Annotated in this window: 53 protein-coding genes and 2 pseudogenes (1 of these 55 running past the window's edge); 31 read left to right on the top strand and 24 right to left on the bottom strand. The window is 71.4% G+C overall.

The genetic code is table 11. The features are described from left to right. Window positions 1–1,441: the 5' portion of a TIGR02677 family protein gene (locus tag G567_RS29275; protein ID WP_037057451.1), read on the bottom strand. 92 nt of this gene lie to the left of the window's left edge; only the first 1,441 of its 1,533 coding nucleotides appear in the window; it begins with the start codon at window positions 1,439–1,441; its stop codon lies beyond the left edge, outside the window. A 903-nt stretch (window positions 1,442–2,344) separates the two neighbouring features. Here G567_RS29275 and G567_RS36680 point away from each other — a divergent pair. The 7 genes and pseudogenes from G567_RS36680 to G567_RS37220 all read left to right on the top strand — a co-directional run. Beyond that, a complete protein-coding gene (locus G567_RS36680; protein WP_261763842.1) occupies window positions 2,345–2,479 on the top strand; it encodes a hypothetical protein in 135 nt (44 codons plus the stop codon). Between the two features lie 181 nt (window positions 2,480–2,660). Then, on the top strand, window positions 2,661–3,599 hold the full coding sequence (locus G567_RS34865; protein WP_161631710.1) for a hypothetical protein: 939 nt from the start codon (window positions 2,661–2,663) through the stop codon (window positions 3,597–3,599). A 173-nt stretch (window positions 3,600–3,772) separates the two neighbouring features. Then, complete coding sequence (locus G567_RS34860; protein ID WP_211223946.1) at window positions 3,773–4,708, top strand: DMT family transporter; 936 nt, start codon at window positions 3,773–3,775, stop codon at window positions 4,706–4,708. Between the two features lie 28 nt (window positions 4,709–4,736). Continuing rightward, the gene (locus G567_RS37225; RefSeq protein ID WP_425414256.1) at window positions 4,737–5,072 is read left to right on the top strand and encodes a dihydroxy-acid dehydratase domain-containing protein; all 336 of its coding nucleotides are present in this window, start codon (window positions 4,737–4,739) and stop codon (window positions 5,070–5,072) included. After that, on the top strand, window positions 5,021–5,629 hold the full coding sequence (locus G567_RS0115950; RefSeq protein ID WP_245585669.1) for a signal peptidase II: 609 nt from the start codon (window positions 5,021–5,023) through the stop codon (window positions 5,627–5,629). The genes G567_RS37225 and G567_RS0115950 overlap by 52 nt, the downstream gene beginning before the upstream one ends. A 208-nt stretch (window positions 5,630–5,837) precedes the next feature. Then, window positions 5,838–6,710: a formate/nitrite transporter family protein gene (locus tag G567_RS29265; protein ID WP_084796179.1), complete on the top strand. Its 873-nt coding sequence runs from the start codon at window positions 5,838–5,840 to the stop codon at window positions 6,708–6,710. Between the two features lie 66 nt (window positions 6,711–6,776). Further along, window positions 6,777–7,061, top strand: a pseudogene (locus G567_RS37220) (alpha/beta fold hydrolase); the annotation flags it as partial. A 134-nt stretch (window positions 7,062–7,195) separates the two neighbouring features. Here the strand turns inward: G567_RS37220 and G567_RS36255 are convergent. Next, window positions 7,196–8,216, bottom strand: a pseudogene (locus G567_RS36255) (RNA-guided endonuclease InsQ/TnpB family protein). On the opposite strand from G567_RS36255, the gene G567_RS34845 reads away from it, so the two are divergent. Beyond that, window positions 8,215–8,610, top strand: a complete 396-nt coding sequence (locus G567_RS34845; protein ID WP_051233166.1) for an alpha/beta fold hydrolase — start codon at window positions 8,215–8,217, stop codon at window positions 8,608–8,610. The pseudogene G567_RS36255 and the gene G567_RS34845 sit on opposite strands and share 2 nt — an antisense overlap. A 15-nt stretch (window positions 8,611–8,625) precedes the next feature. On the opposite strand, the gene G567_RS0115930 is transcribed toward G567_RS34845, so the two are convergent. Both G567_RS0115930 and G567_RS0115925 read right to left on the bottom strand, forming a co-directional pair. Then, window positions 8,626–9,021, bottom strand: coding sequence for a DUF1801 domain-containing protein (locus G567_RS0115930; RefSeq protein ID WP_028930773.1), 396 nt, complete (start codon window positions 9,019–9,021; stop codon window positions 8,626–8,628). Between the two features lie 26 nt (window positions 9,022–9,047). Beyond that, window positions 9,048–9,893, bottom strand: a complete 846-nt coding sequence (locus G567_RS0115925) for an SMP-30/gluconolactonase/LRE family protein (RefSeq protein WP_037057450.1) — start codon at window positions 9,891–9,893, stop codon at window positions 9,048–9,050. A gap of 734 nt (window positions 9,894–10,627) precedes the next feature. On the opposite strand from G567_RS0115925, the gene G567_RS0115920 reads away from it, so the two are divergent. Both G567_RS0115920 and G567_RS0115915 read left to right on the top strand, forming a co-directional pair. Further along, window positions 10,628–11,284 carry a YeeE/YedE family protein gene (locus G567_RS0115920; RefSeq protein WP_028930771.1) on the top strand — a complete coding sequence of 219 codons (657 nt, stop codon included), beginning with the start codon at window positions 10,628–10,630 and terminating at the stop codon, window positions 11,282–11,284. Next, window positions 11,284–11,700, top strand: a complete 417-nt coding sequence (locus tag G567_RS0115915) for a YeeE/YedE thiosulfate transporter family protein (protein ID WP_028930770.1) — start codon at window positions 11,284–11,286, stop codon at window positions 11,698–11,700. Before G567_RS0115920 ends, G567_RS0115915 begins: the two co-directional genes overlap by 1 nt. 66 nt (window positions 11,701–11,766) lie before the next feature. Here the strand turns inward: G567_RS0115915 and G567_RS0115910 are convergent, their stop codons facing one another. The 4 genes from G567_RS0115910 to G567_RS0115895 form a co-directional block, all read right to left on the bottom strand. Further along, on the bottom strand, window positions 11,767–12,240 hold the full coding sequence (locus G567_RS0115910; protein WP_028930769.1) for a dihydrofolate reductase family protein: 474 nt from the start codon (window positions 12,238–12,240) through the stop codon (window positions 11,767–11,769). Continuing rightward, window positions 12,237–13,043, bottom strand: a complete 807-nt coding sequence (locus G567_RS0115905; protein WP_028930768.1) for an alpha/beta hydrolase — start codon at window positions 13,041–13,043, stop codon at window positions 12,237–12,239. Before G567_RS0115905 ends, G567_RS0115910 begins: the two co-directional genes overlap by 4 nt. Before the next feature lie 169 nt (window positions 13,044–13,212). Next, window positions 13,213–13,848, bottom strand: a complete 636-nt coding sequence (locus G567_RS0115900; protein ID WP_037057449.1) for a peroxiredoxin — start codon at window positions 13,846–13,848, stop codon at window positions 13,213–13,215. A gap of 308 nt (window positions 13,849–14,156) precedes the next feature. Further along, window positions 14,157–15,599 (bottom strand): RtcB family protein, encoded by a 1,443-nt coding sequence (locus tag G567_RS0115895; protein WP_028930766.1) that lies wholly within the window; start codon window positions 15,597–15,599, stop codon window positions 14,157–14,159. Window positions 15,600–15,790: 191 nt separating this feature from the next. Between G567_RS0115895 and G567_RS0115885 the strand changes: the two genes are divergently transcribed. Next, on the top strand, window positions 15,791–16,204 hold the full coding sequence (locus G567_RS0115885) for an archease (protein WP_028930764.1): 414 nt from the start codon (window positions 15,791–15,793) through the stop codon (window positions 16,202–16,204). A 328-nt stretch (window positions 16,205–16,532) separates the two neighbouring features. On the opposite strand, the gene glsA is transcribed toward G567_RS0115885, so the two are convergent. Beyond that, window positions 16,533–17,597 carry a glutaminase A gene (glsA, locus tag G567_RS29250; protein ID WP_051233164.1) on the bottom strand — a complete coding sequence of 355 codons (1,065 nt, stop codon included), beginning with the start codon at window positions 17,595–17,597 and terminating at the stop codon, window positions 16,533–16,535. Window positions 17,598–17,809: 212 nt separating this feature from the next. Between glsA and G567_RS35555 the strand changes: the two genes are divergently transcribed. The 4 genes from G567_RS35555 to nadE are packed head-to-tail and all read left to right on the top strand — an operon-like array spanning window position 17,810 to window position 22,256. Then, window positions 17,810–18,517, top strand: a complete 708-nt coding sequence (locus G567_RS35555; RefSeq protein ID WP_161631709.1) for a transposase — start codon at window positions 17,810–17,812, stop codon at window positions 18,515–18,517. After that, the gene (locus G567_RS37215) at window positions 18,451–18,972 is read left to right on the top strand and encodes a metal ABC transporter solute-binding protein, Zn/Mn family (protein ID WP_425414258.1); all 522 of its coding nucleotides are present in this window, start codon (window positions 18,451–18,453) and stop codon (window positions 18,970–18,972) included. Before G567_RS35555 ends, G567_RS37215 begins: the two co-directional genes overlap by 67 nt. Beyond that, window positions 18,957–20,432 carry an asparagine synthase (glutamine-hydrolyzing) gene (gene asnB / locus G567_RS0115865; RefSeq protein WP_037057447.1) on the top strand — a complete coding sequence of 492 codons (1,476 nt, stop codon included), beginning with the start codon at window positions 18,957–18,959 and terminating at the stop codon, window positions 20,430–20,432. The genes G567_RS37215 and asnB overlap by 16 nt, the downstream gene beginning before the upstream one ends. A 33-nt stretch (window positions 20,433–20,465) precedes the next feature. Then, window positions 20,466–22,256 (top strand): NAD(+) synthase, encoded by a 1,791-nt coding sequence (nadE, locus tag G567_RS29240; RefSeq protein WP_051233159.1) that lies wholly within the window; start codon window positions 20,466–20,468, stop codon window positions 22,254–22,256. Between the two features lie 272 nt (window positions 22,257–22,528). On the opposite strand, the gene G567_RS0115850 is transcribed toward nadE, so the two are convergent. Then, a complete protein-coding gene (locus G567_RS0115850; protein WP_084796176.1) occupies window positions 22,529–23,716 on the bottom strand; it encodes an acyl-CoA dehydrogenase family protein in 1,188 nt (395 codons plus the stop codon). 113 nt (window positions 23,717–23,829) lie between these two features. Between G567_RS0115850 and G567_RS0115845 the strand changes: the two genes are divergently transcribed. Further along, the gene (locus G567_RS0115845) at window positions 23,830–24,528 is read left to right on the top strand and encodes a winged helix-turn-helix transcriptional regulator (protein WP_028930760.1); all 699 of its coding nucleotides are present in this window, start codon (window positions 23,830–23,832) and stop codon (window positions 24,526–24,528) included. A 61-nt stretch (window positions 24,529–24,589) separates the two neighbouring features. On the opposite strand, the gene G567_RS0115840 is transcribed toward G567_RS0115845, so the two are convergent. The 4 genes from G567_RS0115840 to G567_RS0115825 all read right to left on the bottom strand — a co-directional run bounded on the left by G567_RS0115840 (window position 24,590) and on the right by G567_RS0115825 (window position 29,081). Next, complete coding sequence (locus G567_RS0115840) at window positions 24,590–26,866, bottom strand: heavy metal translocating P-type ATPase (protein WP_028930759.1); 2,277 nt, start codon at window positions 26,864–26,866, stop codon at window positions 24,590–24,592. 22 nt (window positions 26,867–26,888) lie between these two features. Then, window positions 26,889–27,839: a hypothetical protein gene (locus tag G567_RS0115835; protein WP_028930758.1), complete on the bottom strand. Its 951-nt coding sequence runs from the start codon at window positions 27,837–27,839 to the stop codon at window positions 26,889–26,891. Between the two features lie 44 nt (window positions 27,840–27,883). After that, window positions 27,884–28,090, bottom strand: coding sequence for a heavy-metal-associated domain-containing protein (locus G567_RS0115830; protein WP_028930757.1), 207 nt, complete (start codon window positions 28,088–28,090; stop codon window positions 27,884–27,886). Between the two features lie 97 nt (window positions 28,091–28,187). Then, a complete protein-coding gene (locus tag G567_RS0115825; protein ID WP_028930756.1) occupies window positions 28,188–29,081 on the bottom strand; it encodes a LysR family transcriptional regulator in 894 nt (297 codons plus the stop codon). A gap of 178 nt (window positions 29,082–29,259) precedes the next feature. Between G567_RS0115825 and G567_RS29235 the strand changes: the two genes are divergently transcribed. From G567_RS29235 to G567_RS0115765, 11 genes are all read left to right on the top strand, one after another. Beyond that, window positions 29,260–30,051 (top strand): HAD-IA family hydrolase, encoded by a 792-nt coding sequence (locus G567_RS29235; protein WP_245585667.1) that lies wholly within the window; start codon window positions 29,260–29,262, stop codon window positions 30,049–30,051. 228 nt (window positions 30,052–30,279) lie between these two features. Beyond that, the gene (locus G567_RS36885) at window positions 30,280–30,795 is read left to right on the top strand and encodes an alpha/beta fold hydrolase (protein WP_028930755.1); all 516 of its coding nucleotides are present in this window, start codon (window positions 30,280–30,282) and stop codon (window positions 30,793–30,795) included. Between the two features lie 6 nt (window positions 30,796–30,801). Next, window positions 30,802–30,966 (top strand): PIN domain-containing protein, encoded by a 165-nt coding sequence (locus tag G567_RS34325; RefSeq protein ID WP_147201203.1) that lies wholly within the window; start codon window positions 30,802–30,804, stop codon window positions 30,964–30,966. Between the two features lie 258 nt (window positions 30,967–31,224). Beyond that, a complete protein-coding gene (locus tag G567_RS0115800) occupies window positions 31,225–32,484 on the top strand; it encodes an NAD(P)/FAD-dependent oxidoreductase (RefSeq protein ID WP_028930754.1) in 1,260 nt (419 codons plus the stop codon). Further along, the gene (gene alr, locus G567_RS0115795) at window positions 32,484–33,644 is read left to right on the top strand and encodes an alanine racemase (protein WP_028930753.1); all 1,161 of its coding nucleotides are present in this window, start codon (window positions 32,484–32,486) and stop codon (window positions 33,642–33,644) included. The genes G567_RS0115800 and alr overlap by 1 nt, the downstream gene beginning before the upstream one ends. Window positions 33,645–34,157: 513 nt before the next feature. Beyond that, the gene (locus G567_RS29225) at window positions 34,158–35,765 is read left to right on the top strand and encodes a hydantoinase/oxoprolinase N-terminal domain-containing protein (protein ID WP_051233157.1); all 1,608 of its coding nucleotides are present in this window, start codon (window positions 34,158–34,160) and stop codon (window positions 35,763–35,765) included. Window position 35,766: 1 nt separating this feature from the next. Then, window positions 35,767–36,879 (top strand): S-methyl thiohydantoin desulfurase family protein, encoded by a 1,113-nt coding sequence (locus G567_RS0115785; protein ID WP_028930752.1) that lies wholly within the window; start codon window positions 35,767–35,769, stop codon window positions 36,877–36,879. After that, window positions 36,876–37,751 carry an FAD binding domain-containing protein gene (locus G567_RS0115780; protein WP_051233155.1) on the top strand — a complete coding sequence of 292 codons (876 nt, stop codon included), beginning with the start codon at window positions 36,876–36,878 and terminating at the stop codon, window positions 37,749–37,751. Before G567_RS0115785 ends, G567_RS0115780 begins: the two co-directional genes overlap by 4 nt. Next, complete coding sequence (locus G567_RS0115775) at window positions 37,751–38,224, top strand: (2Fe-2S)-binding protein (protein ID WP_028930750.1); 474 nt, start codon at window positions 37,751–37,753, stop codon at window positions 38,222–38,224. Before G567_RS0115780 ends, G567_RS0115775 begins: the two co-directional genes overlap by 1 nt. After that, window positions 38,221–40,551 (top strand): xanthine dehydrogenase family protein molybdopterin-binding subunit, encoded by a 2,331-nt coding sequence (locus G567_RS0115770; RefSeq protein WP_051233153.1) that lies wholly within the window; start codon window positions 38,221–38,223, stop codon window positions 40,549–40,551. The genes G567_RS0115775 and G567_RS0115770 overlap by 4 nt, the downstream gene beginning before the upstream one ends. Continuing rightward, window positions 40,548–42,239 (top strand): PucR family transcriptional regulator, encoded by a 1,692-nt coding sequence (locus G567_RS0115765; protein WP_147201201.1) that lies wholly within the window; start codon window positions 40,548–40,550, stop codon window positions 42,237–42,239. The genes G567_RS0115770 and G567_RS0115765 overlap by 4 nt, the downstream gene beginning before the upstream one ends. Before the next feature lie 232 nt (window positions 42,240–42,471). Here G567_RS0115765 and G567_RS0115760 read toward each other — a convergent pair whose 3' ends face one another. From G567_RS0115760 to G567_RS0115740, 5 genes are all read right to left on the bottom strand, one after another. Continuing rightward, entirely contained in the window at window positions 42,472–44,052 is a 1,581-nt protein-coding gene (locus G567_RS0115760) for a helix-turn-helix domain-containing protein (protein WP_028930747.1), read from the bottom strand. Further along, window positions 44,049–45,095: an S-methyl thiohydantoin desulfurase family protein gene (locus G567_RS0115755; RefSeq protein WP_028930746.1), complete on the bottom strand. Its 1,047-nt coding sequence runs from the start codon at window positions 45,093–45,095 to the stop codon at window positions 44,049–44,051. Before G567_RS0115755 ends, G567_RS0115760 begins: the two co-directional genes overlap by 4 nt. Window positions 45,096–45,166: 71 nt before the next feature. Next, on the bottom strand, window positions 45,167–45,658 hold the full coding sequence (locus tag G567_RS0115750; protein ID WP_028930745.1) for a (2Fe-2S)-binding protein: 492 nt from the start codon (window positions 45,656–45,658) through the stop codon (window positions 45,167–45,169). Further along, window positions 45,655–46,536 carry an FAD binding domain-containing protein gene (locus tag G567_RS0115745; RefSeq protein WP_028930744.1) on the bottom strand — a complete coding sequence of 294 codons (882 nt, stop codon included), beginning with the start codon at window positions 46,534–46,536 and terminating at the stop codon, window positions 45,655–45,657. Before G567_RS0115745 ends, G567_RS0115750 begins: the two co-directional genes overlap by 4 nt. Next, window positions 46,533–48,938 carry a xanthine dehydrogenase family protein molybdopterin-binding subunit gene (locus tag G567_RS0115740; RefSeq protein ID WP_028930743.1) on the bottom strand — a complete coding sequence of 802 codons (2,406 nt, stop codon included), beginning with the start codon at window positions 48,936–48,938 and terminating at the stop codon, window positions 46,533–46,535. The genes G567_RS0115745 and G567_RS0115740 overlap by 4 nt, the downstream gene beginning before the upstream one ends. A gap of 307 nt (window positions 48,939–49,245) precedes the next feature. Between G567_RS0115740 and G567_RS0115735 the strand changes: the two genes are divergently transcribed. The 4 genes from G567_RS0115735 to G567_RS34320 all read left to right on the top strand — a co-directional run bounded on the left by G567_RS0115735 (window position 49,246) and on the right by G567_RS34320 (window position 52,417). Beyond that, window positions 49,246–50,241, top strand: coding sequence for an LLM class flavin-dependent oxidoreductase (locus tag G567_RS0115735; RefSeq protein ID WP_028930742.1), 996 nt, complete (start codon window positions 49,246–49,248; stop codon window positions 50,239–50,241). A gap of 34 nt (window positions 50,242–50,275) precedes the next feature. Further along, the gene (gene fgd, locus G567_RS0115730) at window positions 50,276–51,283 is read left to right on the top strand and encodes a glucose-6-phosphate dehydrogenase (coenzyme-F420) (RefSeq protein WP_028930741.1); all 1,008 of its coding nucleotides are present in this window, start codon (window positions 50,276–50,278) and stop codon (window positions 51,281–51,283) included. A 252-nt stretch (window positions 51,284–51,535) separates the two neighbouring features. Beyond that, window positions 51,536–52,048, top strand: coding sequence for an IS110 family transposase (locus G567_RS32225; RefSeq protein WP_028930740.1), 513 nt, complete (start codon window positions 51,536–51,538; stop codon window positions 52,046–52,048). Between the two features lie 66 nt (window positions 52,049–52,114). Continuing rightward, complete coding sequence (locus G567_RS34320) at window positions 52,115–52,417, top strand: hypothetical protein (RefSeq protein ID WP_028930739.1); 303 nt, start codon at window positions 52,115–52,117, stop codon at window positions 52,415–52,417. Here the strand turns inward: G567_RS34320 and G567_RS37210 are convergent. The 5 genes from G567_RS37210 to G567_RS29215 all read right to left on the bottom strand — a co-directional run bounded on the left by G567_RS37210 (window position 52,360) and on the right by G567_RS29215 (window position 56,251). Next, on the bottom strand, window positions 52,360–52,521 hold the full coding sequence (locus tag G567_RS37210) for a transposase (RefSeq protein ID WP_084796175.1): 162 nt from the start codon (window positions 52,519–52,521) through the stop codon (window positions 52,360–52,362). The genes G567_RS34320 and G567_RS37210 overlap by 58 nt on opposite strands. An 18-nt stretch (window positions 52,522–52,539) precedes the next feature. Further along, window positions 52,540–52,917, bottom strand: coding sequence for a hypothetical protein (locus G567_RS0115715; RefSeq protein ID WP_028930738.1), 378 nt, complete (start codon window positions 52,915–52,917; stop codon window positions 52,540–52,542). Next, the gene (gene istB, locus G567_RS0115710; RefSeq protein WP_028930737.1) at window positions 52,914–53,735 is read right to left on the bottom strand and encodes an IS21-like element helper ATPase IstB; all 822 of its coding nucleotides are present in this window, start codon (window positions 53,733–53,735) and stop codon (window positions 52,914–52,916) included. The genes G567_RS0115715 and istB overlap by 4 nt, the downstream gene beginning before the upstream one ends. Next, a complete protein-coding gene (gene istA / locus G567_RS0115705) occupies window positions 53,732–55,402 on the bottom strand; it encodes an IS21 family transposase (protein ID WP_028930736.1) in 1,671 nt (556 codons plus the stop codon). The genes istB and istA overlap by 4 nt, the downstream gene beginning before the upstream one ends. A gap of 201 nt (window positions 55,403–55,603) precedes the next feature. Further along, a complete protein-coding gene (locus G567_RS29215; protein WP_211223945.1) occupies window positions 55,604–56,251 on the bottom strand; it encodes an IS5 family transposase in 648 nt (215 codons plus the stop codon). Window positions 56,252–56,447 lie beyond the last annotated feature (196 nt).

Here is a 56,447-nt window from a genome sequence, read left to right as displayed (position 1 = left end):
GCCGCACCTCCGAGGCCTGGTCGAGCACGGTCAGGGTGACCGCCATCGAGCCGTCCGTGGTGGTGGTCGACACCTCTCGCCGGCCCGGTCCCAGGGCCGAGAGCGCGTCTCCCAGCAGGCCCAGGAACAGCCGGAAGGGTGCGGTGTCCAGGTGGCCGACGTCCGAGAGCCGGACCGTGCCCTCGGTCGCCAGCGCGGCACGGGCGGCGACCACCTCCGCGGCCTCCCGTTCCGCCAGCTCGGCGAGGTGGCGGCGTGCCGCGGAGCGGTCCTCCACCCGAGTGGGACGTCCACGCCGCTCGTAGCTGCCGGTCCGTCGCAGCCGCGGGCTGATGTGCACCGACGGCGCCGCCGACCAGGACGTCGTGGGGGCTACGGGCTCCACCTCGCGGGCGTCCAACGTCTCGGCATCCACCGTGAGGTGGCGCGAGGAGTGCAGACCGAACGCCCCGCGCCACAGGCGGTGCCGCACGGTGTCGTCCGGTGCCTCGGCGAACCAGACCGCGAGGGTGCGGAAGTCCGCCGAGCGGTCCGACCGCCCCGCCCGCCGCTCGTTGAGCGCCGAGACCACGTGCAGGAGCTGGGGGACCGCCGCCCGGGCCTGCGACCGCAAGAGTTTGGCCTGGCTGGGGTGGCTGGGCGCGGACACGAACCACCCCCGGAACCCCGCCCACCGTTCCCGCCAGAGAGCCGCGAGCCGCACGAACTCGGCCTCCCGGGGATCGTCCTCGGCCGATGCGCCCGGCGCGGTGTCGGCCGCCTCGCGGCGGGCCGCCAGATCCAGCAACCGGTCGACCTCGCCCTCGTCCAGGTGAGCGACCAGCCCGGCGATCTCCCCACCGGTGGCCACGAGGTCGGTGATGAATCGCTGCAGGTAGGCGATCAGCCGGTCCTTGTAGGCGCGGAAGGCCTCCGCGTCCGTGTCCTGCATGTCGATCGACCGCTGGAGCGAGCCCATGAACGCCTGCGCGTTCGCCGCGAGATCGGTGAAGCGGTCCACGAGGGCGCGGAGCAGGAGGTGGACCTTGGCCGCGTCCGCCTCGGCGACTGACGCCAACTCAAGCAGCGCCCGCAGGTGGGTCGCGATGTCGGCGAGTGCGACGGCTTGCAGAGCGCCGCGCCTGCCGAGTGCCTCGTCGTAGACGCCGAGGGCCTCTTCCGCGGCCTCGCCCTCGGTGGTGAGTTGGTAGAGGAACCGCGCCCGATGGAACTCCTCGACGCTGGTGACCCGGCTGGTGTCGGGGTCAGCCCGCAGATTCCCCCAGCCCTGCAGCGCGACGAGCGCGGCGGTGACCTCCGCGAGCTCCCCACCGGCTTCTGCCCACACGTCCTCCGGCCGCAGGTGGACGGTGAACCGCCGCTTGGCCGCCACGAACACCAGCATCACCCGCCTGTAGAGATCGGCCTTCTCCACGGTGAGGTAGGTGAACGGACTGTGCACGGTTCTCCCAGGTTGCCCTGACTGGACCGCCTCAGGCTAGAGGACGACCCCGACGAACCTGGGTGCAGCAACAGCGGGAGCGCTGCTCCGCGAGCCACCCCGGCGCTCAGCCCGACGACAGGTCATCCTCGGCTGAGCCAACGCCCCACCCGGCAAAGATCAGCGCGTGGACCCAGGCGATCGAGCAGCTCCACGCTGGTCTCACCCACGGGTCTCCGTGTGCACTATGGGACCGACGACGTTGCCGAGATCTCGGCCCGCAGCGTGGCATGAGTGTGGCATGAGTTCAGCGTTCCCCGTGGGACGTCTGGCTGGCGGTGCTGGACATCGAGCGGACCACGCGGATCGGCTACGTCGGGAAGACCGAGAAGCATATCCGGCCGACGATCGGGCGGCTGCAGGTCGGCCGGATCAAGGTGGAGACGATCGAGGGGCTCTACGCGCAGCTGCGGCGGTGTCGCGAGCACTGCCACGGGAGAAGTTCGTGCAGCACCGCACCGAGGGCGCGCCCGTCTGCGACGAGCACAGCGCGCGGCGCCGGTGCGCACGGGAGGTGTCGGGCGATCCGACGGCACCGTGCCGATGGTGCGTGCGGGCCTGCCGGCCGCACGAATGCCGGCCGCTGTCCGCAGCCAGTATTCGGGTGGTGCACGCGATTCTCAGCGGGGCGTTCGGGCGGGCCGTCCGGAATCCGGATACCTCATGCCGTGAGCATGCACACACCCGACCGCCGACGTCCGCACGACGGACCACCCGAAACTCCAGCATTTCAACCTGTGTTGCGGGCGATGGCCATCACGCTGCCAGCGATCGATCGTCGAACACTGCGACAGGTGATCGACTCCACCTACACGCTCCACCAGAGCGCGACCTGAGGGACGCCGTTGAGGGCTGCCCGCGTGGGTGCGGGCACCCTCTGGGTCGCCGACCGGCCCCGAGTGCGCGCTGGACGCTCCGGTGGCCGAGGGGTGGCTGCGGCCCGACCGGCTCGCCGCGCTGCGCCGGGTGCTCGTCGCGTGGCGTGAGCCGTCGTACTGATACCCCGCGACAGGGGCGCGATGTTCCTTAATGGCTGGCGACTGCTATCGGCGCAACGGCTGCTCCGTACAGAGCATTCCGGAGACCGTTCGCCGCTGCCGGAGTGCTGGTAACCGGCCGAACCCGTCGGGTTGCTCAGATTCGCGAAATCATTTCGGTGACGTACCTAACCTCGCCACCGATGTCCACCTACTCCGTCGGTCAGCAGCGCACGTTCGGGGAAGCGGCGCTGCAGGCACAGCAGCCGAGAGCCGGAACCCGGGACGAGTCGCGTGTCCACGCCGGCACGCGCATGCTCCTGCACCTGGTCCTGGCAGGAGTGCCGCTCCTGGCGATCTCCGCCCAGGTCTTCGGCTTCCTCCCGATGCGTGCGGCAGCGGCATTGATCATCGTCCCGCTCGTCATCGTCATCGCCCTGCTCTCCCTGTTCGCCCCCCACTCGAGCGACCGGATCGCCGTGTCCGGTTTTCTCTGGGGGATGGCCGCCTGCGTGGTGTACGACGTGTTCCGGCTCGACACGGTGTACCTGCTCGGCCTGTGGGGGGACTTCATCCCGACGATGGGCTCGTGGGTCACGGGCGGACGACCCGGCGCCTGGGACGGTGCGATGGTCGGCTACCTGTGGCGCTACATCGGGGACAGCGGCGGAATCGGCATCGCCTTCTTCATCCTCGCCGTGGCCGCCGGACTGGGCCGGCGCCGGCGGCGGGTCGCCGTGCTCGCTGGAGTCGGGTTCGCCGTGGCCCCCGTCTGGGCCGGCCTGATCGCAACCGTTGCGCTGGCGCCGCGCGGGCAGGAGTTGATGTTCCCCCTCACCGCGACGACGGTGACACTCTCGCTCGTCGGACATCTGATCTTCGGCGTTGTCCTCGGCCTCGGCTTCTGGCACTCGAGAGGAGTGCAGGACCTCTGGTCCTGGCGACCGGTCGGTGGGGTGGCCCGGACCACGCCCGGCCTCTCGACGACGCCGACGCACGACCGGTGGTGGGACGCGACCGGGGTGGAACACCACCTGGCCAGCCGCGGCATCAGTCGTGCGACGTACGACGAGTGGCAGCGAGAGCTCGAGCGTCGGCGGTTGTCGCGCCGCCGTGCTCGAACGAAGACCGGGCACGGGTGACCGTCGGCCGCGCTCCGTTCGCCCGAGGTGATCGGGTCCGGAGCCGGTCAGCTCAGCGAGGCCGCCCGGTCGGCACTCCCCTGCTGCTAGGCACCCGTGCCGCCGTCCGTGCCCGTTCGCGCTGGCTGTGCCCTCATCAGCGGGCCCGCGGCGGGCCGTCCGGATCTGCTCGCTTGAGCAATGGCAGCGTGGTCGCCGTGACGAGTGGCGTAAGAGTGCGTGCCACCGTGCTGATCGGCGCGCTCGCGCTGCTCTGGGGGTCGGGGTTCTTCTGGATCGCGCTGTCGCTCGACGGGTTCACGCCCGTGCAGCTGACGTTCATCCGGCTGGCCCTCGGCGCGCTGGTGTTGGTGCCGATCGTGCTGGCCCGCCGGCTGCCCCGCCCGCGCGGGCCGACGATGTGGGCGCACCTCACGGCGTCGGCGCTGATCGCCAACGCCATCCCGTACTCGCTGTTCGCGGTTGCCGAGCAGTCCGTCCCGTCGAGCCTGGCCGGCGTCATCAATGCGACGACCCCGCTGTGGACGGTGCTCATCGCCGCGACGGCCCGGGCCGACACCCGGCTGACGCCGCGGCGCGGACTCGGCGTCGCGCTCGGGTTCCTCGGCGTGCTGGTGCTGTTCGAGCCGTGGAACGCCACACGCGGAGCCGAGCTCGGGGGGGTGCTCGCCTGCGTCACAGCGGCGCTGAGCTACGGCGTCGCCTATGTCTACCAGTCGCGCTACCTGACCAACCGGGGGCTGTCCCCGCTGACGCTCACGGCAGCGCAGCTCTGCATGGCGACCGTGCTCCTCGCCCTGGTTCTGCCGGTCGGTGGCGGGATCTCCGCGCAGCCCGCCCCGCTCGCCCTGGTCGCTGTCGTCGTCCTCGGAGTCATCGGGACCGGCGTGGCTCTGATCATCAACTTCACGCTCATCGCGACCGAGGGCCCGACCGCCGCCAGCGTCGTCACCTACCTCGTGCCAGCGGTCGCGCTCGCGCTGGGCATCCTCATCCTCGACGAGACCGCGCACTGGACGCTGCCCCTCGGAGCCGCACTCATCCTCGTCGGCGTGGCGCTGGTACGACGATCAGCCGGCCAGCAGGGGACCGCCTCCGCCGACCAGTAGCCGCTCGTTGCCGCTCTCGATTGGACACGTGTCCCCGGAAGCCGCGTCCGGCGGCGTGATCGCGCTGGTCGCCGACGGCGACGAGATCCTCATCGACATCCCGGGCCGGACATTGGCCTGCACGTCGGCCCGGCCGAGCTGGACCAACGCCGGGCAGCCTGTGTCCTCCGGCCCGTCAACCGGCAGCGAAAAGTGTCGCCTGCGTTCCACGGTGAGCGTCCGCGCCGCTATGTGTGGCTCGGTGGCGGAATTGTCCCGCAGCCCGAACGAGGGAGAACGCGGATGTGCTCGGGGCGCAGGAGCCGATCGCCGATGGTCCGTCGTTTGGGTCTCGTCGCCGAGTTCGAGGAGGATCGGCTCATGACGTCCAAGACCGGGTCTGACGCCGCTGTGCCGACGCACTCGGCGCGTCGGTTGCTGCCGTGGGTCTTCCTGCTGGCTGCTGGTGTCGTTGCGGTCGACCAGTTCACCAAGTGGTGGGCTGAGACGTCGCTCCTGCGCGGTGAGGCGACCCCGGTGTTGGGCGAGTTCATCCAGTGGCGGCTGTTCTACAACCCGGGGGCGGCCTTCGGTCTCGCTGCCGAGTTCACCTGGGTGCTGACTGTCGTCGCGGGGCTCGCGGTGGTCGGGCTTGTCGTGCTCGCGGCGCGTGTGCTCACCCGGAGCTGGGCGATCGGTGTCGGGGTGCTGCTCGGCGGTGCCGTGAGTCATCTCGGTGACCGGCTGCTGCGCGAGCCCGGTTTCGGGCGCGGTCACATCGTGGACTTCATCGACTACTACGGCTTGTTCGTCGGCAACGTTGCTGATATCGCCCTCGTCGGCGGTGCTGGGTTCGTGGTGCTGCTGAGTCTGATCGGCGTTGATCTGCGGCCTGGGCAGGCACCGCGCCGGACCCTGAGGCCGTCGCCCGAGCTCCGCTGATCGGGATCTGCGGTTTCCGCCGAGGCTGCTGCACGGCGCGTCGACAGCGGTGACTGGACCGGGTGTGGGCCGCGGCCTGCACCTGATCGCCCGGCAAATGTGGCGAGGGACGCGATTCGCGGGAACGCGAGTATGGGGACGACCGCACGGGTATCAGCACGGGACCTCCGCCGGGGCTACGCAGCCCAGATCATCTGCAGGGGAGTGGATGACACAGGAACCGCAGCGTTTGAGTGCCCACGAGATCTTTGACCAGACCTTGGCGAACGGGCGCAGCGAGCTCAACCGACCGGCCGGGGCGCTGGCCTTCTCGGGTCTTGCCGGCGGCCTGTTCATGGGGCTCACCGGCTTGGGCGTGGCGGGCACAAAGGCCATGCTGCCGGGCGAGGGAGCAGAGTTCGTCGCACAGTTGTTCTACCCGCTCGGGTTCATCGTGGTCGTCGTCAGCCGGGCCCAACTGTTCACCGAGAACACGCTGTTCCCGGTCGTGGTCGTCCTCGACGAACGGCGCCACCTGCTGACCACGCTGCGATTCTGGGTCGTGGTGTTCGCCGCCAACGTGCTGGGCGCGTTGGCCTTCGCCGCGCTGGCCGTCAAGACCGGGGCGCTGCAACCAGCCGCGGTCACCGAGTTGGTTCAGTTGGGTACCACCGCCACAGCCGAACCCCTGACCGACGTGTTCACCAGCGGGATCCTCGGTGGCTGGCTGGTCGCCCTGATGGCCTGGATGGTCAGCAGCGCGCGCAGCAACACCATCGGGCAGATCGTCGTGGTCTGGCTGGTGACCTTCGTGGTGGGCCTGCTGCACCTGGCGCACTGCATCGCTTCCAGCGGCTACATCCTGGTGGCCGCCCTGACCGGGGAGGTCTCGGTGGGGACCTACGCCGCATGGCTCGGCGCGGCCACTGCCGGAAACATCATCGGTGGCGTGTTCATCGTCTCGCTGCTCAACTACTGGCAGGTCCGGGTAGGGAGACGGAGCGGACGCCGTCCGTCTCGTGATGGCGTCGCAGCGACCGCGTCTCCGGCCGACGAGGAGGGTTCCGCACAGCCCGACCGCAGCGCGACACTGCGGATGTGACCGCCGCCGCATCCCCGCAGTCCGGGTACGCCCCGGCCAACGGACTCCAAGGAGGGCAACGGTGCAATCCCCGTCCTGCTGCTGCACGGGGCCTACCTGTCGACCGGCGACTTCGGGCCGCTGCTGCCGGGCCTCGCCGCCACCCGCCGGGTCATCGTCCCCGACCTCCAGGCCCACGGCCGCACCGCGGACGTCGACCGCCCCCTCACCTACGAGGGTCTCGCCGATGACGCCGCCGCGCTCCTCGCGCACCTCGGCGTCGCCAGGGCCGACGCCGTCGGCTACAGCCTGGGCGGCGGCGTCGCGCTCCAGCTCGCCATCCGCCACCCGCAGGTGGTTCGTGCGCTCGTACCCATCTCGGCGTCCTACACGAGCGGCGGGATGCAGCCCGAGCTTCTGGAGTTGACTTCTCCGCCACCCGAAGGAGGCGGATTCTCCCCGTCACCGGGGAGGGTTCGTGCTTACCGACGGTTGCCTGCTCGCGCTCACGCGCGGGCGGGTCTTACACCGTCTCCGCACGCTGCCACGGCCAGCCCGGCCGCCAGGATGTTCCGCGCCGCATTGAGGTCGCGGTCGTGCACGGCGCCGCAGCGGCACGTCCACTCCCGCACGCCCAGCGGCATCGCGTCCCGCAGCGCCCCGCAGGCGGAGCACACCCGGGACGAGGGGTACCAGCGGTCGACCACGACCAGCTCGCGCCCGTACCAGTCGGTCTTGTACTCCGGCACGGCCCGCAGCTCCGACCACGCGGCGTCGGAGCTCGCCCGGGCCAGGGTGTGGTTACGGACCATGTTCCGCACGGTCAGGTCCTCGATCACGATCGTTTGGGTTCTCACGAACGAGTCGAGTCGTCAGCTTGTGCAGGTGATCCCGGCGCCGGTCGACGATGACGGCATGGACCCGGGCTACCTTCATCCGAGCCCTGGCCCGGTTGTTCGATCCCTTCTGCGTGCGGGCCAGGTTGCGCTGGGCGCGGGCGAGCCGGCGTCGGTCACGGCGTTCGGGCCGCGGGTTGGTGACCTTCTCCCCGGTGGACAGCGTGACCAGGCTGGTGAGCCCGGCGTCGAGCCCGACCGCGCGGTCGGTCGGGGACAGCGGGGCGATCGTGGTCTCGCACAGGAGCGACACGAACCAGCGGCCGGCCGCGTCCCTGCTCACCGTGACGGTGGAGGGCTGCGCCCCCTCGGGCGGCGGACGGGACCAGCGGATGTCCAGCGGCTGGTCCATCTTGGCCAGGGTGAGCCGCCCGTCGCGGTAGCGGAACGCCGAGCGGGTGTACGCCGCGGACTGGCGGGACCGCTTGCGGGACTTGAACGTCGGGTACTTCGCGCGCTTGGCCCAGAAGCTCGCGAACGCGGCCTGCAGGTGCCGCAGGCCCTGCTGCAGCGGCACCGCCGAGACCTCGTTGAGAAACGCCAGCTGCGGGTTACGTGTGAATGGGGGAGCGCCGGTCCTCCGCCGCTGAAGCGAGCGGTCTCCTGGAGCGACTCTGGTGATCCCGAGCATGACGCTCGAGACGCTGGCCGGGTCGCCGCTCGAAGCCACGTACCGGGAGATCGCTCCCGACCCCGGTCGGTTCCCGGTTCTGGTCCAGAAGCTCAAGACGCTCGATATGACGCCCTTCGTATGGCCGGCCGCGGACATCCGGCGGATCACGACACCGACCTTGATCGTCATCGGGGATGCCGATGCCATCCGCGCCGAGCACGCCGTCGAGCTCTTCCGCCTCCTCGGCGGGGACGCGATGGGCGACTTGGCCGGTATGCCGAAGGCCCGCCTCGCGATCCTGCCGGGGACCACACACTTCATTCCCCCGGGCAGCGGCATCTTGGACCGCTATGAGTGGCTGCTCGCGATGATCCCGGCGTTCCTCGACGCTCCCCTGCCGGAATCGCCGTAGACGACGGCCGCGCCGCTACCCGTCGCGTTTGATCTTCCGCCGGCCTCCGGCGCGGTTGTTGGCGACGATGTGCGTGAACATCGCGGTGAGGGCGGCCGCGTTGATCGGCTCGCCTCGCCGGACGGCAACGGTCCGGGCGGTCGTGTTGTGGTGGCCGCCCGTGATGATCCCCGCTGGGTCGGGCACGATCGCGCTGTCGTAGAGGAACACATTGACGTGGTCTTTCGCGGCCAACAAGGCGCAGACGTTGCCCTGCAGCACGAAGTACGGACGGACCTTGAACTTGATGGTCTCGGCGACCTCGGGGTCGGCGGCGTGGACGAGATCGCGGACCTCTCGGCAGATGGCTTGCTGCCAGTCCGGCAGCGCGTCGATGTAGGCGTCGACCCGCGGATCAACCGGGTACACCATGGTGATCGACCCTTCTCCGGACGAGGTCATGCCCAGGCGGCGCCAGGTGCCGGGGCCTCGAGGATGAGTACCTGACCGGTTCGTTCCCCGGTCGTCATGCCGGTCGGGCCGTTCCACTCGGTGGCGACGAGGAACAGGGTGCGCCCATCGGTACCGCCGAGTGCGCAGGCGAAGCAGCCACGGTCGAGCTCGATCGTCTCGAGTACCGCACCGCCCTCACATACGCGCACCGCGCGCTTGTTGGGGACGTCGCCGTACCAGATCGCCCCCTCGGCATCGAGGCAGATCCCATCGGGCACCCCGTCGCCGAGGTCGGCCCAGGACCGGCGGTTGCGCAGGCTGCCATCGGCGGCGACGTCGAACGCGGTGAGTCTGTGCGCGTAGGACTCGGCCACGACGAGCGTGGTGGCGTCGGGCGTCACGGCCATGCCGTTGGGGAACCAGAGGCCATCGGCGACCTGACGCGCCGAGCCGTCGGGGATGACCAGAGCGACGGTGCCGGGCGCGGGCTCCCCGTCGGGGAAGTCGAAGCCGATGTTGTTGACGTACGCGTTGTCCCGGCCGTCCACCACGACCTCGTTCCACGGATGGTCGGCCAGCCCGGACAGGTCGGCGTACGTGGTCAGCGAGCCGTCCGGCTCTCGGCGCAGGAGCCGCCCGTCGTCCGCGCTGACGACGAGCAGGCGCCCGTCACGCAAGAAGTCGATGCAGGACGGGAACGAGGGTAGCGACGCCACGACCTCACTGTGACCGGCTGCGTCGACGGCGAGAGCCTCATACGCCCCCCAGTCCGACAGCCACAGCCGACCGTCGTGCCAGCGCGGTGATTCGCCGAACGCGAGACCCGTCATCAACGTCTGTGGCTTGCGCATGTGACGCCCCTCCTCCCTCGCCGTCGCCAGTACGGACCCTGGGACGCCGCGATTCTCATCGCTCCGTGATGGGCGAGATCCGCCGCGAGCCGGTGGTGGCGCGACCGGATGTACAGAATGTCGGATTGATCACAATCGAAATTGATCTTATCGAGCAGTAGGGTCTAGCCCGTTCAGCGGTACGTAACGGGGCGGCTACACTTCTTGCCCTGGATCGCCGGGCTCGTTCTGCAACGACAAGACCGCGCCATACCGTCTCCCCCGGGCGGCGTGCGCCGGTCAGATCGGAGCGCCGTGAGCTGCTCACACGCCGAAGAATGTCCACTTTTCCCACTCCTCAACGCGAGCCTGCGGGGCTGGCGCGACTGCTACTGCGACACTGAGGACAGGTGGCGCGACTGTGCGCGATACAAGCTGTCGCGCACCGGCCGGCTCGTGCCGATTTCGCTGCTCCCGAACGGGCACGACGCGGTGCACCTCGGACGCGCTCCCGACGCCGAGCGGTCGGGCGCGGCGGAGCCGAGGCATGCGCCGCCGGCACAGCTCCACCCCGGACCACCGTCCCCGTTCGAACCGGCGCCCACGCCGGTACGGCCGCCCCAGCCGTCCGCAACCGCACACGTTTCACAGCTCCCAGGGATCCCACCGGCCCGGTCGAGGCGACCCGCGCAGCAGGCGCGTGGTTCGAAGCGCCGCTGGTGGGCTCGACTGATCGATTGGATGAGAGGCCCCGCATGAGTAACTATTGGCCGTGGTGGGCGGGCGCTATCGGGCTCGCGCTCGTCGCCGTCGGTTTCACCCTCGCCACGAACCGGTTCCTCGGGGTCTCGTCGGCGTGGGACCGAGTCCTGCACTGGCGTGCCGAACGGCAGATCGAACGGCAGAACGCCCTGTTCGCCGACGACCGCGCCCTCGCCGAAATGCTGGCCGCGGCCACCGCCGAGCATTTCGGAGCCCACCCCGCAGCGCCCCCCGCGCCGGACGCGGCGCGCGAGGACACGCCGCCACGCGGTCAGGAGCCCGGACCAACGGCGGGTGAGGGGTCCCAGGCCACGAGCCTGCGCCCGGCGCCGCTGTTCACCCAGGCCGTGCTGCTCCTGTCGATCTTCGTCGGCGGCGGGATCGCGGCCGCCTCCGCAGGCCGGTTCGATCTCCGCCTCGACATGGGCGAGGGTTTCAGCGAGATCGTCACCAGCAATCCGATCACCATGGTCGTCCTGCTGTTCGTCGGGGGTGTCCTCGTCGGCTTCGGCACCCGCCTCGCCGGAGGGTGCAGCTCCGGCCACGGGCTCAGCGGCTGCGGGCGGCTGCAACCGGTCAGCCTTCTGGCGACCGCCGTCTTCTTCGGCGCCGCGGTTGTGATGTCGTTCCTGCTGTGGAAGGTGATCTGATGCGTTCGCGGGGCGGGATGCTCGTCGCCACCATGGTCGCCGGGCTGGGCCTCGGCTTCACCGTCACCAACATCGGGTTCGGCGACTACGCCGAGCTGAACCGCATGTTCACCTTCCAGGACCTGCGCATGCTCCTCGCCTTCGCCGGCGCGGTCGCGATCATCGTGGTGGCCTACGCGATTCTCCGGGTCCGCCGTTCCCCGGCGCGTATCCACGCCGGCGTGATACCCGGCGCGGTGCTCTTCGGCACGGGCTGGGCGATCTCGGGCGGATGCCCGGCGATCCCCATCATCCAGGTCGCCAGCGGGTACCTCCCCGCGATCGTCACGATCGCGGGCGTCGTCGTCGGCATCTGGCTCTGCCGCTGGGCCAATGCCAGATATTTCCAGCTGGACCGGGGTTCCTGCGGGCTGTAGTGGGCGGGAACGTGTGCCGCTGGCGCCCACCGCTGCCCACGGAACCGGGCAGGTGGGCGTCGGCATTCACTTCTTGACGACCCGGTATCGCAGATGCGTCGCCCATCGCGACTGTCGCGCGTCCACCTGCTCGAGCTCGACGCCCTGGTCGAAGCTCTCGAACAGCCGCTTTCCCGCGCCGAGGATCACCGGGGCGATCGTCACGATGAGTTCGTCGACGTGTCCGGCGGCCAGGGCCTGGCGGATCGTGTCGGCACCACCCATGATCCCGACGTCCTTCTCGCCGCCCCACGCCGCGGCCGCGTCGTATGTGGAACGGCCACCGATGATCGCTCCGCTGCGGCCGACGCCTTCGTCGAGGATTTCCTTGTCGACGCTCGCCGCCTCGCCCGGCGGCGCCTCGCCGTACGACCAGGGACCGTTGAACACCCAGTAGTGCAGGCGCTCGCCGCCCTCGCCGAGACCCTTGCCCGGTCCGTCGTCCGGTCCGGTGACGTAGCCGTCGAGCGACTGCGCGATCGCGGCGACCACCGCCGTCATCGCGTTCCCCCCTCACCGTAGAACCGCGCCAGCGACGGCGCGAGCACCGGCGCCGGCACCTCGTGGAAGCCGCCCTCCAGCCGCGCGAGCCTGCCGCCCGGAACGGCGGCGGCGACCTCGCCTGCCGCCGCCGACAGCCACGGCAGCTGCGTGCCCGTGCTCGTCACCGCCAGTACCGGCACGGTGAGACCGGCCAGCAGACCCACCGGAAGCGACTGGTCGTCACCCCCCATGGCGATGCCGTCGTGCACGAGCGTCGGGGCCATGGCCAGGAGCGAGTCCCACATCGGCGAGCCCTTCATCGGCTCGAGCATCTCGCCCGGCATCCCGACCACCCGCGTGTGGAAGTACTCGACGAGCCCGGCGCGGTCATCCGCCTCGACCAGGCCCCGGAGGGTGGCGATGTAGTTCTCCGGTGGGAGTGGCGCACCCTCGATGCGGTACGGCGGTTCGAGTACCGACGCCCGCGCCACCGGCACCCCGGCGGCCAGGACGTGCAGCAGCAGCCCACCCCCCGACGAGACCCCGTGCGCGAACACCGGCCCGTCCGCGCCGGCCGCGCCGATCACGGCGATCAGGTCGTCGATCTCGTGTTGCATGCCGTAGCGCCGCGGGTCGCCGCTGTCCCCGCGTCCCCGGCGGTCGTAGGACGCGACCCGGAAGCCCTGATCGGCGAGCGCCTGCGCCAGCTCGACCCAGGTGTGCCGGTCGTTGAAGGCACCGCCCACGATGACGACGAGCGGGCCGCTGCCCCACACGTCGAACGCGAGCGTCGTCCCGTCCGCCGACGTCGTCTTCTCCATCTCGCCCTCCGACCGGATCCTGCGCTCGCCCTTGATGACTGCGGGCGGCGCGAGAACTCATCGGGGCGCGGGATCGTCGGATCGTGGAGACCGGTCGGCCGGGGCCGGGCGCAGGGATCGCATGCCGAGGTGCGCGATCCCTGCGCCCGAGGTTCCCGGATGGATCACCTCAGCCTGCGGGCTGCTCGATCCACCGCAGGTAAGGCTTGATCTCCTCGACCTTGCCGAAACGCGACTTGGCGTCATCGGTGGACATGGCGGGGGAGACGATGAGCTTCTCGCCGCTGGTCCAGTCCGCGGGGGTGGCCACCGGCATGCGCTCGGTGAGCTGCAGCGCGTCGACGACGCGGAGGATCTCGTCGAAGTTACGGCCGACGGACTTGGGATAGGTCAGGGTGAGCTTGACCTTGTTGTCCGGGCTGATGACGAAAACCGACCGCACCGTCGAGGTGTCGCCCTCGCCGGGGTGGATCATGTCGTAGAGGTGCGAGACCTTCTTGTCCGGGTCGGCGATGATCGGGAAGTTCAGGGCGTTCCCGGTGACCTCCGCGATGTCGGGCGCCCAGCCGTGGTGGTCCTCGACCGGGTCGACCGACAGCGCGATGACCTTGACGCCGCGCTTGTCGAACTCCGCCTTGAGACCGGCGGTGCGGCCGAGTTCGGTGGTGCACACCGGGGTGAAGTCGGCCGGATGGCTGAACAGCACCGCCCAGCTGTCGCCCTTCCATTCGTGGAAGTCGATTGTGCCCTCGGTGGTGTCCGCGGTGAAGTTCGGAGCCTCGTCACCCAGGTGAATTGCGGGCATGCTTTGTTGTCCTCCAGTCGTTCGCGATCTTCGTAGGCCGCCAGACCCTACCCAAGTCCTACGGCACCGATCTCCATCATGCTGGGAGCCAACGAGTTCGTTAGGGCCATTGGTCTGTGATCCAGAGCGTGTCCCGTGGATCATCCAGCCGGCTGCGGGCGCCGAGGTATCGGGCTGCGCTGCGGCGAGACGATCAGCAGCGGCGTTGCCGGCTGATGCTGTAGGCGCGTGGCGACTGGGCCCTTCCCGGACGGGGGAGGACGGCCCGATTGGCACCGGAGCCCCGCTCGCCCGGGGTGATCGGAAAGCTAGCCCTTGACCACGCCGAGGGGACGGAGCCGGGCGACACGCCGGGCGAGACCTGCGCGTTCGCAGGTGCCGACGACCTCGTTGACGTCCTTGTAGGAGGCGGGGGCCTCCTCGGCCAGTCCGCGGGCGGAGGTGCCGCGGACCGCGATGCCCGCCTTCTCGAGCTGTTGTTTCAGGGCGCGGCCGTCCACCGAGCGGAGGGCGGCGTGGCGGCTCATCACCCGGCCGGCGCCGTGACAGGCGGAATGGAACGCGTCGCCTTCGACGTTGCCGGCCAGTACGTAGGAGGCGGTGCCCATGGAGCCGGGGACGAGTACGGGCTGGCCGTGCTCCGTGAGGTCGCAGGGCAGTTCCGGATGGTGTGGCGGCAGCGCTCGGGTGGCGCCCTTGCGGTGCACGCAGAGCTGGCGCTCGCGTCCGTCGACCGTGTGCCGCTCGAGTTTGGCCAGGTTGTGGGAGACGTCGTAGAGCAGGTCGAGCTCACCGGTCCCGACGGCGCGCTCGAAGGCGCGTCGGGTGGCCTCGGTGAGCAACTGCCGGTTGGCCCTGCCGTAGTTGGCGGCCGCGGACATCGCCCCGAGATAGGCCCTGCCCTCGGGTGACTGCACGGGGGCGCACGCGAGTTGCTTGTCGGGCACGGAGATGCCGTGGCGGGGCATGGCGGTGAGCATGGCCTTCAGATGGTCGGTGCAGACCTGGTGCCCAAGCCCCCGCGAGCCGCTGTGGATCATCACGCAGACCTGCCCGACGCGCAGGCCGAAGGCGTCCGCGGCCGCCTGGTCGTAGGTCTCGTCGACGTACTGGACCTCGAGAAAGTGGTTGCCCGAGCCCAGACTGCCGACCTGGCTGAGCCCGCGCTGATGCGCCCGGGCGCTCACCTGGCGGGGGTCGGCGTCGTCGACCGCGCCCCGGTCCTCGCAGTGCTCGAGATCGCGGGCGACGCCGTGCCCGCGTTCCACGGCGAAGCGGGATCCGCCGCGCAGCACCTCCTCCAGCTCAGCGAGCCCGCCGACGAGGCGCCAGATGCCGCCGGGACCCGCGCCACGCGGGATGTTCCGGTCCAGGTCGTCCATCAACGCGGTGAGCTGGTGTTGCAGCTCGTCGCGTTGCAGGGGGGAGACCAGCAGCCGGACCCCGCAGGAGATGTCGAAGCCGACCCCGCCGGGCGAGATCACCCCACCGGCGTCCACATCGGTCGCGGCGACGCCGCCGATGGGGAACCCGTAGCCCCAGTGCACGTCCGGCATCGCGTAGGAGGCGGTCACGATCCCGGGCAGAGTGGCGACGTTCGCCACCTGATCCAGCGACCGGTCGTCCGTCATGGCGGGCAGCAGCGCCTCGGTGGCGAACACGACGCCGGGGACGCGCATGGCGTCGATCGGGTCGAGACGCCAGCGGTACGGCGTTTCCTGAACAAGGCTGAGTGCATGGGTGGTGGTCACGTGGTCCTCTCGGGCATCGTCCCGCACGACCTTGGCCAAGCCAGGGTCTCGCGAGGGGAGCGGGTTCTCAACCGGTCGGCGGTCCCGAGCTGGTGGGCTCCAAAGGCCCTGGTCACGGCGGCTGGTCTGGTGGACGATGCCCCGGCGGGCGATCGGAGGAGGGACCGTGACGTGATGATGCGGGTGGTGCGGTGAGTCGCGGGCACCGCAGCCTCGGGCACACCGCCGACATCGTGCTGCAGGCCTGGGCCCCGAGCCGGGACGAATGCCTGGCCGAGGCGGTGATCGCGCTGGTCGAGAGTTTCGCCGACACGTCGGGGCGGCGAGCCGAGTGGAGCAGGGCGGCCGACCTGCCGGCCGGGACCGACCAGGACACCCTGCTCGCCGCCCTCGACGAGGTGATCTTCATTCTGGACACCGAAGGGGCCGTTCCGGTCTCGGTACGGACCGAGCGCACACCCGGGGGGCTACGCCTCGACCTCGGCCTCGTCGCGCTCGACAAGGTCCAGCTCACCGGCACCCCGCCCAAGGCGATCACGCTGCACGGGCTGCGGTTCGGCCGGATTGACTCCGGCTGGTCGTGCGAGGTGATCGTCGACATCTAGTAGGGCTTTGTAGGTCGTGTCCGGCGGAGTCGGGTGTCGTGTCGGCGGGAGGTACAGCGACACCTCTTGCGTCGGGAGTGACGCGCTTCTCGTGGCGCGGGCGAGTCGCAGCGGCGTCCTTATCGGCTGGAGCCGGACACTCGCCGAGGCCGGGCAGCCGGATCGGACTCGTCCACCCCGCCATCATCGGCCCCGGGCAGAAAGGACGCGATCGGCATCGTCACCAGTTCATGATCCAGTCGTGCCCTCACGGGCAACTTCGGCAGACTACTGGATCTGACGGGACCTACGCCTTCGTTGGCCTGGGCGCTCGCTCGGCGGGCTGATGTCATGCCCGGCCCTCATGGTGCTCGGCGTGCTCCGCCTCAGCCGCCGGAAGAACCTCTCTTGTCCGATCGGGTCGGGCCGGTGGTGTGTCGGCCGTCGGAACGCCGCCGAGGCTGGATTCACCGGGGTCGGCGAAGATGTGGAGTCCGAAGCGTTCGGAAAGTTCGCGGCACACGTTGACCGCGCGCACGGAGTGGCCGTGCACGTCGAGGCCGGGGGAGAACATGCCGAGTCCGAGGTGATTGACGATGGTGGCCACGAGCCCGCCGGAAACGCCGCTCTTGGCCGGGATACCGACATCGGTGGCCCATTGGCCGGCGGCGTCGTACATACCGCAGGTGTTCATGACACTGACGACGTCGCGGACGTAGCGCCGGGTCAGTGCGCGCTGGCCGGTGAGCGGGTTGATCCCGCCATGGGCCAGGGTGGCGCCCATGACGCTGAGCTCGCTGGCGGTCACGGTCACCGAGCACATCGCCAAGTAGACCGCGAGGGTGTCACCGATTTCCCCGGTGATCATGCCCAGCGAGCGCATGATGTAGCACAAGCCCAGGTTGCGGTCGTTGGACGTCAGCTCGGCGGCGAGCACGTCCTGGTCGACGGCGAGGTCGGGGTTGCCGCTGTAGGTGCGCAACCGCTCCAGCAGTCGGGTGATCTTGTCGTGGCGGTCGACGCCGTGGACGAGGTTGGCCGCAACGAGGGCCCCAGTGTTGATCATCGGGTTGTGCGGGCGGTGGTGGGCCTCGTCGAACGTGATCGAGTTGAACGGTTCGCCGGAGGGCTCGACCCCCACTCGGGCGAGGGTGGCCTCGCGACCGTTGTCCTCGAGCGCAAGCCCGAAGGTGAAGACCTTGGAGATCGATTGCAGCGGGAACCGCACCTCGCAGTCCCCGACTCCCCAGCGGGTACCGTCGACGTTGGTGCCGGCGATGGCGAACAGATGGCGGTCGGCGGCGGCTTCGGGTGGGTAGAAGCTGACGATGCGGTCGTCCCCGCGGGTGCCGTGGCGCGCGTGTAGCTCCTCGAGCTGCTCGGCGACCAGGCGTGCTCCTGTCTGAGAGACCATGACTCAACATCGTCTCCCACCGGGTCGCCGTGCGCTTCGCGCCACAGCCGATGCCACAAGCGCTCCGGCTCCCGACCCGGGCCCGGCCGCGCGCGGCAGCGGCCAGTCCGTCGCAGATGTTCTCCGAGGTGACCTTCGCGTGTCCGTTCGCGCAGGTGGGCTTGCCGGTTGTCGAGGCCGATCATGACTCCGAGCAGAGGAGCATTTGACGGGTGCGAGCATCTCATGAGCTGGCGCGGGTGTCGGTGAGGTTCGACGAGATGAATCTCGTGTCGTGCGCGGGGTTGTTGCCGGCGGCGGTGCTGGCCGAGCGCGGCGGCGCCGGCGCGGGGCTGTTCGACCAGGTTCGGGCGTCCTCGACGATCGGGTGCTGGCTGCGGGCGTTCAGGTGGTCGAACGTGCGGGAGCTCGACGCGGTCTCCCGCGAGCTGCGGGCCCGGCTGGGGGCCGCCGGCGCCGGTCCGGCCGACCCGACCGGCCCGCTGACGGTCGATCTCGACTCGATCATCGTGCAGGTCTACGGGCGCGGTAAGCAGGGTGCGGAGTTCGGCTACACCAAGGTGCGCGGCTATCACCCGCAGCTGGCCACCCTGGCCGAGACCGGGCAGGTGGTCTTCTCCCGGATGCGCGGCGGCTCGGCCGGGGCGGCCCGCAAGGCCAAGTCGTTTCTGACCGAGACCGTCAGCCGGCTGCGCCACGCCGGCGCCACTGGTGAGCTCACCGTGCGCGCCGACTCGGCGTTCTGTTCCCGCGCGATGATCACCACCGCAGGCAGGCTCGGGGCCCGGTTCTCCATCACCGCGCGGCAGGACAAGCGGATCCGCGCGGCGATCGAGGCCATCCCAGAAGGCAGCTGGCGGCCGATCCCGGGCACGCCGCCGACTACCGGCGCAACCTCGACGCCTACCTCGCCGAGCTGACCTCCCTGGACGCCGGGATCCGCGAGCGGATGGCCGCGGTGCCGGCGCCGCGGCGGGTCCTGGTCACCTCCCACGACGCGTTCGCCTACTTCGGCCGCCGCTACGCCGTTGATCGCATCGCGGACGCGCTGGGCGCGCCCGCCGCGCCACGGTCTACTCACCCGGCGCCTGTGTCGGCGTCGAAGACGGCTACCGGCGACCGACTGAGACGGTGCGCCGCGACTGCCGCGGGATCTTCTCGCCGTGCGGGACACCGCCAGACGCACCGGCGTCGGCGCACCGATGGGCAACGTCGTCGAGCGGTTCGACTAGGGCACCCCGGTGGGCCGAATCGGGTTCGCCTAGCATGGGAACCTGCTTCCCGGCCCGAGGCAGGTGACCGACAATCTCCGGCATCGTTGCTGCATACGGCCCATTCGATTCACTCGAGGGCCTGCGAATGCTCGATCGACTGACCCACCGGGGTCCCGATGGGCAGGGCACTCACGAGTTCGAGCACGCATGGCTCGGGCACCGGCGGCTGGCCATCGTCGACCTCGCAGGTGGTGCCCAGCCGCTACGCGATCCCGGCGGCGAGTACTGGCTCGTCGGCGACGGCGAAGTCTACAACTACCAGCGCCTCCGTCGGGAGCTCGAATCGCAGGGACACGAGTTTCGCTCCCGCGCCGATATGGAGAGTGCGCTGCACCTGCTCGAAGCGCACGGGCTCTCGGCGCTGTCCCGTCTCTGGGGTAACTTCGCGCTCGCCGGCGCCACTGTCGACGGACAGTTCTTCGCCGCTCGCGACACCATGGGGATCGCTCCCCTCTACTGGGCGCGGCAAGACCACCTGGTGATCTTCGGTAGCGAGCTCAAGGCCTTCGACCCGGACCGGCGCCCGGCGGTGGAGCCGTTCCCACCTGGGCATTTCTGGACGCCCGCCGATGGCTTGCGTGCTTTTCGGAGCCTGCCGAAGGTCGAGCCGGTCAGCCCGGCGGCGAACAGTGACCCGGACGCCGAGCCGTCGGAGGACGTTCTGGCGACTATCCGCAATCGACTGATCAGCTCGGTCGAGCGACTCATGGTGACCGACGTCCCGGTGGGCGCGCTGCTGTCCGGCGGGCTCGACTCGAGCATCGTCACCGCGATCGCGGCCCGGCACGCACACCGGAATGGGCGGCAGCTACGGACGTTCGCGGTCGGCGGGGCGGACAGCGACGATATTCTGGCTGCCCGCCAGGTTGCGGGCGAACTCGGTACGGACCACAGCGAGCGCCTCTACACCGACGACGAACTCATCGACTGGGTGCCCGAGGTCATTCGGGTGATCGAGTCGTTCGACCCACAACTCGTGCACAGCTCCGTACCGAACCTGCTGGTGTCCAAGCTCGCGGCGCGGTCGGTGAAGGTCGTGCTCATCGGTGAAGGCGCCGACGAGCTCTTCGCGGGCTACAGCTACTACAGCAAGATCCACAGCGAGGAGGAGCTGCACGACGAACTGCTCGCCACCATCCGCGGCATGCACATCGGTGGGCTGCAGCGAGTCGACCGGATCGCCGGTGCGACCGGTCTCGAAGCACGTACGCCGTTCCTCGACCTCGACGTCGTCGAGCTGGGGCTGAGCCTGCCTGCCCAATGGAAGCTGTCGCGCGGTGACCGCATGGAGAAATGGTTGCTGCGCAAGGCGTTCACCGGCTGGCTTCCCGAACGGGTGCTGTGGCGACCCAAGGCGCAGTTCGGTCAGGGCTCCGGCGCGCGTGACGTGCTGGGCGAGTACTACAGCTCAACCGTTTCGGAGGAGGAGTTCCAAGCCACCCGCCATGTGCTCGACCCACCGCTGCGATCCCGGGAGGAACTCGCCTATTACCGGCTGTTCCAGCGGGAACTCACCGGTATCGATCCGCGACATCTGGTCGGTCGCTTCGCCGAGTGGTGAGGCGTCGACCGCGCTCCAACGCCAGGAGGTTCCATGACCCAGCTGCGCGTTGCCGTGGCGCAACTGCCGAACCGGGTCGGCGATCTGCACGGCAACACGGACCGCATCATCGCGGCGATGGATTGGGCCGAGCACGACATCGCAGCGGATGTCCTGGTTCTGCCGGAGCTCACCCTCACCGGCTACGGGCTCCGCGACCTCGTGCTGCAGCACGAGTTCGTCGACGATGCCGCAGCCGCGCTCGCGGAGCTGGCGCGGCGCTCCGGTCGCGTCACCACCATCCTGAGCACCATCGACCGGGTCCAGCCGAGCAGATCGTGGGATACCCGCGAACGCGATGTGGCGATCTGCGCGGCCATGCTGTCGGGCGGTGAGATCCGCGGCAAGTACCACAAAGTCCTCCTTCCCCACTACGAGGTGTTCGACGAGGCACGGTACTTCGCGCCGGGCAAACATCCGGACGCGCTCTGGCGCATCGGCGACGTCGTGGCGGGCGTGGTCATCTGCGAGGACATGTGGTCCGCAGACGGTCCACCCGAGGCGCAGTCCGCGGCGGGTGCGCAGATCCTCCTCGTGCCGAACGCCTCACCGTTCCATCGGGGCAAGGCAGGCGGGCGGCTCGCGACGACGCGCGCCGTGGCCCGGCGTAACGGCCTTCCGGTCGTCTACGTCAACATGGTGGGCGGACAGGACGAGCTCGCGTTCGACGGCGGCTCCATCGTGGTGGATGCCGACGGTGAACTGCTGCACCGCGGCCTGGAGTTCGCCGAGGACCGCTTCTGGCTCGACGTGAGCGTTGCGCCCCCGCGAGTGTTGCGTCGCGCTGTCACCAACGTCCACACCCGGCCCACTCCGCTTCGGCCGCCGAGCGTTCCGACCCGGCCGAACAAGCCGAAGAGCGACGTCGAGGCGGTGTGGCACGCGATCGCGACCGGCTTGCGCGACTATGTCCTCGCCAACGGTTTCCGCGGCGTCGCCCTCGGCCTTTCCGGTGGCATCGACTCGGCGGTGACGGCGGCGTTGGCCGTCGACGCGGTGGGGCCGGACCACGTCCTCGCTCTGGCGATGCCGTCGTCGGACACCACTGAAGCCGAGACCGCCGACGCGCGCACGCTCGCGAAGAACCTCGGCATCTCCCTCGAGGTGATCCCGGTGAGTATGGCGAGCAGCACCGAGCAGGTGCCGACCCCGGCCCGGGAACAACAAATGGTCGATTCGCCACGCGAACGCGAACGTCGCTATGCCCGCTCCCGTGCCGCCGTGCTCGGCGACATCTTCATGGAACGCGGGTATCTCGTGCTTGCGACCGGCAACAAGAGCGAGATATCGATCGGTGAGGCGTCCCTGCTGGGCGATCTCTCCGGCGGCTTCGCACCGCTCAAGGACTGCCTCAAGACGGTCGTGTACGAGCTCGCCGCTTACCGCCAGGAGCGAAGCGCGGTGTTTCCGGCGAACCTGCTGCACCGGGCGTCGACGATGCAACGGCTCGGCTCCGGGCCGACGACCGACTGGGGAGAACTCGACGACATCATCCGACGTCTCGTCGAGCACGGCGAGGGTTTGTCGGACGTTGTCGACGCGGGGCACGGCCTCGACGTCGCCACATCCGTCCTGAAGCGCATTGCGCGGGCGGAGCGGACCCGCCGCTACGCCCCGCCGGGCGTCCGAGTTACCTCGAGAGCGTTCGGCCAGGACCTCCATCTGCCGATCAGCAACGCGTGGCGGCCACATCTTCATCGCGGCGCGGCCACATCGGTTGGTGCCGAATTCACCGGCGCTCCGGCGGCCGGATGTCGTTCCGGGGAGGATGGCTCGAGCGGGTAACAGGACTCGGGGAACGGTTCAGGCTCCCGCGGCCACCCACGATCACCCGCGCCGGGATTCCGTTCGTCAGGCCCAGGTAGTGCCGCAGCGCGGTGCGCTCCGCCAGCCGGCAGAACACGTCATCGAAGCGGGTACAAACCGGTCGGTAGCCTCGGTGGCCGGCACGATCGGCTTACGGGGTGTGACCATCGGGCACTCCACCACCATGACCTGGCCCGATATCCCCAGCGTACGCCCACTTTCCCTCACGGTGATCAAGCAGCGAGCAGGGGCTACGGCGTGCCGCCCGGAACCGAGCGGTTGTCCGTACGACGCCTGACGGCCACGGATCCGAGATGCGTCAGGGTCGCCTCGGGCGTGAGCGGATGGAACATTCCGGCGCGCACGTCGCGGTAGGCGCGTTCGAGCGGCGAGGTCCGGAAGAAGGCCGGTCCGCCGACGGCCTCCAGGGCCAGATCCACGACGGCCTTGGCCTCCAGCACCGCGTGCCGCTTCGCGACCATCACGGCGGTGAGGGTGGCGTCGTTGGCGGGCGGGTCCTCGCCGATCTCGTCGATCGCCGCGAGCAGCGTCCACCAGGCGACCCGCAGGCGGGCCTCCATCTCCCCGAGCTGCCGGACCGCGGCCGGTGCGGGCTCATCCCGCCGGCCCACCATCCGCAGCGCCTCGTCGTGGGCGCCGCGCGCGATGCCCAGATACACCGCGGCCACGACCGGCGCGAAGTGGATCGCCGCGACCAGCAGTGGGCCGGCCAGCTCCCCGTACGGCCTTCGCCCCAGGATCCGTTCGGCCGGCACGAAAACGTCCTCGAACACGACGTCGTGGCTGGCCGTGCCGCGCATACCGAGGGTGTCCCAGGTGTCGAGGATGGAGACTCCGGGGCTGGACAACGGCACACCGGCGTGCAGCACCACCGTGTCGGGCCCGGGCTCGCCGAGCACGGCCGACGTGGAGATGACGGTTGCGGCCGGCGCCTGACTGCAGAAGGCCTTCCGCCCGGTGAGTCGGAACCCGCCGTCGACCTCGACGGCCGTGGTGGTGGGGCTGACCCAGTCCGAGCCGCCGCTGGTGGCCATCACGAGGCCGTCGGTTGCGATCTTGCGCAGGGCGCCCTCGGCGTCGGCCGCCCCGCGTCGTCGGCGCCAGCAGTGCACCAGCGTCAGGTAGAGGTGCATCGCGGCCGACAGCGCGCTGGACGGCGCCCGGCGGGCGAGTTCCCCCTCGGCAAGTATCACCTGGCGTATGCCGGCCCCGAGCCCACCGAGCTCGGAGGGGACGGCCATCCGCAGGTAGCCGATTTCGTGCAGGATCTGGTAGGCCTCGGCGACGAACGTGGCGTCGCGGTCGTGCGGGACTTCGGTAGGCCCGCACCGTTGGCCCGCCGCGGCGGCGAGTGCGACGAACTGCTCGTCCGTCCACGGGGTCTCGGTCGTGGTGGTGGGGGTCATCGTTGTCGTCATGGCGGGGACGCTAGAGAGCGCGCGAAGCCGCACCTAGTGCTCGATCTGTACTACGGCCCCGGCCCGATGAACGGAGGCTGGTCGGGATCCGGCTGCGTCCGTACCCTTGCCGGGTGGGATCGCGATACGGCCAGTTCTGCCCCGTCGCCAAGGCGATGGAGCTGCTGGACGAGCGCTGGACCCTGCTGGTGATCCGCGAGCTGGTCTGCGGCAGCAGACATTTCAACGAGCTCCGGCGCGGAGTGCCACGCATGTCGCCCGCCCTGCTGTCCAAGCGGCTGCAGCGGCTGATCCGGGCCGGGCTCGTGGAGCGCCGGCCCCGCGGAAACCGGGTCGACTACGTGCTCACCGAGGCAGGACGCGAGCTGCAACCGATCGTCGACGCGCTCGGCACCTGGGGCACCCGGTGGATCGGGGAGCTGGGCGACGAGGACCTCGACCCGCATCTGTTGCTGTGGGACATGCACCGCAATGTCGACCATGCCGTCGTGCCGGGCGGTCGTGCGGTCGTGTGGTTCGTCTTCACCGATGCGGCCGTGCCGAACCGCGAGTGGTGGCTGGTGATCACGCCCGACGAGGTGGACGTCTGCGACTCCGACCCGGGGTATCCGGTCACGGTGGGCGTCGAGACGACCCTGCGCCGGTTGGTCGAGATCTGGCGCGGCGACGTGGACTGGGCCGCCGCGGTCCGCGCGGGCGAGGTCGTCCTGGACGGCCCGCCGTCGATCCGGCGGACGCTGCCCGGATGGTTCACCCTGTCGGCCTACGCGGGGGTGCCGCGCACCGGGCGCGCCACGGTGCGCCTGGCGTGAGACCGGCACGTGAGCGGCGCAAGCGTCGCTGGATGACGCTTGCGCCGCTCAGGTGACCGGGTCAGCTGAAGCGCCGCAGTCGCAGGCTGTTCGCGACGACGAACACGGAGCTGAACGCCATGGCGGCTCCGGCGATCATGGGGTTGAGCAGCCCGGCGGCGGCCAGCGGCAGGGCGGCGACGTTGTAGGCGAAGGCCCAGAACAGGTTGCCCTTGATCGTGCCCAGGGTGCGGCGGGAGAGCCGGATCGCGTCCGCGGCGGCGCGCAGGTCGCCGCGGACGAGGGTGATGTCGCTGGCCTGGATGGCGACGTCGGTGCCGGTGCCCATGGCCAGCCCGAGGTCGGCCTGGGCGAGCGCCGCGGCGTCGTTGACGCCGTCCCCGACCATGGCGACGACCTTGCCATCGTTCTGCAGCCGCTTGATGACGTCGAGCTTGTCGGCGGGCAGCACCTCGGCGATGACGGTGTCGGGGTCGGGGCCGATGCCGACCTGGGTGGCCACCGTGCGGGCGGTGGCGGCGTTGTCGCCGGTGAGCAGCACCGGGGTGAGCCCGAGGTTCCGCAGTTGGGCGATGGCCTCGGCGGAGGTCGGCTTGACGGTGTCGGCGACGACCAGCACCGCCCGGGCCACGCCGTCCCACGCGACGGCGACGGCGGTGTACCCCCGTTCCTCTGCATCGGACTTGGCCGTGGCGAGGTCGGCCGGCAGCGGCTGGCTCCATTGCTCCAGCAGGGCGGGCCGGCCGGCGAGCACGGCGTGCCCCTCGACGATGCCTTGCACGCCGAGGCCCTCGTGGTTGGTGAACTCCTCGACCGGTGGGAGATCGCCGACCCGTTCCTGGGCGCCGCGGCTGATCGCCGCCGCGATGGGGTGCTCGGAAGCGTGCTCCAGCGCGCCGGCCAGCCGCAGCGCCTCGTCCTGGTCCACGCCGGCGGCGGTGTGGATCTCGACCAGGCTCATCTGGCCTGCGGTGACGGTACCGGTCTTGTCCAGCACCACCGTGTCCACCCGGCGGGTGGACTCCAGCACCTCGGGGCCCTTGATGAGGATGCCCAGCTGGGCTCCGCGGCCGGTGCCGACGAGCAGCGCGGTGGGCGTGGCCAGCCCGAGGGCACACGGGCAAGCGATGATCAGCACGGCGACCGCGGCGGTGAACGCGGCGGCGGTGCCGACCCCGGCGCCGAGCCAGAACCCGAGGGTGGCGACGGCGAGCGCGATCACGATGGGCACGAAGATGCCGGAGATGCGGTCGGCGAGCCGCTGCACCTCGGCCTTGCCGCTCTGGGCCTCCTCGACGAGCTCGGCCATCTGGGCGAGCTGGGTGTCGGCGCCGACCCGGGTGGCGCGCACGACGAGCCTGCCGCCCGCGTTGACGGTCGCCCCGACAACCGCGTCACCGGGGCCGACCTCGACCGGAACGGACTCGCCGGTGAGCATCGAGGCGTCCACCGCCGAGCTGCCGTCCTCGACGACACCGTCGGTGGCGATCTTCTCGCCGGGGCGGACGACGAACCGATCGCCCACGGCGAGCTGCCCGATCGGGATCCGGGTTTCGACACCGTCACGCAGGACGGCGACGTCCTTGGCGCCGAGTTCGAGCAGCGCGCGCAGCGCGGCACCGGCCCGGCGCTTGGAGCGGGCCTCGAAATAGCGCCCGGCCAGAATGAACGTGGTGACCCCGGCGGCGACCTCGAGGTAGATGTTCCCGGCCCCGTCGGACGGGGCGATGGTCAGCTCGAACGGGTGGGTCATGCCGGGGATCCCGGCGGTGCCCAGCAGCAGTGCCCACAGCGACCACCCGAACGCGGCCAGCACACCGAGCGAGATCAGGGTGTCCATGGTCGCGGCGCCGTGGCGCAGGTTCGTCCAGGCGGCGCGGTGGAACGGCCACGCCGCCCAGACCACCACCGGCCCGGCCAGCGCCAGCGAGATCCACTGCCAGTAGGTGAACTGCAGCGCCGGCACCATCGCCATCGCGATCACCGGGACGGACAGCACGATGCTGATGAGCAACCGCTCGCGCAGCGACCGCGTCGGGTCCGGCTCCTCCCGCGGCCCGGCGGGTTCGTCGCCCGCCTCGGCGAGCGGCGCAGGCGGCGGGGGCAGCTCGGCGGTGTAGCCCGCGGCCTCGACCTGGGTGACCAGCACCGCGGGGTCCACCCCGTCGGGGGCGTGCACCCGGGCCTTCTCGGTGGCGTAGTTGACCGTCGCGGTGACCCCGTCGAGCTTGTTCAGCTTGCGCTCGACCCGGTTGGCGCACGATGCGCACGTCATTCCGCCGATCGAAAGCTCGATATCGGTGACCGCGACGCCGGAGGCGGTCGTGGTGGTACCCATGCCCGAGTCCCTCCTTTCGCGATCAGTGGCCGTGGCCGGGGGCGCCCGCGTCGGGGTGCGCGGCCGGCGGAGCGCCCGTGGCCGTGGACGTGGGAACGGTGAACTCCGCGGTACGCACGATTCCGTTGTGCTGGAAGTCCAGGAACAGGCGATAGGCCCCCTGGCTCGGGACCTCGGCCACGAACTGGATCTGCGGGCCCGCCGGGGTTCGTCCGTCGCCGGGGGTGCCATTGGGGTGGACGTGCAGGTAAGCCAGGTCCCCCTGGCGCAGCGCCACCAGGTGGCCGTACGCGCCGAGGTAGGGTCGCAGGTCGGTGACCGGCCGGTCGTCACGGCTGACCGTCAGCGTGACCGGGGAGGCCTTGCCGGGTACGAGGTCACCGGTGAGCTCGACGGTGTAGCCGTCGACCTGCGCGACCCGGCTCGGCCGGTGGGTGACCGGTTCGAACACCCCGGGCGCGGCGAGGTCGACGCCCAACGTGGTGGCCGCGCCTCCGGTGGGTGCGAAGTCGGCGAACGCCCGGTACGAGCCGGCCGCGGGCAGCGTGAGCGGGACGCTCCAGGTGCCGTCGGCGGCCATCTCGGGGTGGAGGTGCTGGAATCCGGTGGCGTCGCGGCGCACGACGATCAGGTGCATGCGCTTGTCGTGCTCGACGTCGAATGCGGTGACCGGGGCGCCGTCCGGACCGGTGATGCGGAAGGCGAACGAGTCGGTGACGCCGGGGGTGAGCGTCGGGTCGGTGGGCGTGAGGGTGTAGCCGCCGCTGCTCGACGCCAGCCCGCCGGGCTGGTCGGATGCCCCTGCGACGGTGCCGTCTGTGTGCTTCGCGGGCTCCGCGCCGGACATCGCGCCGTGCTCGTCCTCGGCGGTGACGGTGGAGAGGGGGCCGACAGCGGTGCCGACGGCGTACGCCCCCGCGATGAGCAGGACGAGCGCCGCACCGTAGGCGATGAGCAACACTTTCGGGTTCATGCGATATCCCGTCTGGATGGGCCGGAGCGCGGCCGCCTCGCCGCTCAGCCGGCGAGCTGGTAACCGGCCTCCTCGACCGCCGCGCGGATCTTGGCGTCGTCGACCGGACGGTCGCTGGTCACGGTGACGGCGCCGGTGGGCAGATCGACGGCCACGTCGGTGACCCCGCCGATCTCACCGAGCTCCTCGGTGACCGAGGCGACGCAGTGGCCGCAGGTCATGCCGGTCACGGTGTAGGTGTTGGTGCTCATCTGGTTCTCCCCTTCCGAGGTTTCCGGCTCTCAGCCGAAAATACCATGGGGGGGTATCGTACAAACACGGGGGACGTGGCGATGTCCACGGCCGGGCTCAGTCGCTCGGGGCCGCCCCGGGTCGCCGCCAGCCGAGATCGGCGTTGGCGAGCAGGTGCCGGATCAGCAGCAGGGTGCTGGCGGAGGCGTCGATCTGGCTGACGGCGTGCCAGGGTCGGTGCAGCGGCGTCCCCGGCACGGGAAGCTCGACCAGCGACCCTGAGTTGAGGTGCTGACGTACCGCCTGCCGGGAGACGAGGGTGATGCCGAGTCCCGCCGCGGCCGCGGCGACCACGGCGCCGTGCGAGCCGAGCGTCATCTGGGCCGGCGCGATGTCCAGCCCGGCCAGCAGGGACATGGTCGTCGCGCGGATTCCGGACTCGGGTTCGCGCAGCAGCCAGGTGGCCGTGGCCGGGTCGAACTCCGGGGCGGCCGCCGGCGGGCCGACCACGACCAGGGTGTTGGGCCGCACGGCGCGGACGAGCGCCGCGAGTCCGTCGGGCGGGCGCCCGGCCACCACGAGGTCGACCTCGTGGTTCGCGAGCATCGGCCACACCGCCCCGCGCGGCGCGACCTCGAGGCCGAGGGAGACGCCGGGGTGCTCGGCCCGGAAGGACGCGAGGATCGCGGGGATCAGATGCTCGCCCGCGGTGGTGACGGCGGCGAGCCGGATGACCCCGTGTTCGGGGTCGGCCTCGCCGCGGGCGGCGGCGATCGCCTCGGTGTGCAGGCCGAGGATGCGCCGGGCATACCCGACATAGCGTTCGCCCGCCGGGGTCAGGCGCACCCCGCGACCGTCGCGGTCGACGAGCGGAACGCCGAGCTCGGCGGCCAGCGCGCTGATCGCCGACGACACGGAGGACTCGGTGACTACCAGGCGTTGCGCCGCGGCGCGCACCGAACCGGTCTGGGCCAGCTCGACGAGGGCGCGCAGCCGTGCGTTGGTCGTCACGGGTCAATACTGCCGTCGCTGGCGGCGCGGGGCAGCATCCCCGCGGGCCGGTGCGGGGCTCCCCATCGGGCCCCCCGCGCGGGGGACGGGTCTGCTCGCCCGCTCGCCCACACTCGACCTCCGATGCCGGTTCCGTGCGGAGCCGGCGGCCGGACGATCACGAGGTGGGAGCGGGCGCGTGAGCGGTATAGGTGATCATGGGCCGTCCCTCGCCCGGCCCGCGCTGCGGCAGCCGCGCCTGCAAGCGGTGATCTTCGACGTCGACGGGACGCTCGCCGACACGGAACGGGACGGTCACCGTCCCGCCTTCAACGAGGCGTTCCTGCGGCACGGTCTCGATGTCGCCTGGGACGCCGAGGAGTACGGCCGACTGTTGCAGATCACGGGCGGCCGCCGCCGGGTCGCCACCTACCTGGGGGAGCGCGGTTACGGTCCGGAGGCCGAGGACCTCGCCGTGCGGGTGCACCAGACCAAGACGGCGCTGTTCCGGGAGCGCGTCGTCACCGGCGGCTTCACCACGCGGCCGGGGGTGCCGGAGCTCGTCGCGGACCTGCGCCGGGCCGGGATCCGGATCGCCGTGGCGACCACCGGCCGGCGCGCATGGGCGGAGCCGCTGGTCACCCAGCTGCTCGGGCCCGACGTCGTCGAGGTTCTGGTCACCGGCGAGATGGTGCCCAGGCTCAAGCCGGATCCGGCGGCCTACCGGCTCGTCCTGCAGGAGCTGGGCCTGCGCGCCGACGAGGCGCTCGCCGTGGAGGACTCGGCGATCGGCCTGCGATCGGTGACGGCGGCGGGGCTGGCGACCATCGTCGTCACCAACGACTACACCGCGGGGCAGGACTTCGCCGGTGCCGCGGCGGTGCGGGCCGGGTTCGATGGGCCGGAGCCGCTGTCGGCGCAGCGCTGCCGCGCGGTGCACGACAGTTGGTGGACCAGGCGGGAGGAAGGAATGGGGCCTGCTCCAACCTGATCGCCGCGAGAGTCGCGTTGCCGTTGGCCGCGCAACGCCCAGGCATCTCTCGCGGTGATCACATGCTCGCCGACGTCACCGCCATGCAGCTGTACTGCGTGCAGATCACCAAGCTCGCCGAGAGCGGGCGGCTCACCCCGACGCTGGCCGGGCTGGCCAAGCTGCACAACACCAGCAAGGCCCGCGGCGTGCTCGAGGGCGCGAAGCAGGAGCGCCGCGGTCGTCCCGATGAACCCGCTGCTCAAGGGCCGCGAGGTCGAGTTCTACCTGACCGACTCCGGCGCCCGGTTCGTCATCGCCTACACCGACATGGCCGATGCCGCGCGGGAGGGCGCCGCCGCGGCGGGGATCGAGACGCTGGTCGTCGGGCCGCTGGACGGCCGCGTCGATGTCCTGGGCGTCTCCTGGGGCGGCGGGCTGGCCCAGCAGTTCGCGTTCCAGAACCCGCGCCGCTGCCGGCGCCTCGTGCTCGTCGCCACCTCGACCGGGGCGCTGATGATCCCCGGGCGGCCGGAGGCGCTCCCGCACCTGCTCACCCCGCGCCGGCACCGCGATCCCGCCTATGCCCGCCGGGTCGCCGGCCTGATCTACGGCGGGAGCCTGAGCTCCAGGGACCGCCCGCGCCGTCCCCCTCCGTCGCGTCCGCGCCGCGAACGCGACGACGGCCGAATCAGCGTCGATCGAGTGACCCCCGGCCGGCGCTGCCACGGGGCCAGGTTCTCGGGCCGCGTGGCAGCCGGGTGACACGCGTTGGCCGTCACGTATCGGCGCAGGGTCGCGGATGCCATTCATCTGGCGACGGCGGTCGTGGCCGGTGCCGGCAGATTCATCACCGACAACCGCCGGGACTTCCCCGCACCGATCTCCGAGATCGACATCCTCCACCCCGAGGCGTTGGGAGCGTCCGGCGACTGATCGCCGCGAAAGCCACGTTGCGGTTGCCCCCGCAGCGCCCAGGCATCCCTCGCGGCGATCACGAACTGGCGGCTGCGATGAGGGGGTGCCGCGTAACCGCATCGGCCGGCGCGACGCGCGCAGCCGCGTGTCGCGATGCACAGGGGATTGTCCTATGCGCACTATTTGCTCCTGCTCGATTGTCCTTTCCATCTGAAGACCATGCCGGGCGCAGCGGTCAGGATCGGTTGATCGGACCGTCTGAGAGGAGCTCGCGCGATGGTTGCCGCCGACACAGCACGTCCGCCCGAACGGGTCGCCGTCGTCGGGGCCGGCATGATCGGCCTCGCCACCGCCTGGTTTCTTCAGGAACGCGGCGTCGCGGTGACCGTCGTGGACCGGGAGGGCGTCGCCGCCGGGTCATCGTGGGGCAACGCCGGCTGGTTGACCCCGGGCATCACGACTCCGCTGCCCGAACCCGCCGTCCTGCGCTACGGGATCCGCGCGGTGCTCAGCCCGTCCTCGCCGGTGTACCTGCCGCCGAGCGCCGACCCGCGGCTGCTCAGGTTCGCGGCCGGCTTCGCCCGGCACAGCACGGCCGTCCGGTGGAAGCGGGCGATGGCCGCCCTGGTCCCGATCAACCGGCGCGCGCTCGAGGGCTTCGACGCGCTGGCCGGGGGAGGCGCGGGCGGCGAGACCGTCGAGGCGAAGTCGTTCCTCGCGGCCTACCGCACCGAGGCCGAGCGAACCGTGCTTCTCGCCGAGATCGAGCACATCCACGCCGCGGGCCAGGGCATCGAGTTCGAGGTGCTCACCGGGGATGAGGCCCGGGAGGTCGAGCCCTCGCTGTCCGACGAGATCGGCTGCGCGATCCGGCTGCACGGGCAGCGGTTCATCGACCCGGGCCGGTATGTGCACCAGCTCGCCGAGTCGGTGCGGCGCCGCGATGGCGAGATCCGCGAGGGCGCCACGGTCACCGCCATCCGCGACGGCGGCCGCACGGTCGAGGTCGAGATGGCCACCGGGGCCGAGTCCTTCGACGCCGTGGTCGTCGCCACCGGGGCGTGGCTGGGAGATCTCGCCCGGCCGTTCGGGGTCCGCACCGTCGTGCAGGCCGGCCGCGGTTACAGCTTCGGCGTCCCGATCGAGCACGTCCCCGCCGGGCCGATCTACTTCCCCTCGCAACGGGTGGCCTGCACGCCGATCGGGGACCGGCTTCGGGTCGCCGGGATGATGGAGTTCCGTGCCCCGGACGCGCCGCTGGATCCGCGGCGGATCCGCGCCATCGTCGAGGCCGCTCGTCCGCTGCTGCGCGGGGCCGACTTCGATGCCCGGGTCGACGAATGGGTCGGTGCCCGGCCGTGCACCCCCGACGGGCTGCCGCTGATCGGTGCAACCCGCTCGCCGCGGGTGTTCGTCGCCGGTGGCCACGGCATGTGGGGTATCACCCTGGGACCGGCCACCGGGCAGCTGCTCGCCGAGCGGATCGCCACCGGCCGTGGCCCGGTCGAGCTGGCGCCGTTCGACCCGCTGCGCTGATGCGGCCGGCAGAGGGCCCCGGCCCGCCGCAGGCATCCTGCACCGTCGATCTCGACGCGATCCGGGAGAACGTGGCGGCGTTGCGGTCCCGGGCGGGCGCGGCCGAGGTGATGGCCGTGGTGAAGGCCGACGGCTACGGGCATGGCCTCGTTCCGGCCGCCGGTGCCGCCCTCGACGGTGGCGCCCGGAGCCTCGGGGTGAGCGTGCTCGCGGAGGCGTTCGCACTGCGTGCCGCAGGGGTGACCGTCCCGGTGTTCGCCTGGCTGGCGGCACCCGGGGCCGACTTCCGCCGGGCGATCGCGGAGAACGTCGACGTGGCCGCCTACAGCGTGGATCAGCTCGCCGAGATCTCGGCGGCGGCCGCGGCGTCCGGCGCCCCGGCCGCCGTGCACCTCAAGGTCGACACCGGGATGTGGCGGGGCGGCGCGACCCGCGACGGCTGGCCGGGACTGGTCGCCGCGGCCCACCGGGCCGAGCGCGACGGCCTGGTCGAGGTGGCGGGCGTGTGGTCCCACCTCGCCTGCGCCGACGAGCCGGGCCATCCCGGTACGGCTCGCCAGCTCGCCGCCTTCGCCGAGGCCGTCGAGGTGGCGCGGCGAGCCGGGCTGCGGCCCCGGCAGTGCCACATCGCCAACTCGGCTGCCACCCTGACCCTGCCCGAGAGCCGCTTCGACCTGGTCCGCCCCGGACTGGCGATCTACGGGCTCAATCCACTGGACCCGGATCACGACGTGCCGGGACTGCGGCTGCGGCCGGCGATGACGCTCGCGGCACGGGTCGCCCAGACCAAACGGGCGCCCGCGGGTGTCGGTGTCTCCTACGGTCACCGCTACACCACCACCCGTCCGACGACGCTGGCCGTCGTCCCGCTCGGCTACGCTGACGGGGTTCCCCGGGCGGCGAGCGAGCGGGGACGGGTGCTGCTGTCCGGTCGGACCTACCCGGTCGCCGGCCGTGTCTGCATGGACCAGTTCATGATCGATGTGAATGACGCGGCGGTCGCGCGGGGTGACGCGGTCGTGCTGTACGGGCCGGGTGACCGGGGGGAGCCGACCGCACTGGACTGGGCGCACGCCGCCGGGACCATCGCCTACGAGATCGTCACCCGGGTCGGTCCCCGGGTGCCGCGGATCTACCTCGGCGAGCGGACGCGCGGGTAGCCGCCCGGTGCCACCCACCGGGGCCACCCCACCGGGGCGGCCCGAAACGGTGCGGCGCTGCCCTGCTCCGGCGATTCGCACGGATGGGCAGCGCCGATTTTGGCGGAATTGGCGAGATCGACACCCGCGCGGCTGTCGCACGAAGCGTGTAGTGGGCCCTGGCCGGTGCGATGTTCTGGCTCATCCTCGGCGCTCTGGTGGCGCTGACCGCGATCTACTTCGCGTGCTTCGAGGGCTCGGACATCGCCATCGCGCGGATGCGCTCCGGGACGGCGCGAACCGCCCGATCGGGGCACAGGACCGACCTGACGGCGGTTGACGGAGCACGAGAATGCAGCGTTCTGCACTCATCAGACCTTCTGATACAGCAGATTGTCTGGTGTGCCGCGCCACGGCGGCCCGTACGGTTCGCTCATCGCAGAGGAAGAGGACCCCTGACCGGGAGCCTCCCGTTCGACTTCGCACCTGCCGGCCGATCAGGGTCGAGCCGGTGCCGGCGCAGAAAGAGACTTCATGCGAATCGGTATCGACGTCGGCGGCACGAACACGGATGCCGTGCTGATCGACGGCGGGACGGTGCTGGCCGCGGTCAAGTCGGCCACCACCCAGGACGTGACGTCGGGGATCGTGCAGGTGCTGCGTGAACTCGGGGCCCAGCGGCGATTCGACCCGGCCGAGGTCACGGCCGTGATGATCGGCACCACGCACTTCATCAACGCGATCACCGAGGCCAGTCGCCTCGCCCCGACCGCGGCGGTGCGGCTGGGGCTGCCGGCGACGGCGGCGCTTCCCCCGTTCTGCGACTGGCCGCAGCGACTGGTGGCGGCCGTGGACGGCAAGGCCTACATGTGCCACGGCGGCCACGAGTTCGACGGCAGCGTGATCTCCACGATCGACCGCAACGAGCTGCGCCGCGCCGCCGAGGACATGGGCGAGCGCGGCGTGCGCTCGGTCGCGATCTCCTCGGTCTTCAGCCCGGTCAACGCCGGGATGGAGCAGGAGGCCGCGGCGATCATCAGCGAGCAGCTCCCGGACGTCCACATCAGCCTCTCCCACGAGATCGGCCGGATGGGGCTGCTCGAGCGGGAGAACGCCACGATCATCAATGCGTGCCTGCGGGAGCTGGCCGAGCAGATCTGCGACGGGCTCGCCGCCGCGCTGACCGGTGAGGGTTTCAGCGCCACGCTGTACCTGAGCCAGAACGACGGCACGCTGATGGACGTCGAGTACGCGCGCCGCTACCCGGTGGCGACCTTCGCCTCCGGTCCGACGAACTCGATGCGCGGTGCGGCGTTCCTGTCCGGGTTGCAGTCCTGCGCGGTCGTCGACGTCGGCGGTACCACCACCGACGTGGGCATCCTGAACGGCGGCTTCCCCCGGGAGGCGACGGCCGAGGTGAGCGTCGGGGGAGTCCGGACCAACTTCCGCATGCCCGATGTGCTCTCGGTCGGTATCGGTGGAGGCAGTCGGGTGCGCGGCGGCGACAGCGGTGTGACGGTCGGGCCGGACAGCGTCGGCTACTGGCTCCGGGACGAGGCGTTGATCTTCGGTGGTTCCACGCTGACCGCCAGCGACCTGGCGGTGGCGGCCGGGCTGGCCCAGATCGGCGATCCGTCAACCGTGGCCGGGCTCGACCGGTCGCTGGTGGCCGAGGGGCTGGCGCACATCGTCCGGGAGACGGCGCGGGTGGTCGACCGGATGCGCACCAGCGCCGCGCCGCTGCCGGTGGTGCTGGTCGGGGGCGGCAGCATCCTGCTGCCCGATGAGCTGCCCGGTGTCGAGGAGGTGCACCGGCCCGGCCAGTTCGCGGTCGCCAACGCCATCGGCGCGGCGATCGCCCAGGTCGGCGGCGAGGTCGACCGCATCTTCTCGATCAACCCCGGCCAGCGCGACAGCGTCCTCGACGAGGCCAAGGACGAGGCCATCCGGCGCGCCACCGCCGCGGGCGCGAACCCCGGCACGGTCCAGGTCGTCGACGTCGAGGAGGTCCCGATCGCCTACCTGCCCGGCAACGCGACCCGCATCCGGGTGCGCGCGGTCGGCGACCTGACCCTCGATCCGGCGCGACGGGCCCGGACGCCGGAACCAGCCGGCGCGGCCCGCGTCGGTGAAGGGAGCTGAGATGGCCTTTCAGCTGACGGTGGACGATCTTCCCGACCTGGTGCGGGGGGCCGCGCTGCTCGGCACCGGCGGCGGGGGCGATCCGCAGATCGGCCGAGTGCTCGTCGCCCACGCCCTCGGCGAGCGATCGATCACGATCCTGAGCCCCGAGGACCTCGACGACGACGCGCTCGTGATCCCGACCGCGATGATGGGCGCGCCCAGCGTGCTGCTGGAGCGGCTTCCCCGGGGCACCGAGCCGGTCGACGCGCTGCGTCGGCTGGAGGCCCAGATCGGCCGGCCGGCCAGCGCGACGATGCCCATCGAGTCCGGCGGCATCAACTCGACCATCCCGCTGCTGGTCGCCGCGCAGACCGGGCTGCCGGTGGTCGACGCCGACGGGATGGGACGCGCCTTCCCCGAGTTGCAGATGGAGACCTTCGCGATCTACGGCATCGACGGCTCGCCGCTGGCGATCGCCGACGAGCGCGGATACACCGCCGTGGTCGACACCGGGGCTGACAACCGCAGGATGGAGGCGTACGCCCGCGCCGTCACCGTGCGCATGGGCGGCGTCGGATACATCGCGGAGTACGCGATGAGCGGCGCCGACGTCAAGCGCACCGCGATCCCCGGAACGCTCTCCCTCGCGCTGCGGCTCGGCCGCACCCTGCGGGAAGCGCGGGAGGGGCACCGCGATCCGATCGACGCACTCGCCGAGATGCTGCCCGACACGCTCTACAGGCACGGGAGCAGGCTGTTCACGGGCAAGGTCGTCGACGTCGACCGGCGGACCGAGGGCGGGTTCACCCGCGGCGTGGCCCGGCTGGCGGCCTTCGAGTCCGACTCGTCGTGCGAGGTCGAGTTCCAGAACGAATTCCTCGTGGCCAGGGTCGACGGGCAGGTGCGGACCGTCGTTCCGGACCTGATCACGGCGCTGCACCTGGAGACCGGCGAACCGATCACAGCCGAGTCCCTGCGTTACGGGCAGCGCGTGTGCGTCTTCGCCATCGCCACCCCCGAGATCATGCGGACCGCCGCGGCGCTGGAGGCGTTCGGACCGCAAGCGTTCGGACTGGCCGAGGAGTTCGTCCCCGTCGAGCACATTTCGGCACCACTGGGAGGTGGCGCGTGAGCATCGTCTTGACTCGTCCCGAGGTCCGCCACGCATCCTCGGTCGAGGAGGCGGTGGGTTGGCTGGCCGAACTCGGTGCCGGCGCGGCACCGCTCGCCGGCGGGACGTGGGTGATGCGCGCCGAGCAGCGCGGCGAGCCGCTCACGCAGACCTACGTCGCGCTCGGCCGGGTCCCCGAACTGCGCGCCGTCACCGGCACCGACCCCGTCGTCGTGGGAGCGCTGACGACGCATACCGCGCTCGCGGGCCTGGCCGGGCCGCCCGCCCTGGACGCGCTGCGCCAGGCGGCGCACCACTCCGCGTTCCCGCAGGTGCGCAACGTCGCGACGCTGGGTGGCAACATCGGCGCCCGCGGGTTCGTCGAGGCAGACCTGGTGCCGGCGCTGCTCGCGCTCGAGGCCCGGCTGGTCCTGGCCGGCCCGGACGGACGCGCGACAGTCGATCTCACGAACTACCTCGCCGATCGAGACGCCCGCCCGGCCGGGGAAATCATCGTCGCCGCCGAGCTCCCGGTGGCGACGACCCGGCGTTCCGGTTACGCGCGGCTGACGGTGCGCGGCGGCGGCGAGTACGCCATCGCCTCGGTGGCGATCTCGGTCGATGCCGCAGCCGACGGCACGGTGACCGACGCCCGGGTGGCGGTCGGCAGCGTGGAGCCGCTCGCCCGGCGGTGCCCCGCCGCGGAGGCCGCGCTGCGCGGGGCTCCGCTGTCGGCGGTCACCGCCCGCGCCGCAGGTGCGGCCGCCGCGGCCGAGTGTTCGCCACGCAGTGGGCTGGACGCACCCGGCTGGTACCGGACCGCGGTATTGCCCGGCCTGTTCGAACGCGCCGCCACGCGAGCCGGTCACGACGTCGTCACCACGGAGGCCTGATGTCCTACGAACTGTCGGTCAACGGACGTCGTGAGTCCGTCGATGTGCCCGGTATGACCCCGCTGCTCGACGTGCTGCGCGACGAACTGTCGTTGCGCGGAGCCAAGAAGGGTTGCGCGGAAGGCCGCTGCGGCGCGTGCACGGTCCGGCTGGGGGATCGGACGGTGGCGTCGTGCCTGCTTCCGGTCGCGGTCGCGACGGACGAGCCGATCTCCACGGTGGAAGGGGTGGCCGCGCCGGACGGTCCGCTGCACCCCGTGCAAGAGGCGTTGCTGGAATGCGGCGGGGTGCAGTGCGGGGCGTGCACTCCGGGCATGGTGATGACCCTGTGCGATCTGCTCGAGGCCGATCCGGACCCCGACGCCCAGTCCGTGCGCCAGGCGCTGGTCGGGAACATCTGCCGGTGCACCGGCTATCACAAGATCGTTGAGGCCGCGCTGTCCGCGGCCGCGGCACTGCGGGAGGCGCGATGACCACGGCGGGTGGGAACGGATCCGGCAGCGGTGCGATCGGCCGTCGTGTCCGGCGGGCAGACGGCGAGCCGAAGGTGCGCGGCTCCGCGATCTACGGAATGGACCACATCGAGCCCGGCATGCTGCATGCCGCCGTCCGCCGGGCCGAGGTGCCGGCCGCCCGGATCGTCCGGCTGGACACCACCGCAGCCGCGCGGATGCCCGGCGTCCGAGCCGTCGCGACCGCGGCGGACGCCCCGGGGCTGTCCGGCATGCTGGTACTCAAGGACCAGTCGGTCTTCGCCTCCGAGGTGATCCGCTACGTCGGTGAACCGATCGCGGCGGTCGCCGCCGACACCCCGGCGCAGGCCGCGGCCGCGGCCGCGGCGATCGAGCTGGAGCTGGAGCCGCTCGACCCGGTCCTCGATCTCGACACGGCGCTCGACAGCGGCACCCGGCTGATCCACCCGGACTGGGAGAGTTACCAGACGTTGGTGCCGGGGCCCAGGGGCGGGAACCTCGCCTGGGAGGCTCGCCTGGAGCGCGGGGACGTCGCGGCCGCGTTCGCGTCCGCATATCAGGTGGTCAGCGACGAGTTCCGGGTGCCGCGCCAGCACCAGAGCCCGATCGAACCGCATGCCGCGGTCGCCCGGTACGACCATGGCCGGTTCACGGTGCACACCCCCAGCCAGTTCCCCTACCTGGTCCGGGGTCGGGTCGCCGAGCTGCTCGGCGTCCGGCCGTCAGCGGTGCGGATCGTCGTACCGACGATCGGGGGTGGCTTCGGTGGCAAGCTCGATGCCCTGCTGGAGCCGCTGGCCTGCGTGTTGGCGCGCAAGGCGGGGCGTCCGGTGCAGGTGCTCAACACCCGGGCCGACGAGCTGCGCACGGCGGGGCCGCGGGAGAATGCCATTGTCCGGCTGCGCACGGCGGTGGACGCCGACGGCCGGATCCTGGCGCAGGACGGGCACATCCTCGCCGACAACGGCGCCAACAGCAGCGGCGAGACGGTCGCCTGCGCCGGGGTCGCACCCCTCGCCCTGGGCGGGACGTACCGGATTCCGGCGGCGCGTTATCTGAGCCAGGTCGTCTACACCAACACGCCGCCGACTGCGGCGTTCCGCGGGGTGAACGGCCCGTACTGCATCTACGCCCAGGAGATGCACATGGACCACATCGCCCGCGAGCTCGGGATCGACCGCCGCGAGATTCGGCTGCGTAACGTTCTGCGCCCCGGCCAGAAAATGGTGAACGGGCAGGTTCTCTCCGACGCGTTCCTGGTCGAGGCGCTGGAGTCGGTCGAGGCGCGTGCCCCCTGGGCGGAACTGACCGCCCGGTCCCGGCCGCTGCGCGGGGTCGCCGTCGTCCCGGTCACCTGGATCACCAACCCCGGGCCGGCGGAGGCCTCGCTGAAGCTGGCCGAGGACGGCACCGTGATGGTGACCTGCGCGGCGGCCGAGATCGGTACCGGCGCGGTCACCACCGGGGTTCGGCAGATCGTCGCCGAGACGTTGTCGGTCCCCATCGAGGACGTGCTGATCAGCGCCCCGGACACCGACGCGGGTGGCTACGACCACGGCGCACAGGGCAGCCGCACCACCTACGGCATGGGCAAGGCGGCCGGGGACGCGGCCGAGCAGGTCCGTGACCAGATCCTGCAGACCGCCGCCGATCTGCTCGAGGCGTCCCCGGAGGACCTGGAGCTCGTCGGCGGCCAGGTGCAGGTCGTGGGCGCCCCGGACGCGGCCGTCACCCTGGCCGCGGTGGGCGCTGCGGCGATGTGGGCAGGTGGCCCGATCTCGGCATCCGGACGGTTCGTCTCGCCGCCGGTCCCGTTCGACGCCGGCTGCATGGCCGGGGCGTTGTTCACACATTTCAGTGCGGCGTCCTACCACGCGCACCTGGCGGAGGTGGAGGTCGACCCGGACACCGGCGTGGTCACGATCCTGCGCTACGTCGTCGCCCAGGACGTCGGACGGGCGATCAACCCGACCATGATCGAGGGTCAGGTTCACGGTGGAGTCGCACAGGGCCTGGGGTACGCGATGCTGGAGAACCTGCGACTCGACGACGCGGGTCGGGTGCTCGACGCCGGTCTGGAGAGCTACCGGCTCCCGACCGCGCTCGACGTCCCGCCGGTCGATCTGGAGATCCTTGAGAACCCGTGCTCGTCCGGGCCGTTCGGTGCGAAGGGCGCCGCCGAGCCGCCGATCGTCCCGGTCGCTGCGGTGATCGCGTGCGCGGTCGCCGACGCCATCGGGCGCCCGATCAACGAGCTACCGGTCTCGCCGTTCGCCGTACTCGGTGCGTTGCGGCAAGGCGCGGACGTCGTCGGAGCGAGCACATGACGCGGATGCCGGCCCCCATGGCCCGGACCGGAACCGGCGGCACCGGGCCGAGCCTCGGTCAGCTGCTCACCGAGATCGCCGGGCCACTCATCGACGTGCTCTGCACGACGCCCGGCGGGCTGGCCGAACCCGTCCGCCGGCCCCACATCTGGGACGCCTGCGACGGGGACGCGAGTTCCTTCGGGGATCTGCGAGCCGGCGATCTGGTCCTGGCGGTCGGGCTCGTGCCGGCCTCGCCGCAGCTGTCCCGGCTGCTCGCCGCGGCGCGGGACGCCGCGGTCGCGGCGGTGGCCATCCGCGGCCTGGTCAACCTGGCGTGGGTCCGCACCGAAGCCGAGCGGCTGGGGGTGACGGTGCTCGTGGTACCCCGCGAACTGGCATGGGATCAGGTGCACGCTCGGGTGCGGACCGTCGCCGCGATCTGGCCGGGTGGCGTCGGGAGCGTCGGCTCGACGTCGTCGGATCTCTACGCGGTGGCGAACACCGCGGCGGCCGCACTCGGTGGGCCGGTGGAGATCGACGACGCGGCGTTGAACCTGCTGGCGTTCTCCAACCTCCCGGGCGAGATCGACGAGCTGCGGACGAGATCGATCCTCACCCGGATCCCGCCGGGTGACTTCCTGACCTGGCTGCGGGAGTCCGGCACGGCGGCCCGGCTCCGGCGGGCCACCGAGCCGCTGCGGATCGGCCCGCCGGGTAGCCGGCCGCGCCTGGTGATCCCGGTCCGCGCCGGCATCGACGTGCTCGGCTACGTCTGGGTCGCCGAGGGCGACGAGCCGTTCGGAGAGCGCCACCACCATGTCCTGGCCGAGGTGGCCAGGGTGGTCTCGGCGCACCTGGTTCGCGAGGGCACGACCGAGGACCGCGATCACCGCAGGCGCGGTGAGCTGCTGGTCGCCGCCCTCGAGGGCAACGCCGACATCTCGGTGCTCGCCGCGCGGCTGGACATGCGACCCGACATCTCCTTCGACCTCGTCGGATTCCGGGCCCGAACCTGCTGGCCCGACCCGACGGTGGATCCGTTCTACGTCCGTAAGCAGCTCGAGCTACGCCGGGAGTTCGCCACCCGGCCGGGTGCCACGGCCGTCGTCGTCGGGGGGCAGGTCTACGCGGCCCTGCCGGGCTGCGACCGCGGTTCCGACGACCTCGGCGCGCTCGCGGAGGAGACCATCACCCTGATCGGCAACCAGCTGGGCTGCGAGCTGGTGGCGGCGATCAACTGCACGCCGCATCCGGTCCCGGGCCTGTTCGACGCCCGGCTGGAGGTCGATCGCGCACTCAAGCTGCTCGCGGCAGATCCCGATCGCGCGATGGCCACCTGCGCCGAGCTGCGGCCACGGGCCACCCTGGCGCTGCTCCGCGAGCTGGCCCAGTCGCGCCCGCAGCTGCTGGCCGGACCGATCCAGAAACTGATCGAGATCGACCGCACGCGTAAGACGGACTACATCGCGACGCTTCGCGCATACTTCGACACCGCCTCCGACCTGACCGAGGCGGCCCGCATCCTGTTCGTGCACCGCAACACGCTGCGCTACCGGCTGCGCCGGATCCGGGAGCTGTGCGGGCTGGATCTGTCCGATCCGGTCGAGCGCCTGATCGCGGAGCTGCAGCTGCGGCTGCTCGGCGGGACCGCCTCCGGTACCGCGGGAGCCTGGGCGACGTCGCCGGACCAGCGGGTGTCGAGCTGAACGGACCGGCGCCTTAGTCCCGACTGCACGAGAAGCTCCTTGCTGGTTCGAGGGATCCGGCGGGCGGTGCCCGACAATGGCAAGGGAACCGGGTGCGGCCCGCCGGAGTCGGGTACTGAGCGCCGTCTCGACCGACGGGATGTCGCGTGGTTTCCATGCTCACCGGATCCGGCGCGGCTGTCATGACAACGGGTGCGATATCGGGCCGTTGGGTTTGTGCATCTCGCACCGCTCAGCTCGAGGGACGGGTCTGCTCCGAGCCGCGCACCACGCGGCAGGCGAGCTGGATCACCAGGCGGTCGTCGGGCCGGGACAGATCGACGCCGAGTGCCCGCTCGGCCCGTTCGACCCGCTGGTTCACGGTGTTGCGGTGCACGCCGAGGAACGAGGCGGCGGCGCTCGCCGAGGACTCCCGGTCCAGGTAGACCTGCAGGGTGTCCAGCAGGACGTCCTCGCCGTCCAGCAGCGGGGCCAACACGGTACGTGCGTAGGAGCTGAACGCCTCCGACTCGTGCCAGCGGGCCAGGATCCGTCGCGCGCCGAGCTCGTCGATGTGCTCGACCGGACTGCGGCGGGAGGTCACCCCGGCGAACAGACAGGCCTCCTCGGCCTCCCGTACGGTCCGCGTGATCCCGGTGTGCCCCTCGTAGGGTCGGCCGACCCCCGCGACGAGCGGCAGCTGGTCGCGCAGGCTCTCCACGGCCTGCGCCACGGCCAACCGGGTGGCCCGGAATGTGGTCGACGGCGGCTCGGTGTCCTCGGTGACCCAGAAGACCCAGCCGTCGGAACGTTCGGCGAGTGCGCCGACGAGCCCCTGCTCCCGCAGGGCCCGGGTCAGCGCGGCGGTCGCGGCGGGCTCCCGCCCGGTGCCGGGGGCGGGCCGCAGGTAGATCCCGGTGTGCCAGCCGTCGAGCCGCCAGCCGATGTGCAGCGCACGTTCCACGGCGCGCCGTCCCAACGTCTGGGTGGCATCCATCAGTTCGGCGAACAACGTGGTGCGGTCCCGCGCGTCCTGCTCACCGAGGATGCGCTGCCGCGCGGTGAGTGCCGCCACCGGGAACGCGGCGATCTTCAGCAGCTGGGTGACCCCGTTCAGCCACGCCTGGTGCGACGGCGAGAGCTGCGTCGCCAGCCAGAGATCGGGCCGTACCGGGTCGTCGACGAACACCGGGGCGAGGACCTGGTGCCCGCCCACCGTCCGAACCACCTGCGGGTAGGACGGCAGTTCGACCTCGGCCAGGACAAAGTTCGTGGGCCCGGCCAGGACCGTGCGGTCCCGGCCGAGCAGCACAACCGGCGCGCGGAGACTCTCGGTGAGTGGCTGCAGGATCTGCTCGGTGCTGGTCGGTACGTCGGGCAGCCGGTGCAGGACCTGGAGGGCGCGCTGCACGGCGAGCCGGGTGGGCTCGAACACGTGTGCGGAGAGCCGGGCGGCGAGCTGCACCGGTTCGCGGGCCGTGACCACGATGACGGGAAGGTCCCGACGGTCGGCCATCTGCCGGGTCGAGCGCAGGATGCGCATCTGCCCGAGCACGATCACGGCGACGGCTCCCTCGAGGTGGGCGGCACGGATCAGTACCTCCAGCTCGTACCCGGCCGGGGCGCGGAAGGTGGCGATCACCAGTGCACCCTGGCTGAGGCCCTCGGTGTTCCCCGCATCGTGTACCACCGCCACGTCGGCGATCTCCCGGTCCAGGCCCCCGTGACCGCCGATCAGCTCGGCGCCGTCGAGCTCGCTGACTCCGAGCAGGTGCTGGACCTGCAGCCGGCGGACGGGCGCCGTGTCGGCCCGGGGTGGGTGCGGCCCGCTCATCCGGTTCGCCCCGGAGCGGCGTAGTCGACGTCGTAACCGAAGGCGCGGGGACCGACCAGGCCGAGCCCGCGCGGTGTCCGCCACTGCGGCGCGCCGGGCAGGGTGAGGACGTCGGCCTCGAGACCGAAGCGGATCTCCTCCGTCGTCAGCGGGCGGACCTGCTCTCGTGCCACAAGGCAGATCAGGTCGGGGACCGAGGCCAGCACCCGGCCCTCCTCGAGCAGCAGGAGGTTTTCGTTCTGGAACTCCAGGCGCATCAGGCGTTCCGCGTCCTCGAGCACCGCGCTACCCCGGGCGAACCGGGGGCCGGTCGATCGCTCGACGTCGACGACCTTGCCGGTGAACAGCAGCCGACCTCCATAGTCGTGCAGCAGGCGCGGCTGGTTGCGGGCGCTGAGAAGCCGACCGACGTCGAGTGCCCTGGAAATGCTGCGCGGGATCGCGGTCCGCGCGAGCAGCTCGGCGCGCTGCGGCGCCAGCGCGATGAGACCCCAGCCACCGACGGTCACCACGGCCGAGCGGGTCAGGCGTTCGGCGGCGAACCCGTCGACGCCGTCGATGACCAGCACCGCGCCCTTCTCGTCGGCCACGACCACCGGTGTGAGGGGTGCCCCGTTGAGGAAGAAGGTCGTCTGCTCCAGCTCGGGGAACGCCCGTCCCATCCCGTCCGCGTCGACCAGGGGCAAGCCGAGCGCGGCCGCGGCAGCCGCCGCCAGCAGGGCGTTGACCCCGGCTGCCTCGAAGCCCAGCACCGCGGCGCACTCCACCCCGCGGTAGCGCTGCGCCGCCGCGACCGCGCGGGCGAACTCACCGCCGTTGAGCGGCTTCTCCTCGAACACCGTCACCGACCCCACCAGTCCCACCGGGATGGCGTACGAACCCGGTGCCAGCTCGGTCAGGGAGACGACGGGGATCGGTCCGCTCCGCTCCAGCTGGTGGCGCAGCAGTGATCGGGCCGATCGGGTGCTGCCGCCGCCGCCGGAACCCATCAGCGCGGCGCCGAGCGCGAGGTGCTCGACGTCGTCCGCGGTCAGCTCCCACATCCGCTACCTATCCCATCACGCCGTGTCGCCGCCGCGTGAAGCATGCGGCGGCGACACGGGTCGGGGAGAGGTTAGCCCCGGTCCGCCGACGAGGCGCGCAGCACCGCGGCCGCGTCCTTCACCGCCTCGACGATGAACTGGTATCCGGTGCAGCGGCAGATGTTGCCGGACAGGCTTTCGCGGATCTCCTCCTCGGACGGGTCCGGGTTGTCGGCCAGCAGCTCACGCATGGTGAGCAGGATTCCCGGGGTGCAGAACCCGCACTGCAACCCGTGGCGGGCCCAGAACGCCTCCTGCAGCGGGTGCAGGTCCGTACCGTCGGCGAGGCCCTCTACCGTCATCACCTCGGCGCCGTCGGCCTGCACCGCGAGGGTGCAGCAGGACCGGGCGGTGCACCCGTCGAGGACGACGGTGCAGGCGCCACAGACACCATGCTCGCATCCGAGGTGAACACCGGTCGCCGCGCAGTCCTTCCGGAGGAAGTCCGCGAGGGTTCGCCGGGCCTCGACCCGGCCGGTGACGGTCCGGCCGTTGACCGTCATGGTGACGTCCAGGCTTGTCATGCGGCGGAGCTCCTCTCGGCCGTGGGGAGCGCCTGCTCCAGGCAACGGCGGGCGAGAACGGCGGTGATCTTCTTGCGGTAGTCGGCAGTGCCGTGGATGTCGTCGAACGGACGTGTCGCCCCGGCGACCTCGGCGGCCGCGGCGCGCAGCACCGCGGGTGAGGGATCCTGCCCGGCCAGCAGTTCCTCGGCCGCCGCGGCCCGGACCGGGACCTGGTCGGCGCCGGCCACCGCGATCCGGGCGGCGGCGATCTCGCCGCTCGCGCCGAGCTCCACGGCGGCGAACACCGCGACGATGGCGAAGTCGCCGTGCCTGCGGGCGAACTCCTGCACCGCCACCCGGGTTCCCGGCGCCGACTTCGGCACCCGCAACGCCGTCACGATCTCGTCGGGGGCCAGTGCGGTGGTGAGGAAGCCCTGGAAGAAGTCGGCGGCGCCGATCGTGCGCGATCCCGACGGCCCGGTGACCACGACGTCGGCGTCGAGCGCGCGGAGCACGGCCGGGAGCTCGGCGGCCGGGTCGGCGTGTGCGGTGCTCCCGCCGACCGTGCCGCGGTTGCGGATGGTCACGTGCCCGACGTGGCGCAGCGCCACCGGCAGCAGCGGAACCGCGTCGGCGATCAGTGATGAGATCTCGACGGTGCGGGCACGGACCATGGCGCCGATCTCGACGTGGCCGCTTTCGTCACGGATGTAGGACAGCTCACCGAGCCCGCCGAGGTCGACGAGCACGGTGGGCTGGGACAGGCGCATCGCGAGCAGCGGGACCAGGCTCTGACCGCCGGCGAGGACCTTGCCGTCCCCGTCGTTCTCGGCCAGGACCTGCACGGCGTGCGCCACGCTCGTCGCGCGGATGTAGTCCAGGGGCGCGGGTTTCATGATTGCTCCTCGACGTCGGTGGCGGTGCCGCCGGCCTCGGCGGCCTCGATCATCGACAGCAGACGCGGCGGGGTGATCGGCAGTTGGACGACGCCGACGCCGAGATCGCGTAGCGCATCGTCGATCGCCGCTGTGATCGCGGACGCGCCGCCGATCGTGCCGGCCTCGCCCATGCCCTTGAACCCGCCGGGGATGTGATCGGCGGTGGTCGTCAGGTGCACGGTCTCGAAGGCCGGCAACTCGGACGCGGTCGGGATCAGATAGTCCATGAACGTCGTGGTCAGCGGCTGCCCGTCCGGCCCGTAGACGATCTCCTCGAACAGCGCGCCACCGATCGCCTGTGCGGCGCCTCCGTGCAGCTGACCGTCGACGATCATCGGGTTGATGACCGTCCCGCAGTCGTGGGCGATCAGGTAGTCGAGCACCTGCACCCGACCGGTCTCCCGGTCGACCTCCGCCAGCACGGCGGTGGTGCCGTAGGAGAAGGCGGTGTTGTCCGGGTCGAGGACGTCGCGCTCCTCAAGCGTGGGGGTTTCGCCGAGCGGCAGCTTGCCGTCGAGGCGGCGGTAGGTGGCGTCGCCGACGTCGCGCATCGACACCGAGCGCCCGCCGACGCCGGTGCCCGCGACGGAGATCCGGCCGTCGGAGATGACGAGGTCGTCGGGTGAGGCCTCCAGTAGCTCGGCGGCCACCCGCAGGACCTTCTCGCGCAGCCGGGTGGACGCGCGCAGCAGCGCACCGCCACCGAGCGCGGCGCCCCGGCTGCCTCCGGTGCCGTATCCGGTGTAGGGGTTGGTCTCGGTGTCGCCGGTCAGCACGGTGACGCTGTCGAGCGGGACACCCAGGGTCTGTGCGGCGACCTGAGCCAGCGCGGTCTGGATGCCCTGCCCCATCGCCGACAGGCCCGAGCGGACGATCACCCCACCGGTCGAGTCGATGCGGACCGACTCCTCGTCGAACCCGGAGTGCTGCAGCCCCGCCTGGTTGAGGATGCGCGAGGGACCGATGGCGCTGATCTCGATGTGGAACGAGTAGCCGATCCCCAGGGAACGGCCCTCCTTGGCCGCTTCGGCCTGACGCTTGGCCCACCCGCGGTCGACGACCGCCCGCTCGGCCGCCTCCAGACATTCCTCGTAGCGCCCGCTGTCGTAGTAGAAGACCGGGCTCGGGTAGGGGAACTTGTCGGGTGCGATGAGGTTCTTGCGGCGGACGTCGTTGGCCGCCATCCCGAGCTCGCGCGCCAGCTTCTCCACGATCCGCTCGTGGGCGATGTTCGCCTTCGGCTGGCCCCAACCACGGTAGGAACCGTACGGGGAGCGGTTGGTCACCACCCCGACGACGGTCACCTCCACGTTCGGAATGTCGTAGGGCCCGGGCATCAGCACGGTGGCAGCCCAGCACGGTCCGATGCCGACCGTGGACAGCTGCCCGCCGAGCACACCGTAGACGGTCCCGCGCATACCGGTGATCGTCCCGTCGGACTTCGCGGCGACCTCGACCTCGATGCGCTGCTCGCGCGAGTGCGCGTTCGCGACGAAGCTCTCCAGCCGGTCCTCGATGATCTTCACGGGTCGCCCGGACCGCTTGGACAGCAGCGCGGCGACGACCTCCTCACCGTAGAAGTCGAACTTGTTGCCGAAGCCGCCGCCGACGTCCGGGGTGCGGACCCGGATGCGCTCCACGGGCAGACCGAGAACCTCACCCAACAGATCGCGTGCGAGGTTCGGCGACTGGGTCGACAGCCAGGCTTCGAGCCGGTCCGTGAACGGATCCCAGGACACGACGGCCCCGCGGGTCTCCAGCGGGGTGCCCATCTGACGCCCATAGGTGATCGTCTCCGACACGATGACGTCGGCCGCGGCGAAGGCGGTTGCGACGTCGCCCTTCGGGACGGTCTGCCGGCAGCTGACGTTGTCCGGCCAGTTTTCGTAGAGCAGCGGAGCCCCGTCGGCGAGCGCCTCGTCGAGCGTGCACGCCGCGGGGAGTTGCTCGTACTCGACCTCGATGAGGCCGAGCGCGTCCTCGGCGACGTACCGGTCGGCCGCCGCGACGGCCGCCACTCCTTGACCGACGTAGCGCACCTTGTCGTGGGCGAGCGCGTACAGGTCGGTCATCCGCTGGTCGGGGATCAGGCGCCAGATCACGGGCTGCGGCAGCGCGCACGCCTGCGCGACCTCCGCGCCGGTGATGACGGCGAACACGCCGGGGAGTTCCAGGGCCGCGCTGACATCGACGCTCACGATGCGGGCGTGGGCGTGCGGGCTGCGCAGGATCGCAGCCTCGAGCATGCCGGGAAGCGCGACGTCGTCGACGAACTGGGCGCGCCCGGTCAGCAGCCGTGGATCTTCCTTGCGGCGCACCCGCGCGCCGATCAGCCCTGGCGGGAGGTGTTGTTCGGTCACGATCAGCCTCCGGTGGCCACGCCGGTTCGTTACCAGCCGGCGCGCGAGAACGGACTCGGTTCTGTCGGCGACTCGGCGCTCTGGCCGAGCCGAGATCAGTCTTGCGACGCACGCCAGACTCGACGGACCGCGTCGTGCTGTCTATTGACAGATCTGGAGAAACTGCGGTGCGGACTTGGTTGGGTCCGTCAGTTGTCGGTTCGGCGGAGCCGGCCGGAGACTACGACGCAGCCGTCATCCGTCTGCCCCGGCCGTCCGCTCCTCGCGTCGTCCGGCACCCGCACCGCATCCGTCCCGAGGAGGCCCCGTGACCGAGACCGCGCCGGTTGGTGTGTTCATCGCGACGTCCACACCGCCCGAGCAGATCGGCCCGATCGCCGCGACCGCCGAGTGCCTGGGCTTCGGCGAGGTGTGGGTGGCCGAGGACTATTTCTGTCACGGCGGTTTCGCCGCCGCGGCCCTTGCCCTGGGCGCCACCCGGCACGTCAAGGTCGGGCTCGGGGTCGTCGCCTCGGTCGCCCGGCACCCGGCGGTGACCGCCATGGAGATCGCGACACTCGGCCGTGCCCATCCCGGCCGCTTCCTGCCGGGCATCGGCCACGGGCTGGGCATCTGGACCGACCAGATGGGGGTGACGGCCACCTCTCCGCTCACCGCGCTGACCGAGTGTGTGGGCGGGGTCCGCAGGCTACTGGCCGGCGAGACGGTCGACGTCGAGGGCAAGCAGTTCACCTTCCGGGCGGTCGCCGCCACCCACCGGGTGGAGGAGGAGATGCCGATCCTGACCGGGGTGCTCGGCCCGAAGTCGCTGAAGCTGTCCGGCCGGATCGCGGACGGAACGGTGATGAGCGTGCTCGCCGGCCGCAAGTACCTCGAGGCCGCCGCCGCGCACATCCAGTCCGGGATGCACGAGTCCGGCCGGACCGATCATCTGATCCCCACGTTCGCGCTGTTCAGCGTCGCGAAGGACAGCAGGGCCGCGAAGGCGGCCGTGCGGCCGACACTCGCCGCCTACCTCGTCGCGGTGGGGCCACACAACGCGCTGACCGCGCCGTACGGTTACAATGACCAGCTCGCCGAGTTCCTCACCGAGGGCGGCGCCGAGCACATCGCGCGGGTGATGCCGGAGGAGTGGGTCGATGAGCTCACCGTGGCGGGTGACCCGGACGAGGTGGCGGCCCGGATCCGCGACCTGCGCACCGCCGGCGCGACCAGCGTCGTGCTCTCCCCGGTGAACGCGGCGACGGCCGAGGCCGAGCTCGAGCTTGCGTCCGAGGCCGTGCTGCCGCAGCTGACTCGATGACGGCCCGGCCCGGTTCGACAGGAAGGTTCGATACGTGGCGTTGAAGATCGGTTACAAGGCCTCGGCCGAGCAGTTCGGTCCCCGGGAGCTCGTCGAGTTCGCGGTGCGGGCGGAACTGGTCGGGCTCGACAGCGTGGTGGTCTCCGATCACTTCCTGCCGTGGCGGCACAACGGCGGCCACGCGCCGTTCTCGCTGGCCTGGATGGCAGCGGTCGGCGAGCGCACCAGCCGGGTGCAGCTGGGCACGAGCGTGCTCACGCCGACGTTCCGGTACAACCCGGCGGTGCTCGCGCAGGCATTCGCCACGATGGCCCTGCTCTGCCCGGACCGGGTCATGCTCGGGGTCGGAACCGGCGAGGCGCTCAACGAGATCGCGGTGTCCGGCCGGGAGTGGCCGGAGTTCAAGGAGCGGTTCGCCCGGCTGCGTGAGGCGGTGCAGCTGATGCGCGAGCTGTGGACCGGCCAGAGCGTGAGCTTCGAGGGGCAGTACTACCGCACCGTCGAGGCCACCATCTACGACCGCCCGGAGCGGCCGATCCCGATCTACGTCGCCGCCGGGGGCCCGCTGGTCGCACGCTATGCCGGGCGCGCCGCCGACGGCTTCATCTGCACCTCCGGCAAGGGGATGGACCTTTACACCGACAAGCTGATGCCGGCGCTGGCCGAGGGGACACAGGCGGCCGGGAGGTCCGTCGAGGAGGTGGACCGCATGATCGAGATCAAGCTGTCCTACGACCGCGATCCAGGGCGCGCGCGGGACAACTGCCGATTCTGGGCCCCGTTGTCGTTGACCCCCGAACAGAAGCACTCGGTGAGCTCCGCGGAGGAGATGGAGCGCCTCGCCGACGAGCTGCCGATGGAGCAGGTCACCAGGCGGTGGATCGTGACCTCCGACCCGGACGAGGCCGTGGCGCTGATCAAGCCCTACCTCGACGCAGGGCTCAACCACCTCGTGTTCCACGGTCCGGGGCACGACCAGAAGCGCTTCCTGACCCAGTTCAGTGAGGACGTGGTGCCGCGGCTGCGGGCGCTGGTCGGCTAGCCATCCCCTAATGGGCTCTGTCGGGCTTGGTCTGTGCCAGGCTCGGCGCTGGTAGCGGCCAGCGGGTCAGCACTCTCATCCCCAGAGCCTGTGAGTTCTAGGGTCGCCCGCTGGTCGCGAGGAGGCTGGGACTGCTGATGGGATGACGTGCCCCCGGGCGGTGACCGTGGCGGACGGGTGAGCACTCGACCATTGGGGCGCGGTGGTCTCCTCCAGCTGCCGTTGTTGCTGGTAGAGCGCGCAGGAGGCCGGATGACGGTGTTCGTGGGTGATGACTGGGCCGAGGACCACCACGACGTGGAGCTGCTCGGCGACATCGGCAGGCGTGTGGGTCGGGCCCGGTTGCCCGAGGGCATGGCCGGGATGATCCGGCTGCACGAGATGATCGCCGAACACCTCGATGAGGCCGATGTCGACCCCGAAACTGGGAGGCTCGCGGCCCGGGGCAGTGCTGGCCGAGATCGTGCGTCTGGACCGCGCGCATCATCGCCCGGTGGCCGGGACTCTGCGCAGGTCGAAGGCCTGAAGATGATCGCCCGGACCCGTCAGACGCTGATCTGGGACCGCACCCGCCACGTTCAGCGCCTGCGTCAGGTGCTGCGGGAGTTCTTCCCCGCCGCCCTGGATGCGATCACCGCGGGCCGTCGGGAGCTCACCGACCCCGACGCCCTCGAGTTGCTGGAGCGGGCCACGGATCTTCGGCCGGGCAGCCCGGCTGTCCCGGTCGAAGATCGCCGCGATCCTGAAGAAGTCGCGCCGGGGTGACGTCGAGGCCGCGCCGAGCGGATCCAGGCCGCGCCACGGGCCCCGGCGCTGCGGCAACCGGCGGCGTTGGAGTCGGCCTACACGGTCATCGTCGGCACCCGGCTCCGGCTGCTGTCCGGGATCATCGCCCAGCTCCCTCAGTTGGAGGAAGTGCTGGCCGAGGGTTTGGGTCGGCACCCGGATGCTGAGATCTACACCAGCCAACCCGGCCTCGGTGTGATCCGCGGGGCCCGGGTGCTCGCCGAGTTCGGCGACGATCCGCACCGCTACCGCGATGCGAAGTCCGGTAAGAGGGCATCTTGGAACTCGCGCTACCAGTCGCCGGTGCGGGCGAGGCGGCGTGACATGGTCATGATCATGGAGATGTGAACCATGGCTTCGTGGCGGGCGGGGAGGGTCTCGTAGTCGCGCACGCAGCGGCGGAACTTGCTGGTCCAGGCGAAGGTGCGCTCGACGACCCAGCGGCGTGGCAGGACCTTGAAGTGGCTGTGTCAACCAGAACTGGCCCCGGACTTCTCCTCTGATCTGGCCCCACCCTGGTCTGGCTCGGCGCGGGGAGTTCTCCTCGGAGTTGGCCCCACCCTCTGCTGTGGCAGCAGCGCGAGGCGGGCGCGGGTGGCGGCGGTGCGGGCGTCGGCGGCGATCTGGCGGACTTGCTCGGCGTAGGCGTCGCGGCGGGTGCGGGCGGTGCGGGCGGCGATGCGGGTGAGCAGCTCGGCCTTGCGGGCGAGGAATGCCGCTCGGTCCGCGGGGTTCGGCCCGTCGGGGGCGCAGCGGAGCTCGGCGAGGTGGTGGAGGAACTCGGCGATGTCGCGCGCGGTCACCGCGTCGTAGCCGTCGTGATCGCCGCCGAGGTGATCGTCGCTCATGTGGTGGTCCTGTCCCGGTCGCGGGCGGCGGCCTTGGCGCGGGTGCGCTGGGTGGTGCGCAGCCGGTAGGACTCGGTGCCGGTTTCGATGATGTGGGCCTCGAAGGTGATCCGGTCGACAATCGCGGCGCAGAGCCGGGGGTCGGTGAAGGTGCGGGCCCATTCGGAGAACGCGGAGTTCGACGCGACCGCGATCGAGGCGCGTTCCTCGCGTTCGGTGAACACCTGGAACAGCAGTTCGGCGCCGCGCCGGTCGAGTTCGAGGTAGCCCAGTTCGTCGAGGCAGAGCAGGTCGACGCGGCCGTAGCGGGCGATGGTGCGGGACAGGTGCTTGTCGTCGGCGGCCTCGACGAGCTCGTTGACCAGGGCGGCGGCGGTGACGTAGCGGACCTTGTAGCCGGCCTCGGCGGCCGCGATGCCCAGCCCGATCAGCAGGTGGGACTTGCCGGTGCCGGAGTCACCGATCAGACACAGCGGCTGGCCGGCGCGGATCCAGGCGCCCTTGGCCAGGGTGTGGATCAGCCCGGGATCGACCAGCGGGTTGAGGGCGAAGTCGAAGTCGACCAGGCGTTTGGCGCGGGGGAACCCGGCCTCGCGGATCAACCGCACCTTGCGGCGGTCCTCGCGTTCGTCGCACTCCATCGACAGCAGCTCGACCAGGAACCCCTTGTAGCCGGCCTTCTGCCGGGCGGCGGCCGCGGCGATCCGGGCGTGCTGGGAGCGGATGGTGGGCAGCCGCAGGATCCGGCAGGCCTGCTCGATCGCGGCGTCGGCCGCGGCGTCGGTGAGCTCATCGCGAGTGGCGGGCGGGCGGGTCATGAGCTGCGCTCCTGTCCGGTCCGGTGGGCCAGCAGCTGGTCGTAGTCGCGCACCGACGGCGCCGGCCGCCCGTCCGCGGGCAGCCCAGACAGCGAGGCCGCGCGGCGCCGCGCGCCCAGGGTCACCACCGCCGCTCGCGATCGCTGCGGCCCGGCCGCCGGTGCCCCCGCCGCCGGTGTCATCGAGGTCCCGGTCGTCGTCCCGGTCGCGGTGGTGTGCTTGCGGGCCTCGATGGCCACCGCGTCGGCGGACACGCTGCCGGCCGCGACCGCGGCGCGGATCCCGGCGAGCACCGCGGCCTCCGGGAGCCGCCGGTGCAGCAACAGCACCTCGATCAGGGCGCGGGTGCCGGCGGCGTCGCCGTGTTTGCCGCGGGCGGCGGCCCAGAACGCCTCGTGCGCGGCGGCGAACCGGCCCGCGGCGCGAGCCTGGGCCAGCGCGGTCGAGCCGGGTAGCGCGCCGGGCTTGCCGAGCAGGATCTCCAGGTAGTGGTCCAGCTCGAGCCGGCACTCGCCGCGCGCGATCAGCCGGGGATGGGTCGCCACCCGCCGCGACCCATCGAACACCTGCAGTTCCGAGGCCGACAGCGCGACCCGGACCCGCGTCCCGATCAGCCGGGCCGGCACCGAGTACTGGCACTGCCGGACCATGATCTTCGCGTAGCGGTCCACCCGGGCGGTCAGCGACAACGCGGTGTCGAACCGCTCGGCCGGCAGCGCCACCAGCAGCGGCGCCTCGACCGCGAACGCCTCGCCCACGGTCTGCGCGCGGCCGTCGATGCGCCGGGCGTCCTCGCTCGCGTCGGCGGCGGCGAGCCGGTTGTTGAGCTCGGCGAGGGTGTCGACGGCGGGCACGGGAACCAGATGGGTGCGGCGGAACCGGCCGCCGTCGCCTTCCACTCCGCCCTTCTCGTGCGCGCCGTCCTTGCCGGGCAGGCAGTAGAACGCGGTGAACCCGTAGTGCGCGCGGAACGCCAACCAGCGCCCGGACTCGCTGCGGGTGCGCCCGAACAGCACCCGGTGCACCGCCGACCGCAGGTTGTCGTAGCGGATCTTGTCGAACGGGACCCCGCCGAGGACCTCGAACGCAGCCACGTGCCCTTCCAGGAACGCCTCCTGGCCCTGCGAGGCGAACACCCGGTGCACCGCCCTGCCCGAGTGCGACAACCGCAGCGTGAACAGGAAACACTTGGTCATCTCACCCGCCAGGCGCACCCACAGATCGGCGAAGTCGACCTCGGCCTCCGCGCCCGGCGGGTGGCACTGGGGCACGAACCCGGCCACCACGCCGGCCCGGGCGGCGTCCCGCGCCGCCGCCTCCGCCGCCAGCTGTGGACGGCGCCGGTGCACGTACTTCGCCACATACGAGTACGACACCTGCGCGTGGTGCTCGGCCCGGAGCCGCTCGAAGACCCGCTTGGCGGTGTGCCGCTGCTTGCGTGGCGCACTCAGATCCTCGGCCAGCATCGCGTCGATCGCGCCGCGCACCGTGTCCAGCACCAGGGTGCGCCGCGGCGGGCTCCTGCGCGGCGGCGGTATCGGCGAGTCGATCGCCTCCCGCACCGTGCGCCGGTGCACCCCGTACTTGTCCGCCAGTCCCCGAACCGACATCTGGTTGCGCTGCCAGTCGAACCGGATCGCCGCGTACAGCTCCACCCTCGACCCCATCCCGACCCCCGCGACGTGAGCGGACGGACGAGCACCGACAGACCCACGATCCGCCCGTACCGGCGATCCACCGCGCAACCCCGCGGCGTGTCGCCCGCCGACATCACCGCGGATGGGGCCAATTCCGAGTGCTACGCCCGCACCGCCGCCAGCCCCAGGTGGGGCCAGAACCGAGGAGAACGGTGGGGCCAGTTCAGAGTGCTACAGCCACTTGAAGCCCTTGACGTCGTCGGTGCGCTTGACCACCTCGACGGTCAGGGACAGCACCTTCTTGGCCCACACGACCAGTCGTCCGGCGGAGCCGCCATCGGCCCAGACCAGGCTGATCCTGGAGAACCGGCTGGCCAAGGCGGTCAACAGGCGGTGGCCGGCGTCGCGGTCCTGGACCCCGGCGATGGTGACCACGACCGCGAGCAGCAGCCCGCCGGTGGCCACCGCGATGTGGCGTTTGCGGCCGTTGATCTTCTTCCCGGCGTCGTAGCCGCGGCTGCGGCCCGGAACGGTGTCCGCGCCGCGCACCGACTGGGAGTCGATGATCGCCGCGGTGGGCAGCGGGTCGCGGCCCTCGTGGACCCGCACGAGATCGCGTAGTGCGTCGTGGATCTGCTGCCACGCGCCCTGGCGGGCCCAGCGGGTGAAGAGGCCGTAGACGGTCTGGTGCGGCGGGAAGTCGTGAGGCAGCGCTGCCCAGGCGATACCACCCCTGACCAGGTAGAAGATCGCGTCGAGCACCAGCCGGCGGGGGTGGGCCTCCGGGCGTCCGCCCCGACCCCGCGTGTTGCCCGGTGCCGGCAGCAGCGGCTCCAGTACCGACCATTGGGCGTCGGTGATCGACGACGCGGGGTACACCGCGCACGGGGTGGCCGGGCCCCGATCGTGGACCGGGCATGACACACACGGGCAGACGGGCGAAGATGGCACCTGAACTCCTGGTAGCGCGGCTGGCGTAGACAACCGACCGCCCACCAGGAGTTCACTCATGATCGGCTCAGGCGCGCCGAGCGACCCGCAGCTGTGATCAGACCGAGCCCAAGGTCAAGTTCTA

Source organism: Pseudonocardia asaccharolytica DSM 44247 = NBRC 16224, assembly GCF_000423625.1.
GTDB classification, from domain to species: Bacteria; Actinomycetota; Actinomycetes; order Mycobacteriales; family Pseudonocardiaceae; genus Pseudonocardia; species Pseudonocardia asaccharolytica.
This window is presented reverse-complemented; position numbering and strand designations above follow the sequence as displayed.

Excerpts from the sequence above, each read along its gene's own strand:
- alr (WP_028930753.1), top strand. The coding sequence starts at position 32,484 with ATGCGGCCGGCAGAGGGCCCCGGCCCGCCGCAGGCATCCTGCACCGTC.
- G567_RS0115800 (WP_028930754.1), top strand. The coding sequence starts at position 31,225 with ATGGTTGCCGCCGACACAGCACGTCCGCCCGAACGGGTCGCCGTCGTC.
- G567_RS0115835 (WP_028930758.1), bottom strand. The coding sequence starts at position 27,839 with ATGAACCCGAAAGTGTTGCTCATCGCCTACGGTGCGGCGCTCGTCCTG.
- glsA (WP_051233164.1), bottom strand. The coding sequence starts at position 17,597 with ATGGTCTCTCAGACAGGAGCACGCCTGGTCGCCGAGCAGCTCGAGGAG.
- G567_RS0115745 (WP_028930744.1), bottom strand. The coding sequence starts at position 46,536 with ATGAAACCCGCGCCCCTGGACTACATCCGCGCGACGAGCGTGGCGCAC.
- G567_RS0115755 (WP_028930746.1), bottom strand. The coding sequence starts at position 45,095 with ATGTGGGAGCTGACCGCGGACGACGTCGAGCACCTCGCGCTCGGCGCC.
- G567_RS29265 (WP_084796179.1), top strand. The coding sequence starts at position 5,838 with ATGACACAGGAACCGCAGCGTTTGAGTGCCCACGAGATCTTTGACCAG.
- G567_RS0115760 (WP_028930747.1), bottom strand. The coding sequence starts at position 44,052 with ATGAGCGGGCCGCACCCACCCCGGGCCGACACGGCGCCCGTCCGCCGG.
- G567_RS34845 (WP_051233166.1), top strand. The coding sequence starts at position 8,215 with ATGACGCTCGAGACGCTGGCCGGGTCGCCGCTCGAAGCCACGTACCGG.
- G567_RS0115840 (WP_028930759.1), bottom strand. The coding sequence starts at position 26,866 with ATGGGTACCACCACGACCGCCTCCGGCGTCGCGGTCACCGATATCGAG.
- G567_RS29225 (WP_051233157.1), top strand. The coding sequence starts at position 34,158 with ATGCGAATCGGTATCGACGTCGGCGGCACGAACACGGATGCCGTGCTG.
- G567_RS34865 (WP_161631710.1), top strand. The coding sequence starts at position 2,661 with ATGTCCACCTACTCCGTCGGTCAGCAGCGCACGTTCGGGGAAGCGGCG.
- istA (WP_028930736.1), bottom strand. The coding sequence starts at position 55,402 with ATGGGGTCGAGGGTGGAGCTGTACGCGGCGATCCGGTTCGACTGGCAG.
- G567_RS0115750 (WP_028930745.1), bottom strand. The coding sequence starts at position 45,658 with ATGACAAGCCTGGACGTCACCATGACGGTCAACGGCCGGACCGTCACC.
- G567_RS0115950 (WP_245585669.1), top strand. The coding sequence starts at position 5,021 with ATGGTCCGTCGTTTGGGTCTCGTCGCCGAGTTCGAGGAGGATCGGCTC.
- G567_RS0115900 (WP_037057449.1), bottom strand. The coding sequence starts at position 13,848 with ATGCCCGCAATTCACCTGGGTGACGAGGCTCCGAACTTCACCGCGGAC.
- G567_RS0115765 (WP_147201201.1), top strand. The coding sequence starts at position 40,548 with ATGACGCGGATGCCGGCCCCCATGGCCCGGACCGGAACCGGCGGCACC.
- G567_RS0115850 (WP_084796176.1), bottom strand. The coding sequence starts at position 23,716 with ATGACGACAACGATGACCCCCACCACCACGACCGAGACCCCGTGGACG.
- nadE (WP_051233159.1), top strand. The coding sequence starts at position 20,466 with ATGACCCAGCTGCGCGTTGCCGTGGCGCAACTGCCGAACCGGGTCGGC.
- G567_RS0115925 (WP_037057450.1), bottom strand. The coding sequence starts at position 9,893 with ATGCGCAAGCCACAGACGTTGATGACGGGTCTCGCGTTCGGCGAATCA.
- G567_RS0115785 (WP_028930752.1), top strand. The coding sequence starts at position 35,767 with ATGGCCTTTCAGCTGACGGTGGACGATCTTCCCGACCTGGTGCGGGGG.
- G567_RS0115920 (WP_028930771.1), top strand. The coding sequence starts at position 10,628 with ATGAGTAACTATTGGCCGTGGTGGGCGGGCGCTATCGGGCTCGCGCTC.
- G567_RS0115915 (WP_028930770.1), top strand. The coding sequence starts at position 11,284 with ATGCGTTCGCGGGGCGGGATGCTCGTCGCCACCATGGTCGCCGGGCTG.
- G567_RS0115910 (WP_028930769.1), bottom strand. The coding sequence starts at position 12,240 with ATGACGGCGGTGGTCGCCGCGATCGCGCAGTCGCTCGACGGCTACGTC.
- G567_RS0115930 (WP_028930773.1), bottom strand. The coding sequence starts at position 9,021 with ATGGTGTACCCGGTTGATCCGCGGGTCGACGCCTACATCGACGCGCTG.
- G567_RS0115715 (WP_028930738.1), bottom strand. The coding sequence starts at position 52,917 with ATGAGCGACGATCACCTCGGCGGCGATCACGACGGCTACGACGCGGTG.
- asnB (WP_037057447.1), top strand. The coding sequence starts at position 18,957 with ATGCTCGATCGACTGACCCACCGGGGTCCCGATGGGCAGGGCACTCAC.
- G567_RS32225 (WP_028930740.1), top strand. The coding sequence starts at position 51,536 with ATGACGGTGTTCGTGGGTGATGACTGGGCCGAGGACCACCACGACGTG.
- G567_RS0115830 (WP_028930757.1), bottom strand. The coding sequence starts at position 28,090 with ATGAGCACCAACACCTACACCGTGACCGGCATGACCTGCGGCCACTGC.
- G567_RS0115905 (WP_028930768.1), bottom strand. The coding sequence starts at position 13,043 with ATGGAGAAGACGACGTCGGCGGACGGGACGACGCTCGCGTTCGACGTG.
- G567_RS36885 (WP_028930755.1), top strand. The coding sequence starts at position 30,280 with ATGAACCCGCTGCTCAAGGGCCGCGAGGTCGAGTTCTACCTGACCGAC.
- G567_RS0115770 (WP_051233153.1), top strand. The coding sequence starts at position 38,221 with ATGACCACGGCGGGTGGGAACGGATCCGGCAGCGGTGCGATCGGCCGT.
- G567_RS0115775 (WP_028930750.1), top strand. The coding sequence starts at position 37,751 with ATGTCCTACGAACTGTCGGTCAACGGACGTCGTGAGTCCGTCGATGTG.
- istB (WP_028930737.1), bottom strand. The coding sequence starts at position 53,735 with ATGACCCGCCCGCCCGCCACTCGCGATGAGCTCACCGACGCCGCGGCC.